The sequence below is a fragment of the Streptomyces sp. NPDC021080 genome (assembly GCF_044333225.1).
In the GTDB taxonomy this organism is placed as follows: domain Bacteria; phylum Actinomycetota; class Actinomycetes; order Streptomycetales; family Streptomycetaceae; genus Streptomyces.
In genome coordinates, this window is sequence record NZ_JBIRQM010000003.1 from 164,059 (window position 1) to 220,276 (window position 56,218).

The 56,218-nt window shown below is 69.6% G+C and carries 61 protein-coding genes and 2 pseudogenes; 35 read left to right on the plus strand and 28 right to left on the minus strand.

The window, feature by feature from the left end; all coding sequences use genetic code 11:
• The first annotated feature begins 104 nt into the window (after positions 1 to 104).
• From ACH4S8_RS08225 to ACH4S8_RS08235, 3 genes and pseudogenes are all read left to right on the plus strand, one after another.
• Positions 105 to 521 carry a transposase family protein gene (locus tag ACH4S8_RS08225; RefSeq protein WP_398391894.1) on the plus strand — a complete coding sequence of 139 codons (417 nt, stop codon included), beginning with the start codon at positions 105 to 107 and terminating at the stop codon, positions 519 to 521.
• A gap of 425 nt (positions 522 to 946) precedes the next feature.
• Entirely contained in the window at positions 947 to 1,396 is a 450-nt protein-coding gene (locus ACH4S8_RS08230; protein ID WP_398391895.1) for a hypothetical protein, read from the plus strand.
• Positions 1,397 to 1,475: 79 nt separating this feature from the next.
• A pseudogene (locus ACH4S8_RS08235) lies at positions 1,476 to 2,163 on the plus strand (hypothetical protein).
• Positions 2,164 to 2,310: 147 nt separating this feature from the next.
• Here ACH4S8_RS08235 and ACH4S8_RS08240 read toward each other — a convergent pair.
• From ACH4S8_RS08240 to ACH4S8_RS08265, 6 genes are all read right to left on the minus strand, one after another.
• Positions 2,311 to 3,132 carry a DUF317 domain-containing protein gene (locus ACH4S8_RS08240; RefSeq protein ID WP_398391896.1) on the minus strand — a complete coding sequence of 274 codons (822 nt, stop codon included), beginning with the start codon at positions 3,130 to 3,132 and terminating at the stop codon, positions 2,311 to 2,313.
• Positions 3,133 to 3,147: 15 nt separating this feature from the next.
• A complete protein-coding gene (locus tag ACH4S8_RS08245; RefSeq protein ID WP_398391897.1) occupies positions 3,148 to 3,438 on the minus strand; it encodes a hypothetical protein in 291 nt (96 codons plus the stop codon).
• Between the two features lie 108 nt (positions 3,439 to 3,546).
• The gene (locus tag ACH4S8_RS08250; protein ID WP_398391898.1) at positions 3,547 to 3,900 is read right to left on the minus strand and encodes a DUF317 domain-containing protein; all 354 of its coding nucleotides are present in this window, start codon (positions 3,898 to 3,900) and stop codon (positions 3,547 to 3,549) included.
• Between the two features lie 220 nt (positions 3,901 to 4,120).
• On the minus strand, positions 4,121 to 5,362 hold the full coding sequence (locus tag ACH4S8_RS08255; RefSeq protein WP_398391899.1) for a hypothetical protein: 1,242 nt from the start codon (positions 5,360 to 5,362) through the stop codon (positions 4,121 to 4,123).
• A gap of 892 nt (positions 5,363 to 6,254) precedes the next feature.
• Entirely contained in the window at positions 6,255 to 6,836 is a 582-nt protein-coding gene (locus ACH4S8_RS08260; RefSeq protein ID WP_398391900.1) for a hypothetical protein, read from the minus strand.
• 341 nt (positions 6,837 to 7,177) lie between these two features.
• Positions 7,178 to 8,578 carry an SMI1/KNR4 family protein gene (locus ACH4S8_RS08265; protein WP_398391901.1) on the minus strand — a complete coding sequence of 467 codons (1,401 nt, stop codon included), beginning with the start codon at positions 8,576 to 8,578 and terminating at the stop codon, positions 7,178 to 7,180.
• Positions 8,579 to 8,712: 134 nt separating this feature from the next.
• Here ACH4S8_RS08265 and ACH4S8_RS08270 point away from each other — a divergent pair, with 134 nt between their 5' ends.
• The 3 genes and pseudogenes from ACH4S8_RS08270 to ACH4S8_RS08280 all read left to right on the plus strand — a co-directional run bounded on the left by ACH4S8_RS08270 (position 8,713) and on the right by ACH4S8_RS08280 (position 9,671).
• Complete coding sequence (locus tag ACH4S8_RS08270) at positions 8,713 to 9,054, plus strand: hypothetical protein (RefSeq protein ID WP_398391902.1); 342 nt, start codon at positions 8,713 to 8,715, stop codon at positions 9,052 to 9,054.
• Positions 9,055 to 9,208: 154 nt separating this feature from the next.
• Positions 9,209 to 9,339 (plus strand): annotated as a pseudogene (locus ACH4S8_RS08275) (helix-turn-helix domain-containing protein); the annotation flags it as partial.
• Positions 9,340 to 9,344: 5 nt separating this feature from the next.
• The gene (locus tag ACH4S8_RS08280) at positions 9,345 to 9,671 is read left to right on the plus strand and encodes a DUF6233 domain-containing protein (protein ID WP_398391903.1); all 327 of its coding nucleotides are present in this window, start codon (positions 9,345 to 9,347) and stop codon (positions 9,669 to 9,671) included.
• On the opposite strand, the gene ACH4S8_RS08285 is transcribed toward ACH4S8_RS08280, so the two are convergent.
• The 17 genes from ACH4S8_RS08285 to ACH4S8_RS08365 form a co-directional block, all read right to left on the minus strand.
• Positions 9,616 to 10,659, minus strand: a complete 1,044-nt coding sequence (locus ACH4S8_RS08285) for a SpaA isopeptide-forming pilin-related protein (protein ID WP_398391904.1) — start codon at positions 10,657 to 10,659, stop codon at positions 9,616 to 9,618. The two genes, ACH4S8_RS08280 and ACH4S8_RS08285, sit on opposite strands and share 56 nt — an antisense overlap.
• Before the next feature lie 293 nt (positions 10,660 to 10,952).
• Entirely contained in the window at positions 10,953 to 11,441 is a 489-nt protein-coding gene (locus ACH4S8_RS08290; RefSeq protein ID WP_398391905.1) for a hypothetical protein, read from the minus strand.
• Between the two features lie 30 nt (positions 11,442 to 11,471).
• Positions 11,472 to 12,341 (minus strand): DUF317 domain-containing protein, encoded by an 870-nt coding sequence (locus tag ACH4S8_RS08295; protein WP_398391906.1) that lies wholly within the window; start codon positions 12,339 to 12,341, stop codon positions 11,472 to 11,474.
• A 28-nt stretch (positions 12,342 to 12,369) separates the two neighbouring features.
• Positions 12,370 to 12,990, minus strand: coding sequence for an HAD family hydrolase (locus tag ACH4S8_RS08300; protein ID WP_398391907.1), 621 nt, complete (start codon positions 12,988 to 12,990; stop codon positions 12,370 to 12,372).
• A complete protein-coding gene (locus tag ACH4S8_RS08305) occupies positions 12,987 to 14,132 on the minus strand; it encodes an MFS transporter (RefSeq protein WP_398391908.1) in 1,146 nt (381 codons plus the stop codon). The genes ACH4S8_RS08300 and ACH4S8_RS08305 overlap by 4 nt, the downstream gene beginning before the upstream one ends.
• Positions 14,129 to 15,355, minus strand: coding sequence for an ATP-grasp domain-containing protein (locus ACH4S8_RS08310; protein ID WP_398392351.1), 1,227 nt, complete (start codon positions 15,353 to 15,355; stop codon positions 14,129 to 14,131). The genes ACH4S8_RS08305 and ACH4S8_RS08310 overlap by 4 nt, the downstream gene beginning before the upstream one ends.
• Before the next feature lie 322 nt (positions 15,356 to 15,677).
• Positions 15,678 to 16,913, minus strand: coding sequence for an MFS transporter (locus tag ACH4S8_RS08315; RefSeq protein WP_398391909.1), 1,236 nt, complete (start codon positions 16,911 to 16,913; stop codon positions 15,678 to 15,680).
• Entirely contained in the window at positions 16,910 to 17,428 is a 519-nt protein-coding gene (locus tag ACH4S8_RS08320; RefSeq protein ID WP_398391910.1) for a regulator, read from the minus strand. The genes ACH4S8_RS08315 and ACH4S8_RS08320 overlap by 4 nt, the downstream gene beginning before the upstream one ends.
• Positions 17,425 to 18,267: a winged helix-turn-helix transcriptional regulator gene (locus tag ACH4S8_RS08325; protein ID WP_398391911.1), complete on the minus strand. Its 843-nt coding sequence runs from the start codon at positions 18,265 to 18,267 to the stop codon at positions 17,425 to 17,427. The genes ACH4S8_RS08320 and ACH4S8_RS08325 overlap by 4 nt, the downstream gene beginning before the upstream one ends.
• A gap of 41 nt (positions 18,268 to 18,308) precedes the next feature.
• Entirely contained in the window at positions 18,309 to 18,722 is a 414-nt protein-coding gene (locus tag ACH4S8_RS08330; RefSeq protein WP_398391912.1) for a hypothetical protein, read from the minus strand.
• A 9-nt stretch (positions 18,723 to 18,731) separates the two neighbouring features.
• On the minus strand, positions 18,732 to 19,175 hold the full coding sequence (locus tag ACH4S8_RS08335; protein WP_398391913.1) for a hypothetical protein: 444 nt from the start codon (positions 19,173 to 19,175) through the stop codon (positions 18,732 to 18,734).
• Positions 19,172 to 19,654: a hypothetical protein gene (locus ACH4S8_RS08340; protein ID WP_398391914.1), complete on the minus strand. Its 483-nt coding sequence runs from the start codon at positions 19,652 to 19,654 to the stop codon at positions 19,172 to 19,174. Before ACH4S8_RS08340 ends, ACH4S8_RS08335 begins: the two co-directional genes overlap by 4 nt.
• Positions 19,655 to 19,758: 104 nt before the next feature.
• A complete protein-coding gene (locus ACH4S8_RS08345; protein ID WP_398391915.1) occupies positions 19,759 to 20,073 on the minus strand; it encodes an SH3 domain-containing protein in 315 nt (104 codons plus the stop codon).
• A 181-nt stretch (positions 20,074 to 20,254) separates the two neighbouring features.
• Positions 20,255 to 21,004, minus strand: a complete 750-nt coding sequence (locus ACH4S8_RS08350) for a hypothetical protein (protein ID WP_398391916.1) — start codon at positions 21,002 to 21,004, stop codon at positions 20,255 to 20,257.
• 308 nt (positions 21,005 to 21,312) lie between these two features.
• A complete protein-coding gene (locus ACH4S8_RS08355) occupies positions 21,313 to 21,798 on the minus strand; it encodes a hypothetical protein (RefSeq protein WP_398391917.1) in 486 nt (161 codons plus the stop codon).
• Positions 21,795 to 22,346, minus strand: coding sequence for a DUF4913 domain-containing protein (locus ACH4S8_RS08360; RefSeq protein WP_398391918.1), 552 nt, complete (start codon positions 22,344 to 22,346; stop codon positions 21,795 to 21,797). The genes ACH4S8_RS08355 and ACH4S8_RS08360 overlap by 4 nt, the downstream gene beginning before the upstream one ends.
• A 242-nt stretch (positions 22,347 to 22,588) precedes the next feature.
• Entirely contained in the window at positions 22,589 to 23,344 is a 756-nt protein-coding gene (locus tag ACH4S8_RS08365; protein WP_398391919.1) for a DNA-methyltransferase, read from the minus strand.
• Positions 23,345 to 23,856: 512 nt separating this feature from the next.
• Between ACH4S8_RS08365 and ACH4S8_RS08370 the strand changes: the two genes are divergently transcribed.
• The 7 genes from ACH4S8_RS08370 (at position 23,857) to ACH4S8_RS08400 (ending at position 31,209) form a co-directional block, all read left to right on the plus strand.
• Positions 23,857 to 24,990, plus strand: a complete 1,134-nt coding sequence (locus ACH4S8_RS08370; protein WP_398391920.1) for a C40 family peptidase — start codon at positions 23,857 to 23,859, stop codon at positions 24,988 to 24,990.
• A 139-nt stretch (positions 24,991 to 25,129) separates the two neighbouring features.
• Entirely contained in the window at positions 25,130 to 25,444 is a 315-nt protein-coding gene (locus ACH4S8_RS08375; protein ID WP_398391921.1) for a DUF6112 family protein, read from the plus strand.
• On the plus strand, positions 25,444 to 26,136 hold the full coding sequence (locus ACH4S8_RS08380) for a hypothetical protein (protein ID WP_398391922.1): 693 nt from the start codon (positions 25,444 to 25,446) through the stop codon (positions 26,134 to 26,136). Before ACH4S8_RS08375 ends, ACH4S8_RS08380 begins: the two co-directional genes overlap by 1 nt.
• A 36-nt stretch (positions 26,137 to 26,172) precedes the next feature.
• A complete protein-coding gene (locus ACH4S8_RS08385) occupies positions 26,173 to 27,546 on the plus strand; it encodes an ATP-binding protein (RefSeq protein WP_398391923.1) in 1,374 nt (457 codons plus the stop codon).
• A gap of 79 nt (positions 27,547 to 27,625) precedes the next feature.
• Positions 27,626 to 29,098: an SCO6880 family protein gene (locus ACH4S8_RS08390; protein ID WP_398391924.1), complete on the plus strand. Its 1,473-nt coding sequence runs from the start codon at positions 27,626 to 27,628 to the stop codon at positions 29,096 to 29,098.
• 106 nt (positions 29,099 to 29,204) lie between these two features.
• Positions 29,205 to 29,666 (plus strand): DUF6238 family protein, encoded by a 462-nt coding sequence (locus ACH4S8_RS08395; protein ID WP_398391925.1) that lies wholly within the window; start codon positions 29,205 to 29,207, stop codon positions 29,664 to 29,666.
• Between the two features lie 28 nt (positions 29,667 to 29,694).
• On the plus strand, positions 29,695 to 31,209 hold the full coding sequence (locus tag ACH4S8_RS08400) for an ATP-binding protein (RefSeq protein ID WP_398391926.1): 1,515 nt from the start codon (positions 29,695 to 29,697) through the stop codon (positions 31,207 to 31,209).
• Positions 31,210 to 31,273: 64 nt separating this feature from the next.
• Here ACH4S8_RS08400 and ACH4S8_RS08405 read toward each other — a convergent pair whose 3' ends face one another.
• Positions 31,274 to 31,705 (minus strand): DUF5958 family protein, encoded by a 432-nt coding sequence (locus tag ACH4S8_RS08405; RefSeq protein WP_398391927.1) that lies wholly within the window; start codon positions 31,703 to 31,705, stop codon positions 31,274 to 31,276.
• A gap of 125 nt (positions 31,706 to 31,830) precedes the next feature.
• Here ACH4S8_RS08405 and ACH4S8_RS08410 point away from each other — a divergent pair, with 125 nt between their 5' ends.
• The 22 genes from ACH4S8_RS08410 (at position 31,831) to ACH4S8_RS08515 (ending at position 49,337) form a co-directional block, all read left to right on the plus strand.
• The gene (locus ACH4S8_RS08410) at positions 31,831 to 32,343 is read left to right on the plus strand and encodes a hypothetical protein (protein WP_398391928.1); all 513 of its coding nucleotides are present in this window, start codon (positions 31,831 to 31,833) and stop codon (positions 32,341 to 32,343) included.
• A 44-nt stretch (positions 32,344 to 32,387) separates the two neighbouring features.
• Positions 32,388 to 33,605 carry a hypothetical protein gene (locus tag ACH4S8_RS08415; RefSeq protein WP_398391929.1) on the plus strand — a complete coding sequence of 406 codons (1,218 nt, stop codon included), beginning with the start codon at positions 32,388 to 32,390 and terminating at the stop codon, positions 33,603 to 33,605.
• Positions 33,602 to 33,952: a hypothetical protein gene (locus tag ACH4S8_RS08420; protein WP_398391930.1), complete on the plus strand. Its 351-nt coding sequence runs from the start codon at positions 33,602 to 33,604 to the stop codon at positions 33,950 to 33,952. Before ACH4S8_RS08415 ends, ACH4S8_RS08420 begins: the two co-directional genes overlap by 4 nt.
• Positions 33,953 to 34,373: 421 nt before the next feature.
• Positions 34,374 to 34,595 carry a hypothetical protein gene (locus tag ACH4S8_RS08425; RefSeq protein WP_016572176.1) on the plus strand — a complete coding sequence of 74 codons (222 nt, stop codon included), beginning with the start codon at positions 34,374 to 34,376 and terminating at the stop codon, positions 34,593 to 34,595.
• 194 nt (positions 34,596 to 34,789) lie between these two features.
• The gene (locus ACH4S8_RS08430; protein WP_398392352.1) at positions 34,790 to 35,932 is read left to right on the plus strand and encodes an AAA family ATPase; all 1,143 of its coding nucleotides are present in this window, start codon (positions 34,790 to 34,792) and stop codon (positions 35,930 to 35,932) included.
• Positions 35,929 to 37,728, plus strand: a complete 1,800-nt coding sequence (locus ACH4S8_RS08435; protein ID WP_398391931.1) for a hypothetical protein — start codon at positions 35,929 to 35,931, stop codon at positions 37,726 to 37,728. The genes ACH4S8_RS08430 and ACH4S8_RS08435 overlap by 4 nt, the downstream gene beginning before the upstream one ends.
• 226 nt (positions 37,729 to 37,954) lie before the next feature.
• Positions 37,955 to 38,428 (plus strand): hypothetical protein, encoded by a 474-nt coding sequence (locus ACH4S8_RS08440; RefSeq protein WP_398391932.1) that lies wholly within the window; start codon positions 37,955 to 37,957, stop codon positions 38,426 to 38,428.
• A gap of 100 nt (positions 38,429 to 38,528) precedes the next feature.
• On the plus strand, positions 38,529 to 38,954 hold the full coding sequence (locus tag ACH4S8_RS08445) for a hypothetical protein (protein ID WP_398391933.1): 426 nt from the start codon (positions 38,529 to 38,531) through the stop codon (positions 38,952 to 38,954).
• A 25-nt stretch (positions 38,955 to 38,979) separates the two neighbouring features.
• Positions 38,980 to 39,138, plus strand: a complete 159-nt coding sequence (locus tag ACH4S8_RS08450) for a hypothetical protein (RefSeq protein WP_398391934.1) — start codon at positions 38,980 to 38,982, stop codon at positions 39,136 to 39,138.
• Between the two features lie 140 nt (positions 39,139 to 39,278).
• Entirely contained in the window at positions 39,279 to 39,974 is a 696-nt protein-coding gene (locus tag ACH4S8_RS08455; protein ID WP_398391935.1) for a hypothetical protein, read from the plus strand.
• A gap of 23 nt (positions 39,975 to 39,997) precedes the next feature.
• Entirely contained in the window at positions 39,998 to 40,756 is a 759-nt protein-coding gene (locus ACH4S8_RS08460) for a hypothetical protein (RefSeq protein ID WP_398391936.1), read from the plus strand.
• A gap of 386 nt (positions 40,757 to 41,142) precedes the next feature.
• Positions 41,143 to 41,526 (plus strand): hypothetical protein, encoded by a 384-nt coding sequence (locus ACH4S8_RS08465; protein WP_398391937.1) that lies wholly within the window; start codon positions 41,143 to 41,145, stop codon positions 41,524 to 41,526.
• Positions 41,523 to 42,326, plus strand: a complete 804-nt coding sequence (locus ACH4S8_RS08470) for a DUF317 domain-containing protein (RefSeq protein ID WP_398391938.1) — start codon at positions 41,523 to 41,525, stop codon at positions 42,324 to 42,326. The genes ACH4S8_RS08465 and ACH4S8_RS08470 overlap by 4 nt, the downstream gene beginning before the upstream one ends.
• A 26-nt stretch (positions 42,327 to 42,352) precedes the next feature.
• A complete protein-coding gene (locus tag ACH4S8_RS08475; RefSeq protein ID WP_398391939.1) occupies positions 42,353 to 42,487 on the plus strand; it encodes a hypothetical protein in 135 nt (44 codons plus the stop codon).
• Positions 42,478 to 43,299 (plus strand): DUF317 domain-containing protein, encoded by an 822-nt coding sequence (locus ACH4S8_RS08480; protein WP_398391940.1) that lies wholly within the window; start codon positions 42,478 to 42,480, stop codon positions 43,297 to 43,299. Before ACH4S8_RS08475 ends, ACH4S8_RS08480 begins: the two co-directional genes overlap by 10 nt.
• A 74-nt stretch (positions 43,300 to 43,373) precedes the next feature.
• Positions 43,374 to 43,892: a hypothetical protein gene (locus ACH4S8_RS08485; RefSeq protein ID WP_398391941.1), complete on the plus strand. Its 519-nt coding sequence runs from the start codon at positions 43,374 to 43,376 to the stop codon at positions 43,890 to 43,892.
• A gap of 209 nt (positions 43,893 to 44,101) precedes the next feature.
• Positions 44,102 to 45,889: a type IV secretory system conjugative DNA transfer family protein gene (locus ACH4S8_RS08490; RefSeq protein WP_398391942.1), complete on the plus strand. Its 1,788-nt coding sequence runs from the start codon at positions 44,102 to 44,104 to the stop codon at positions 45,887 to 45,889.
• Entirely contained in the window at positions 45,886 to 47,130 is a 1,245-nt protein-coding gene (locus tag ACH4S8_RS08495; RefSeq protein ID WP_398391943.1) for a DNA cytosine methyltransferase, read from the plus strand. Before ACH4S8_RS08490 ends, ACH4S8_RS08495 begins: the two co-directional genes overlap by 4 nt.
• Positions 47,130 to 48,248, plus strand: coding sequence for a DnaB-like helicase N-terminal domain-containing protein (locus ACH4S8_RS08500; protein WP_398391944.1), 1,119 nt, complete (start codon positions 47,130 to 47,132; stop codon positions 48,246 to 48,248). Before ACH4S8_RS08495 ends, ACH4S8_RS08500 begins: the two co-directional genes overlap by 1 nt.
• 66 nt (positions 48,249 to 48,314) lie before the next feature.
• On the plus strand, positions 48,315 to 48,497 hold the full coding sequence (locus ACH4S8_RS08505) for a hypothetical protein (RefSeq protein ID WP_398391945.1): 183 nt from the start codon (positions 48,315 to 48,317) through the stop codon (positions 48,495 to 48,497).
• Positions 48,498 to 48,604: 107 nt separating this feature from the next.
• The gene (locus tag ACH4S8_RS08510; RefSeq protein WP_398391946.1) at positions 48,605 to 49,162 is read left to right on the plus strand and encodes a hypothetical protein; all 558 of its coding nucleotides are present in this window, start codon (positions 48,605 to 48,607) and stop codon (positions 49,160 to 49,162) included.
• Positions 49,149 to 49,337: a DUF317 domain-containing protein gene (locus ACH4S8_RS08515; protein WP_398391947.1), complete on the plus strand. Its 189-nt coding sequence runs from the start codon at positions 49,149 to 49,151 to the stop codon at positions 49,335 to 49,337. The genes ACH4S8_RS08510 and ACH4S8_RS08515 overlap by 14 nt, the downstream gene beginning before the upstream one ends.
• A 66-nt stretch (positions 49,338 to 49,403) precedes the next feature.
• On the opposite strand, the gene ACH4S8_RS08520 is transcribed toward ACH4S8_RS08515, so the two are convergent.
• From ACH4S8_RS08520 to ACH4S8_RS08535, 4 genes are all read right to left on the minus strand, one after another.
• Positions 49,404 to 50,486, minus strand: coding sequence for a hypothetical protein (locus ACH4S8_RS08520; RefSeq protein WP_398391948.1), 1,083 nt, complete (start codon positions 50,484 to 50,486; stop codon positions 49,404 to 49,406).
• Between the two features lie 72 nt (positions 50,487 to 50,558).
• Positions 50,559 to 51,929, minus strand: a complete 1,371-nt coding sequence (locus tag ACH4S8_RS08525; RefSeq protein ID WP_398391949.1) for a protein kinase — start codon at positions 51,927 to 51,929, stop codon at positions 50,559 to 50,561.
• The gene (locus ACH4S8_RS08530; RefSeq protein ID WP_398391950.1) at positions 51,926 to 55,021 is read right to left on the minus strand and encodes a hypothetical protein; all 3,096 of its coding nucleotides are present in this window, start codon (positions 55,019 to 55,021) and stop codon (positions 51,926 to 51,928) included. Before ACH4S8_RS08530 ends, ACH4S8_RS08525 begins: the two co-directional genes overlap by 4 nt.
• A gap of 22 nt (positions 55,022 to 55,043) precedes the next feature.
• The gene (locus ACH4S8_RS08535; RefSeq protein WP_398391951.1) at positions 55,044 to 55,697 is read right to left on the minus strand and encodes a hypothetical protein; all 654 of its coding nucleotides are present in this window, start codon (positions 55,695 to 55,697) and stop codon (positions 55,044 to 55,046) included.
• Positions 55,698 to 56,218 lie beyond the last annotated feature (521 nt).

Genomic DNA, 56,218 nt, shown 5'->3' on the forward strand with positions numbered 1-56,218 from the left:
GGGCCCGGCCCCCACCGGGCGGCGGTGGGTAATGACGGTGCTCGGCCTGCGGGCCCCACGTTCCCCCCCCCCCCCCCCCCCGCCTGGACCGCGCGCTGGCCAAGGTGGCCAAGGACAGCGGCTGCGTGGTCTTGTTGGACGGGATGCTGATCCGCACCCGGCGGCGCAGTGGGCGGGCGAACCGGAAGAACTACTCGGGGAAGCACAAGGCGCATGGCCTGCTGTTTCTCGCCCTGACCGATGCGAAGGGGCGGCTTTTGTGGATCTCCTCGGCCCGCCGCGGCGCCTGCAGCGAGATCACGGCGGCCCGCTACGAGAAGCTGTGCACGCGACTGCGCGAGCTGGAGCTTGCAGCGGTGGCCGACCTGGGGTTCGTCGGTCTGGACGAGGGGGCCGAAGAGCAGCCGGCGGTCATCACGGGGTTCAAGGCGAGCGGCGGCAAGCACCCCTTCCGGATCCTGACCAAGGTGCGCATGCATCCGCGGCACGCGACCGCGTTGGTGCGGCCCTTCTGGTGCTGATGCACCACCAGGTGGCTCGGTGACCGATGCTCTCCCCCCAATGATCACCGTGATGAGCTGCGCGAGCACCCCAACGACTCATCACACCAGGACCGTTGACCTGCATGAATCACGATGGAACTTCCTCTGTGGTTCGCGGGCACCAGCGCACACATGACGGGAGGGAATGACGCAGGTGTGGCAAGTCGAGTCAATAGGCGTCGCGAAGTTGGGTGGTCGAGGAGGAAGAGGCGAGTTCGGTCATACCGAGGCCCCCTGCCGCCCGGAGACACGTGCCGTGGCCAACTCGTCATCTCCGGCATGGGGATGCGAGGAAATGCTCTCTGACCTCCCCGAACGTCACTGTTGACTTTGTGAATTGAAGCCTCCGGGGGCGTAGGACACGATCATGAAGCGAGCAGGACGAGGCAAGGGAGGACGTCGGGGTGTTTCACCGGATACGGCGCCGGGCCAAGGAGCCCAGCGAGGAGCAGCGCCGGTTCGTCGAGATGGCGGCGAAGATGCAGGGGCAAGTGCCGCCGGCGGTTGAGCGGGCGTGGGCCGAACGGGACCGTGAACGCAGCGAGCCAGCCGCCGTGGTGGACGACTTCCTTCCGCCGGAGCTGCGCATACCCAGCCACGACCAGGTCGACGGAACGATGATGCCGTGGAAGCAGCCCCTCGTCCTCGACGGCGAGATGGTCGCCTGCTCCGAGTGCGGCGCGTACCGGGGCTGGCTCATCCTCTCCACCCGCAACCAGATCTGGCTGCGCTGCCGGGTCGGCCACCAGCAGCAGGAGACCCGCCTCGACACCGCCTGGTTCAACCGGAACTCCGGGCCGGCGGACGCGACGCACGCCACGTTCGAGGACTGCCTGCGCCACCTCGGACACTGACCCCCACTCCTACGACCCCACCGGGCCCGCGGGCCCGCACTGACCACCCGTCGCCCAGCACCAAGGGGTCAGTTCCGTCATGCGCGTTCGCGTCGCCACCACCGCCCTCGCCACCACCGCCGCCCTCCTCGCCGTGCCCGCCTGTACCGCCAACACCACCAGCACCAAGCCCAACACCGCTCCCTCCGCCCGTACCGGGAAGCCGGCCGACGACGCCCTGAAGGCCGCTCCGCTCTCGTCGGCCCCGCTGGAAACGCGCCTGTTCGACGAAAGCGACCTCGGCAGTGGCTACCTGCGAAAGTCGGAGCGCCCCGCCCAGCACGACGACGTCACCGTCGTCGGCTGCCCGGCCCTGAGCGTGCTGGGCGGCGACCGGGGGCACGCTCACCTTCCCCCGCAAGGCGAAGACGGCCTTCACGTACGGCGGCAGCTCCTCGGAGATCTCCGATGAGCTGTACAGCGACAGCGCGAACAAGCTGTCCGACGGCATCGACCGCATCTTCGACGCGATGACTGGCTGCCCGACCTATCAGGTCGTCGCGGGCGGCACCCCGATCGACATGGCCTCGCAGAAGCTGCCCACGCCCCGCGAGCTCGGTGACAAGCAGTGGAGCCAGCTCCTGACGTTCTCCGCCGGAGGGCGGAGCACCGTGGTCAAGCAGACCGCGATCCGCGACGGCAGTCTGCTGCTGATCGTCTCCGGCCCCCCGGCCCTCGTCGACCGCCACCTCGACAAGGCCCTCGCCAAGGCAACTGCAGCCAACTGACCGGCCCCCGACCCACGCTGCCCCTGACCCGGATGGTCGGGGGCAGCGTGCGTCCGGCACACGTACGGTGCGGGCCCGAGAAGCGGAAAGCCCGGCCCTCCATGAAGGCGGAGCCGGGCTGAGCGCGTCGGGTGACAGCGCGAGGTGCTAGATGGCCGGCGCACGCAGGAGCCGCTCCCGGGTGGCCTCCGGCAGCACCCGGCGCAGGACCGGTGCGGTCGAACTGAGGGAGGCGGCGAAGGCGGCCACGAGGTCGTGCGGGACGCTGGCGGCGAAGGAGGCCGCCCACAGACACGGTGCGCCGAGCGCGGGCTCGGCCCATGCCTGCCATCCGGCCAGCCCCGCCTCGCCAGCCTCGGCGGCCAGGGCGCGCGGGTCGGCGTCCTGGATGAGGGGCGGCACCTCGCCGAGGCTGATGTGCGAGGTGAACGTCGGGTCCGTCGCTGCCGCCTGGGGCTGGTCGATGTCGCGGAACCATCCATGTGCGGCGACGGCGTCAAGGACCAGCTCGGGTCCGGCGAGCAACACGGCGGGCTGGTCGCGAGCGTCGAACGCGACGAGGAAGTCGGACACGGCCTCGCCGGGGACATCGGGGGTGAAGTAGGCCGACCACTGAGCGAGCGGGCTGCTCGTCTCGGCGCGGGCGGAGATCTGCCAGGCGATCGGCAGCTCTCCCAGGTGGAACGGCTCGTCCGCCAGGCTCCACTGGGCCCAGCGCAGGGCGTCGGGACTGATGTGCAGGACGGTACTGCGCAGGACCTGCCGGTCCTCCGGCGCCTCGTCCGGCACGTGCCGCCCGCGGACGATCGTCAGGCTCGTCCAGCCCAGACCGGCGAGCGTGTCGGCGACGGCGTCGTAGAAGCGCCCATCATCACCGGCCAGATACCGAGGACCGACCCAGAACTCGGGCTGGCCGCCGCACGGAGCGGACGGATCGAGCGGGAAGTCGGGGTACAGGGGCGCCTCCAAGGGCTCGGTGCGGGTCTAGTTGCCGCCAGCACGGCGGCGGGGGCGGCGCGGAGGCGCCTGGACGGGGCCCTGCCACGTCAGGGCGACAGCGACCTCGGGCAGCAGATGGCCGAGCTGCGCGTCCTCGTCCCGCCCTTCGGCAAGGTAGACAACGGCCCGGCCGGTCTCGTCCACGGACTGCACGACCTGCGCCAAGCGGTGTGCCATCGGAAAGAACGGATTCACGGCCTGGCGGACTGGAGCACTCCGGTCACAGCCAGACAGCAGGTCGATGAGATCGCCGACGGTCATCTCCGTGGACGTCACGAACAGCCTCCTGGGGTGAGGGGAAACGGGGAACAGTGGAACAGGCCGGTGGCCCGGCAGACAGCCGACCGCCCACGGGGCGAGGACTACCTGTCGGTACCCGCGCTGTCATAGGCGACGCGAGGTCTCCAGCACGCGCGCCACTGCGGCGGCGACGATGTCCGCCGGCGTCTCGACGTCGAACGACAGGTGGTAGCCGCGCACCTTGGCCGTGCCGGTGACGGCGATCTTCCATCCCTCGCCGTCCGTTCCGGGGCGGCCGAGCGGGAACCAGCCGAGGTAGAACCGGCCGTCCTTGGAGCTGACGTGCACGTCCGCGCGGTCATCCACGATCAGGTGGAAGTCCTCCGCGGAGAACTGGTCCATGACCAGCGTGGGCTGGCCGGGACCGAGCTGCCACTCGCGCAGCCGCAGGGCTTCGACGGTAGTGGAGAAACCGGGGCCAACGGGCGCTGCGGTCACGGGCAATCATCTCTCTGACCTGGGGTTTCTTACAAGGTCGTCTACGTTGACATGCCCTCACGCACAGTGGCCAGTCTTTCCGCGATCTTTCCTGTCTGCCCCCGGCGAACTGCTGCCCCTTGTCAGCTTGTAGGTTCTCAGATCCCGTGTCATTTTCTCAGTCGCGATGTCATGTGACTGGCCGAACTGACACGGGATTGAGAATCGCTGGCCACTGCCGTCACTCGTTTGAGGACTCCGTTGCCAGCGGGATACCGCACCGCGGGCAGCCGTTTGCGTGGTCGTCCTGACAGACGTAGCCGATGGCGCCATCCACGCACCATTCGGCGGCCTCCTCAGACAGCAGGTCGGGCCCGGCAAGGAGCAGCCGACGAAATTCCGTGGTGTCCGCAATATCGGCCGGCCGGTTGGTGAACCACTCGTCGAACCAAGGCTTGTCCCGGTGCATGCGCCAGTGCGCATTCTCCCGGTCGTCGACAGCCGTAAGGAACCGATCGACGATGCGCCCCCAACTCGGTGCTCCGAACCAGCCGTTGTCGGACGCGCAGAAGGATTCGATCAGGGTTCGCAGGCCGAACTCCTTCTCGCGAAGGCAGTACCTTCGCCCCCATGAGATCGCGCCCTGTGCCATCTCCGCGAGATCTTCTCGCGGATCATCCTCGTGCGCCGGGTCGTCAGGGTTGTGGCAGGCCAGCCCGAGCTCGAGCACGGACTGGCCGGTCGGTAGAACCCGAGACGGGTTGACGATCGCGAGACCGATAGCGATCCAGTTGACATGGTCGAACGACAGCATCGAGCGCACGAGTCGGGTGGTTGCCGTGTTGATCCGCATCATTGTGCCGTCGTGCAGCGGACTCTTCCCGGCATGCCAGTTCTCGACGGGTGTGTTGCGCCACACGGCGAGCGTGATGCGGGTGGCAGCGAGCCACAGCAGGGCGTCGTCGTCGAGGTGCCCGAACCGCTTGGCGCACTCCTGGGCGCCGTAGGTGATCAACTCTTCCGGTTTCGGCCACCTGTGGCTGTCGGGCCCTTCAGGCGCGTACTCGTAGTCGTCGGCGTACTCGTCGAGGATCGCGCTCAACTCGGCTGCGCTGTAAGCCTCGCTGTACTCGGAGCCGTCCGGCCCCTCGACGGTGTACATGTCGTGGTCCCATGACACATACACGTCGTCCCAGAGCACGACGTCGTCGCACTCGATGGCGTTGTCCGTCACAACCGGCCTGATGGTGATCGGCGCAGTACGCCCGTCGGTTCGCTCGCCGTCCTTCTTGGCGGCCCATGCGGTGATGATCCCGAGCGGCTTCGGAAGGAGAGGGCCGACCTCGGTGATGCTGAACGGCTCGTCGTCGTCATCGGTGTCGAACCGGCTGTTGACGAACGCGACCGCCTCGGAGGGCGTGCTGACGATGGACTGGGTACCACTCTGGTTGTCAACCACTCGCCACAACGCGCTGTTCTTCACGATGCTCTCCGATCGCGGTGAGTGCACCCGGGGCAGGTGCGATGCGCCGGGTCGCTCGGCACTGACTCCAATTATGGGCTGATCAACCCGTCCGTAGTCCCGCAGGTGCTTGTCGGCGACGACGCTCGGGACGTTCGTGTGCAACCTGCTTTTCGCGACCGCGGCGACACAGTCGAGATCATGCAAAGTGCAACGGCGTGTCCGTGCAACCTGCGCTACACGTCAACAGGAACTGTAGGGTCTCAGACCGCGTGGCACAGTCTCAGTCGGTGGGGGTCTGCACTGATCAGCCGAAGTGTCGACTCGCCATATCGTTGGCGGTGCTGGCGACGGCTGGACCGCGCCGGTCGGCAGACCGGCGGTCACCAACGCGATCGGTTGCTCAACTCGAACGATCAGCCCATCCGACTACCAGAAGCACCCGCCTGCTGCCGCTTCTCCGATCCCCTCCCATCTCCTCATCGGTCGTTCCACCTCGGCGAGGGTGAAGATCGTCGCGCTCCAGCGAGAGCTACTGGGGAGGTGAACCTCGACATTGAAGGACATCGTCAGCCGTATCGAGCGAGCAGTGAAGGTGTGTGAGTGGGTGGAACGGATGGTTGCCGATGCAGGTTCGTGACGCCCCGGGCCGCGTTGCAGCCTGCTGGACAGCCTGAGGAAATGACACCGATCTGAGACAGCCGCCTGCCGACACATCGTGAGACTCAAGGGAAATATCCAGGTCACAGGGTCGGCGCCTGACACTGAAGTTGAGAACCTACATCAGCAAAGCCAGTCGCTGCGTCATCGAGACAGTCGACGTTCGTTTCGTGACAGCAGTTGGTCCTGAAACCTGGTGACTACGAAGCAGCGTGCCCGCTATCGAGCGGCTCGGCGGGCTCCTGAGATACGTTCAGCGAGCATCGGGGAAGCGGTGGCCATGTTCGACAGACTCGTCGAGCGCGTCCCTGGCTCTGCCAAGAAACGCCTTGCGCTGCGCTATGAATTCCATGCCAGTCTCATGCACGGTGTCGCCCCCGCCTGCAAGGTCATTCGCCGCAGTTTCTTCCGCGTACTCACGAACCCCTTGGACCAGAGAAGAGAACTGATCGACAAGGTTTTGTGCCGCCTCCGCGACGGTCTCGGGCCCTTCCAGGATCACCACGAGCGCCGCGCTCTCGGCGTCCTTGAACTTCAGCCTGATCTCAGCGATGCGCGTTGTGTCGAGCGGCATCGGTGAGCGTCCGGCCCGCAGTTCACGGAAGAAGGCTTGATTGTCCCGGTCAGCGGCCCCCAGCGCTTCGAGGAAGGAAAGGTAGGCAGCTTGTCGCCGCTCACGGCGCCAGCGCTGATGCTCAACTCGCAGTTCATTGACCTGCACCCTGCTCTGTGCTTCTTCTCTGCGTCGTTCCGCACGGGCTGCGACAAAGGCGGTGAGGGCGGCCCCCATGACGGTACCCAGCACGCCGACGACTGCTACGACGATGGTGGTCATACCGACGTGCCTTCCCCCAGAACACCCGCGCGCACCCCCGCATAAATCCCGCCGACGAAACTGGGCAACAGCTTTCGCAGGGAAGTCCGCAGTGAAGTTCCTCCCACGTCCTGCTCCGCGAGGCCCGTGTGACGGGACCATCCCCGCGCGTGCGGGGAGCAGAGCATGGTCCAGGCGGACGGCGCGAGCCCGGAGCTGCTCCCCGCGCACGCGGGGATGGTCCCGGCTAGACATCTAGACATCGCACTACGATTTCCGGGCCGGCCGGTCCAGCGGTTCGATACCGGTCTCGACCCTGTACGCGGGCAGCGGCGCCCACATCTCCTCCACTCCGCCATCGCTTACCGGGTGCCCCCGGCCGTCCGATCGGTGTCCAGGTCGCCTTCGAGGACGGTCCGGGTGATCAGGGGGCAGTCACACAGAGCGAGGAGCTCGTTGGCGAGGTCGAGGACCGGCAACGGGTGCTGTTCGCCCTGCACATCGATGGCGGCGGCCGACAGGCTCCGGGGGACGGAGCCCGCGTCGAGCAGAACGCGCCACTCCTCGGGGCCGAGGCTCAGGTACTCCAGACCCGTCAGCCCGGCGATCTCCAGGGGATCGGCCAGCATGCCCGGGGAAACGGTGAGCGTCCGCAGGCGGGGGAGGCCGGCGACCGGGGCGAGGCCGACCGGCTCGCCCTTCCGACCACCGACCCGGAGCACCTCCAGCTCGGGCCGGGCGGCGGCCACCATGTCGCCCGGGCTGTGGGTGCTCACCTGGGCCACCACCGGCGGACGGTTCCAGTCATCGTCCGAGCGCCAGTCGTCGCGGTGGTTGACCACCATGTCGGTAAGGGAGTCGGCGCGCAGTGCGGCCCCGATGCTCCGCTCATGGTCGATCATGATGACCTGCCCGGCGTGTCCGCCCGGACCCGGTGTCAGGTCGAGGGCCAGCCGGTCGCCGCCGCCGTTGTCGCCGAAGGCGATCCAGCCGGGCGAGCCGACGAGGCCCTGCACGGCGGCGTCCGGTGCGGTGACGACCGCGTCCTGGGCGGCGAACTGCCAAGGGCAGGGACGGGACCGGGCGTCCGCGATGTAGAGCCCGTCCAGGGGGAAGAGCTCACAGCCGACCGCTTTGCTGACGCGTTCCTGCGCCGCGTAGTCACCGCTCCAGTCCTGCCACCGCGCACGGGTGACGCGGTAGAGGGCCTTGAGCTCGTCGGGCAGCGTGACACCGAGGCGCGCCTCCGCTGTGGCTATCTCCTCCTCGGTGGCACCGATGGTGTCGGGGAGCCGATCGTGAAGGGTCCGCTCCAGCAGCGCCGGGTCCGCCGACGGCGCCGGTGCCGCCCCCGGGAATTCCTCGGGCAGGCGCCGCCAGGGCTCGGGAACGGCGCCCTCGACCAGGAGCAGGGCTCCCACGAAAGGGCTCCTGACGCCGTGCTCCACGGCGGGCCCCGCATTGATGACATGAAGCACGGTCTTCCCGTCCGGCGCCGTCTCGACCATGTACGAAACGCCGCTTGCGCCGTCGGCCCTGAGGGCGGCCTGGACTCGTTCCACGGCGGTGAACTGGTCCTGCATGTCTGCCACTTGCAGGGCTCGTCCTGGCACTGGGCGCGGCTGTTGCGCGGGCAGGGTCCAACTGCCAAGACTGATCTGGCCCATGAAGCAACCACCCGGCGCGGCAAGCTGCTCCGCGCGGGAATCCCTCACCAGCCGCAGCAGCGGCTCCCAGGTCGCGAAGTCATGTATCGAGGACAACGGCGCTCTCCGCTCAGTCGGTTGGTTGGCCGGCAGCATTCCTGATCACTGCGTGCGACGCGATCTTAGGACCGGCCACCGACACTGCCGCTCCGGATACTGCCTCCCGAGACACGGAGACTGAGAAAGGAGCGATGGGTGATCTGACCGACTGCTTCCGCGCACCGAACGCCGCAGCGGTGGTGCAGTCGCTGAAGAAGACGGACGGCGGATCCCCGCTCCACGCGGAACCCCCGGTGTTCGACGGAGTCGACGCCAAGCGCGTGGATCCGGTCGTCGTCCTGGGGCAGTTGGTCACCGCCATCCGCCGGACTGAGTGGCGGGTGGACCTGGTGGAGCAGACGGCCGTGTGGCCGACTTCCCGGGAACCGGGTCCGGACGGACCCGAGTTCGATGACGACCCGTGGGCGACGGGACCGTGGGTGTCGGAACTCCATCCCCTGGTAAGGGACACACTGGCCGGAGTACGGGACTGACTGTGCAGTCCCAACTCATCCTTGACACCGTTGGAGCTGGACTTGCTTGACGGTCGCGGAAGATTCTTGATGGTCCGAGCACGTCCCTGACGGGTGGCGCTCGTTGCACGGGCATGGACGAGATAGCCGATCGTGCTCGGGACGTCGGTGAGGACTGGACGGTCGAGCACCGTTCCGGGCCGTGGTCGAGGTGCTGGACGGTTCGCCGGTGGCGGAGTGGCACGCCGGTACGGCACGTCACGACAGTCCCTGCACACCTGGTTGCGGCGCTTCCGTGAGGGCGGACGGTCGTGCACGACGCCACGTGCCGTCACGCCGCGGGCGGCGGGACGGAACTGGGCACGCAAGAGGCCTTGGACGCGCTGATGCGGGACGGGCCGCGTGCCTGCGCCGACTGCGGCAGCCGTGCTCGTCCCGGCGCTCGAACTCGGCCAGGGGTACAAATAGCAGCAGCGATCACGCCGTTGGCGCCGAAGCCTGGCCATCGGGTCGGCGTAGAGAGACGCGAGCAGGCCCCCGGGAGTACGTCCCGGGGACCTGCTGACGGTGGTTGCTCTTCGGTTAGCTGGCCGTGCCGCTGTCGTCGGGCTCGGACCCGTCCGCCGTGCGACGGCTGACGACAACCAGAGTGATGGCGCCGCCAGCAACGAGGAGGCCGGCGCCCGCGGCAATCCATGGTGTGACGCCGGCGCCGGTATGGGCGAGGGAGCCCGCCGGTACCTTCGGCGTGGAATCGCCGACCGGGGTCGCGGCGGCGGTGGACGAGAAGTCGGCATCCGGTGTGCCGGTGCCCGGCGAGGCGGGTTTGGCCCTGCCAGCCCCGCTGCTCGGCTTGTCCGCAGAGGTGGACGGGGTTCCGGTGGGCTTGTGCGTCGGCTTGTCCGAGGGGTCGGGCTTCGGGTCAGTCGCGGTCTTGGCGTTGGTGACGGTCACGGTCACCGGAGCGCCGGGGCCCGCGCTGAACGACTTGGACGGCTTGTAAAGGTCGTAGCCGACTGGGGCCTTGATCTCCTTGACCCAGAACTGCGCCTTCCGGCTCGACACAGGCAGTTCTCCGGAGGCCGTGCCCTTGGCGCTGGTGGTCAGGGTGAGCAGCGTCGAGTCGCCGGTACCGATGTTCACAGTCGCGCCAGGCAGGAGCTTGCCAGTCCTATCGTCCTTGGCCTGCAGGAGGACCTTAGCGGCCTTGAACGGGTCGGTGATTGTCAGCCGTGTGGTCCCGCCCGGGGTGACGATGACGTCCTGGTCGGCGACAACCTCGTGGAACGAGCTGCCGGAGGCCGTCTCCTTGAGTCGGTAGACGCCTGGCGCGAGGTCGGGGAAGGCCAGCTTGCCCTGCTCGTCGGTCTTACCTCGTCCGGCCTCCTGGCCTGCGGAGTCGAGCAGCAGGAACCCGGCGCCGGGAAGCACGTCCCCGGCCGGGTCCTTCGCGGTGATCGCGACGCTGCCCGTGTCTGGGACCGGTGTTTCTGCGGGAGCGGCGGAGGCCGAAGGTGTCGGCTCGGACGGCTGCGCCGTCGCGGCCGGCGCCCAGGTGAGGGTGCTGGTTACCGCGGCGGCGACGGCAGCGGATCGAACGGTGCGGCGGACGAAACGAAGATGCACGAGAAGAGGGGCTCCTTATCAGGGGCGGGGAAGGTCATCGGGGCCGGCCAGAGCCCGGGGCAGGAGGCGGCGGGGCCGCAGGTGTGTTGCCGGGTGACTGCTTGGCTGTCGTGGTTGTGACATAGATGGCGCGGCGGGTGTGGACGGGAATGTCCTGGACGGCTCGGTGGAGATCAGTGAGGCGGTGCCTCATAGCTTGGGCCGGGTCGAGGTTCTCCAAGGGGTGGGTCATCAGGGGCAGGACTCCTGTGGGAAAAGCGCGGAACGCCGGGGCTGGCGGGTGTGGGCGCGGCTCAGCGTGCGCGTGCGCTGCTACGGGTAACCGGAACGGCGGGAGACGTGTGCGGGGTTCGGCCCGCCATGCGGCTCGACGCGGACGCGGTCCAGGCGTCAGGGAACCAGACGGTGGTGTACTGCTCGATGGCATCACGCAGCCCGGTGGTGACGGCGCCGTCCCACGGTGGCTGGCCGGGACGGTGGTACTTCCCGAACGTGCCGTACCGGCTGGTGTTGGGGTTGGTGTTGTGGGCTTCGTCGCGGCGGTGGAAGGTGCCGTGGTCCACGAAGCTGATGGCCACAACGTCGATCTCGCCGCGGTCCGGGTGGACGACGGCCAGGCGCAGCCCGCCGTAGGTGTCCGCGTAGATGGTGCGGCTGAAGTCGATCCGCAGCCGCAGGAGCGTGCCCGGAACCGGGGCGGCGTAGTAGGTGTTGCCCACGACGGTGCTGTCGTGGAAGGGGAGGCACAGCTCGGCGAAGAACTCCGGGGCCTGCAGGGACAAGAGGGGTCTCCGGTAGGGGTCGAGCTGGTCCTATCGGCGTGGACCGGGTAGAGCCGGTCGGCTGGTGGTGCTCCAGCGCGGAACGCTGACTGCGGGAAGCGCGGCCGGGCGGTGGGATGCGGCGGCCCGCTGCACATCGAGTGGGGTGGGGGCTGGCGGCCTGGGCGGAAGGATCGGGGTGAGCTGGGCCATGCCCTTGATGTAGCTGAAGGTGCCCTCGCGCCACCGGGGCAGCGGAGCCGGGTCGGCGACGCACTCGGTGAGAGCGGTGAGCAGGGCCACGGGGGTGTCGGTGCTGGCCGTGGCGTACCAGAGGGGCCGGTTGACGGACTTGCCCGCCCACAGCTGCCAGCGAGCGTCCCTCGTCGTCAGTTCGGCTTCCGGGTCGAGAGCGCCGGTGGTGAACTCCAGGCCGGCGAGGCCGTCCGGGGCCTGGACCGCGAAGACGCCCCAGCGCGGGCGGTCGATCTCCCACCCCCGTTTCAGCAGGGGCACGACGGTGATGAAGGGATCGTGCTCGTCGGTCCCGGAGACCGGCCGGGCAAGGTAGGCGTCCGGCCCCTGCTCGTACGCCGTGGCGAGGACGGTGGTGAACGCGGTCACAAACTCGGTGGGGACGCGGTCGTTGAAACAGACGCCCCAGGTCGGCGGCCCGAACGGATCGCGGTAGGCGTTGATGCGCCAGAGCCCGTCGTCGTCGCCCTCAGGAAGGTATCCCAGGCGGACCTTGCGATCGGGGGCGTTGACGTAGGCATTGCCGAGGTCGTCGTTATGGAGGTCCCAGCCGAGGTCGATGAGCGGAGCGAGGGCCGGGTCGCCGATTCCGGTGGTGGAGGCGAGGTGGCGTGGAGAGACGAAGACGTCTCCGTCAATCGTGCGCAGGTCGTCGTGATAGGTCACAGGTTCCTGAGTGGTGAGGGCGGACGGGTCAGTCAGCGGGCAGCAGGGCTTCTTGGAGGGCTTCGCTGGAGCCGGTGTAGTGCAGCGTCCGCAAGCCCAGGCGGGCGGCGGCCTGGCAGTTGTCGGCACGGTCGTCCACGAACAGGACGCGTTGTGGATCGCGGACCCCGGTGGCCTGCAGCGCATGGTGGTAGGCGGCCGGGTCGGGCTTGCACATCTCAAGTCGGGCTGAGTACAGCGTCTGGGTCATCAGGCGGCACCAGTCGTGGGTGTCGAGCACGGTACCGAGGTGGGCGGGTGCGTTGGACAGCAGCACCATTCGCAGTCGGGTGGCGCGGGCTCGGCGTAGGACGGCCAGGACGCTCTCGTCGGTCGCGGTCCACATGGCTGTGTCCGCGGCAAGGAGCTCGCGCAGCAGGCGGGAGCCGGGATGGGCGCCGAGGACACGGGCCCAGTACGCCAGGTCGCTGAGCTGGCCGGCGTCGTAGAGGTCGCGGGCGTTCCAGAAGGCTCGCTGGAAGCCTGCGAGATCGTCTTCGGGCCAAGAGGCGGTGCGGGCCAGTCGGCGCCAGTGGGCGCGGGTGGGCTGCAGTCCGATGACGCCGTTGTAGTCGAGGATGACGGCGTCGAGGCTGGTGGAACGAGTCAAGGGGCGGTGTTCTCCAGGGCGCGAGGGATGAGGATGGCGAGGGCGGCTGCGAGGAGGGCGGGCAGCAGCAGTGCTGTGGGCAGAGTGGTGACGCTGGCCAGGGCGCCGATGAGGGCGGGGCCGGCGAGCAGGCCGAGGTAGCCGGTGACGGAAACCGTGGCGACGGCCCTCGGTCCATGGTTTCCAGCGGCGGTGATCAGGGAGGGGACGGTGCCGGACAGACCGAGCCCGAAGAGCGCCCAGCCGGCCAGCGCCGCGGGCACGCTGTCGGCCAGGACGCCTGTAGCCAGTCCGGCTGCGGCGAGCACCGCGCCGGTGCGGACTACGGCAGGGGCGCCGAAGCGGGTCGTGAGCCGGTCGCCGGTCAGTCGGCCGATCGCCATGCCCGTGCTGTAGAGGGCGAAGGAACTCGCGGCGACGGCCGTACCGGCGTGCAGGGCGTGTACGTGCACGGCGGCCCAGTCGGCTGCCGCCCCCTCCCCCAGCAGGCTGGCGGCTGCCAGCGCGCCCAGCAGCCATACCCTCCCCCTTGCCCGGTGCCGACCGGCCTCTTGGAGGCCAGGGACCTTGGGGTCGGCACCGTTCAGCGCGACGGTGTGGGGCCCGGCCACCAGCGCGGTCAAGGTGAGCGCGACGCCGGTGGCCATGAACAGAGCACTGTGGTTCAGATCGGCGGTGGCGGCAGCCAGGGCGGCGGCGCCCAGCGCGCCGATCGAGTATGCGGCGTGCAGGGTCGACATGATGGGCTTGCCGTAGGCGTTCTGGCAGCGGACCGCTCCGGTATTGGCCGCGATGTCCAGGACACCGTGTGCGGCGCCGAAGGCCAGCGCCGCTGCGAGCAGCGAGGCCAGTGTCTGGCATTGCCCCAACAGGGCCAGGGCTGCTGACAGCGCGACAGCTCCGCCGGTCAGGAGTGCGGGGAGTCGTTCGGGCCGGGCGAGTCGGCCGCCGACCTGCAGTCCGGCGACCATGCCGAGGGCGGCGGCGAGCAGGACGAGCGACAGGCTGGCGGTCGTGAGGTGGGCAGCGTGCTGGACGGCCGGCATCCGGGCGCCCCAGACAGCCATCACCACGCCCAGGCCGAGGAAGTAGCCGGTCAGCAGGGCGCGGCTGCGTCGCAGGGAAACGTCGGTGCGGCTCATGCGGGGTGCCCTCCGGCAACAGGCTCGCTGGCCCGGCGGGGCTCGACGTGGATCTGGATGCGGCGGGCAGTTTGCTCGGCGCGGGCCTGGGCGAGGTCTGCGGTGGGCGCGGTGGTGATCAGGTAGCCGATCCGCGCGGTCCACATGTTGCCGCCGTCGGCCGGGAGAAGCAGTCGGTCGCCGACCTGGTGCTGGAAGTGCACGCGGTCCAGCCAGAGCGGGTTGACGCCCTCGAAGCCGAGACGGTGCAGAGTGCCGGAGGTATCCGGGTAAAGCAGCTGGATCGCGGCGGCCGAGGACTTGGTCGGGGTGAGGTCGGGGGCCCGGCCGCAGGCGATGTCAGCGGCGGCGCGCGGCAGGTCGATGCCGGTGGCGAGTCGGACGAGGTGGCCGATCATGTCGCCGGCGATCCGGCCGTTGACCTCGACCAGCCGCGGTCGGCCGTCGACCAGTCGCATTTCGACATGGCAGATGCCGTCGGTGATGCCCAGAGCATGGATCGCGGCCCGTGCCACGGGAGTCACCACGTCGAGCAGTGGGTCAGCGGCGTCCACGCAGTGGGCCAGTTCCTCGAAGAAGGGCGGATCGCTGACTGTCTTGCGGGTGAGCGCGACCACCGTGGTCTCGCCGCGGTAGATGACGCACTCGACCGACACCTCGGGTCCGTCGAGATACTCCTCCACGAGCACGCTGGTGGACTCCCGCCCGAGCCCGGCCGCCTGGTCGGCGAACGCGAAGGCGGCGGTGAGCTGTTCGGGGGTGTCGGCGCGGATCACTCCGATACTGGCCGCGTGCGCGGCGGGCTTCAGCACGACCGGGTAACCGATCTGCCGGGCTGCCGCCTCGGCCTCGGCCAGGGTGCGCACGCTCACCGAGGCAGCCGACGGTACTCCGTGCCGTGCGAACAGCGCGCGGGACATGGCCTTGTTGCGGCACGCCTGCATGGCTTCCGGGGTGGTGGTGGGCAGGCCGAGCTGGCGTGCGAGGCGGGCGACCGGGACGAGGTACCACTCGGTCCAGGTGAACACCCCGGCCAGGTCGTAGCGGTCGGCCAGAGTCCGACCGGCGGCGGACAGCTCCGCCTGGTCGGTCGGATCGGACACGACCACGCAGTCCCGCAGGTACGGCACCTCCCACGAGGGCTCTTCGCCGGTGATCAGGACAACGTCATAGGCGGCGGCCACGGACTGGAGGCAGTAACCGCGGTACGCCTCGGCCTCCATGTCGGCTGCGGCAACGACCAGGACGACAGGGCGGTCGGACAAGAGCAAGCTCCTTGGAACGGAGGGTGGAAATGCGGAGGGCATGAGGCGGTGGACCGCAGTGGCAGAAGCCGGCTGCTCGGCGAGCAGCCGACGCGCGGCCAGTGGTGTGGTGGGACCGTGGGCCGGGGCTGCTCACGCAGCTTCGGAGGCTGCACGTGTCTGACGAGGGCCTGCTCGGCGGCCCGACAGGCGGCCTTCATCTGGCCGAAGACACTCGCGCGGCTCGTCCCGAGGACAGCGGCGGGCGTGAGGTTCTCCCCAGGCCGGGGGCGCAGCAGAGTCAGATGCGCAGAGCGGGATCCGTACGCAGTCGGGCGAAGGCGAGGAGCAGGCCGAGGGCCTGCAGGGCGGCGCAGGCCATGATGACGTGGCCCATCGCGTCGGGTGGGGTGAGCGCGGTCAGTACGCCGGCGACGGGGAACGGCAGCAGCAGGATGAGGATGGTCGCCGACAGGGTGCTGCCGAACTTCTCCGCTGGGATCAGGCGGGAGCGCAGGGTGCGCAGGACCACCGTCATGCCGCCGTCTGCCGCCATGAGGACCGCGACCAGGACCAGGTAGGACAGGTAGTCGGGGGCTTGGGCGGCGGCGAGACAGGCGAGTGATGCGAGGGCACCGCAGGTGGCGCCGACCGGCCACAGGCCCAGGCGGTCCAGCGCGAACCGGCAGAGCGCGACGCTGAGGAGTGTTGCGCCGGCGGCTATGGACCAGACCAGGCCGACGGCAGTGGTGGACTGCCCGAAATGCTCGACGACGATCACCGGACCGGCCGCTTGGAGCAGCCCGGTGGCCAGGTTGGACAGGGTCAGCCCGGTCACGAGCCAGCCGAGCGTGGGCAGCGAGCGGATGGTGCGCCACCCGGTGAGGAGTCCGGCGCCGAGCCGCCCCTTCGGAGCGTGGGCCGGGACGGCCGGCGAGGGGGGTGTGCGCGGGGCGAGCAGCGCGGCGAGTAGCGAGAGCACGGTGATCACGGCGAGCATCGGCGGCGGCCCGGCGAGCAGCAGCAGTGCGGCCAGCGCCGGGCCGGCCAACGCCGCGGTCTGATCGATGCCCAGCAGGACGGCCTGGACGCGGTGGGCCCGTGCACCTGCCCGGCGGCCGGCGGCGGCGCCCGCGGTCTCGGCCGCGATGTAACTGAACTCGCTGAGCACTCCGGTGGTCGCCGCGAGCACCATGACGGTCGCGCTCGCCACGGTGCCGACAGGGTGGAGATGGAGGAGCACCGCGCCGGCTGTGAGGACCAGCGCGCGTCCGAGGGAGGCGAGGTGGAAGACCGCGGATGCCCCGCGCCGGTCGACGATCGATCCGGCCCACCCGAACGCTGCCAGGCGCGGGATCCATTCCAGGGCGAACGCGGTGCCTGTCAGAGCGGCGGAGCGCGTGGTGGCCAGGACCAGCAGCGGGATGCCGTAGGTGGACATCGCGAGCGCGAGGGCGTCCGCCGTGCGTGGCAGGTAGATGCCGCGCGTCAGCCCGGCGGTGTGGCGTGCCTGCCATGGTGTGACCGCTGTGCTCACGCGGCCTGCTCGGGCTCGGACAGGCGGGTGGCCTGCGGATTGCCGGTCAGCCACTCGATCAGGAGGGTACGGGGACGGGCAAGGCTCGCCTCGGCCTCGGCGCTGGGCAGGCGCGCGGCGGACAGCCGTGCGAGGCTGTCGGCGTTCTCGGCCGCGAGCGAGGGCGTCAGCAGGTCGAGGACGTAGCGGACGCGATTGCTGAACTCGCAGACCCGTGGCGGGTAGGCGTGGCGTCGGGACCAACGCGCAGCCGCGTCGTACAGGTCGGCCAGCTCCGAGCCGGAGTCTGTGAGAACCAGGCCCGTGCCGGGCGCGGCTCGGACGAGACCGTGGGTGCGGGCTGTTTCGGTCGCGCGGCGCAGTTCGTGCGAGGCAAGGTCGGGGAGGGTGGCCGCCAGCCGTCGTGGCGGTATCGCCCCGTTGTCGTCGATCTCGGTGACCAGGCGGATCAAGGAGCGAGAGGCCAGCAGCTCGACCGCGTTGCGTACCTCGGCCGTGGTGAACAGGGTGGTCATCGGCGCGGACCTCCTACCGGGACGGCCGCCTTCGGGCGAGCGGTCGTGGCGTGGGAGAAGAGATCGCGGTTGTGCCAGACCGGAACGGCCCCAGCCGTCCGGGCCTGAGGGAGTACCGCAGGGGGCAGGCGGGACCGGCTGCTGGTCCATGGCCTCGGCGAGGGCTTCTCCTGCGGGTGCCCCCAGACCGGGTGGTGGGCCGCCCGGCCGAGGGGCTGCCCGGCGGACCACGCGGACAGGGCACCGAGAACGGGGCCCAGGCCGTCGCCCGCCGCCGACAGCCGGTAGGGCCGGCCGATGCCCTCGGTGTCGACCAGGCCGTCGGCCGCGAGCTGCCGCAGCGGCGGGTAGATGTTGGTCCAGTCGCTGCTGGGCATCACGATCCGGGCAAGGGCACGCCCGCTGACCTCCTGGCGGGACTTCAGCACCCACAGGATGGCGGCGGAGTACCGCCGGGTGAGCAGGGTGAGGCTGTCTTCGATCTGCTCGATCGCGGGCAGTGGATTGTCCGCGGTCTCCAGATGTTGCTCGGCCCAGGTGACGATCATCGGCAGGACCGGCAGCAGGGCGGCACCACGCTCGGTGTGGCCGTAGGTCACATGGCGTGCGGTGTGTTCGGTGCGCTCGACGAGCCCGGCGTCGCACAGCGACTTGAGCTTGGGGTGGAGCTGGCCGTTCTGCAGCCAGGAAACCTTGGCTGCCAGCTCGGTGTACCGCAGCGGCGGGCCGGAGAGTGCCAGCAGGATTCTCACGTTCCAGCGCGGGGTGATCATGGCGAGGGCCTCGGTGACCCGGGCGATGTCGGCGTCGGTGTCGGGAGGCAGAGCGGTGATGGCCAAGGGAGGAACTCCGGGGTGAATGAAGGGGAATCGCCTGCGGGTCAGCGGTTGCGCGCCGCGGTCCGGGCCGGAAGGGGCGGAGCCGATAGCAGCGACGAAGGAATCGGCGGGGGCGGCGTTGGGGCCGGAACGCGGGCGAGGCTCTGCAGAACAGCGGCAACCGACTTGGCCTGGCCATCACGCACGGCGACGGCTTCAGCGAGCCGACGGGAACCGTCGAGGAGGTGAGAGACCTCGTGCCGGCCGATCTGCCGTTCGGGGTGGACGAGCCGGGCGAGGTGGTCGCGGTGGACGTTGATGCTGCGCTCGGCGATGGCGAGGTCGTCGTGCATGCCGAGCAGGGCGGAGAGCATGCCGGGCGGCTGGTCCTGGGCGTGGGTTTCGAGGTCGGCGAGCGGCACGCCGTACAGGTCCTCGATCCGTCCGGCTATGTCGGTGGACGTGAGGTGGGACAAGCGGGGCTTTCAGGGTCGGCGGGCCCGTGCCGCCCCGGCACGCGGTGGCACGGGAGCGTCGAGCGGAGGCAGGGTGGTGGTGGCTTTGAGCTGCGTCATGCGGACGGGCCGGGCCTGTTGGTCGGACGGGGGCACGGTGCGCAGCAGCTCGCCGAGGGCTGCGCGGTAAGCGTCGCGGGCATCGAGCGCGGCCTCGAGCCATTGAGCGTCGAAGCGGAGCCTGTCCGCCGACAGTTCGTCCATGGCGCGGTCCGGATCCATGTCCGCGTGCACGCGGTCGCGGACGCGGGCGACCTGCTCCTCGGTCAGAGCCAGGAATGAGCGCAGTTCCAGGGCACGGGCGAGGGCGGGAGAGGCATCGTGGTCGACAGTCTCCTCGTGCAGCTCGGGGACCGGGCTGCCGAAGATCTTCTGCAGGTCGGCGTCCATAGTGCTGGGCTTGTCCCGGATCATCGGGTGGGCCTTCCCGCCCGCCTCGCCGGCGTCAGCGCGGGTGCACCTGCGGATCGGTGGGGAGGGCTGGTCTGCACCGCCGGACCGGTTCGGGGGCGAAGGCGGGCGAGCCGTTCGGCGGCGAGGTCCTTCTTGCCCGGAGCGTCGGGGTCGAGGAGCCATCGCACGACCAGGGCCCGGCCGTCGCGGGCGGTGACGGCTGCGTTCACGCGGTGGGCGAGACGCATCGTCGGGTCGTCGACCTCGCCGGGCTGGGTTTCCAGCGCGGCGAGGAGGTCGTCCTCCGCGCGGTCGAGCACGGACTGAGCCTCGACGAGGAGGCCGTGCCACCTGACGACATCGGTGGCATCAGGATTCGCGGTCAGAGCTGCGGCGACCGCGGCCTTCAACTGGTCGATGTCCATGGCGAAGCGCGCTTCGATGCGTTCGGTGAGGACGCTCACGACATCCTCAGCGTTATCGGATATGCCGTCGGGCAAAGGGAAAGCTCCTGTTCTCAAAAGGGTGCCGATGCCATGGGGGAATGTGAGGGAGCGGCCGCGCCCGGCGGCTCAGCCACTTACGGGAGCCTGCTGAATCCCTGTCAGCCCGGACGCATTCGGACGTCGCGGTAGACGTACGTGCCAGGCACCCAGCCCTTGAAGCCGGTCGTCTTGTCCGTGATGCAGAGACAGTTGCCGCTCTCTCTGGCCACGCTGATCTTGTGGTTCTTGTAGAGCACGCCGAGCGCGGTGGGCTTCGAGTTGGCCTTGGACCGGATGGCCATGGCCTTGGCATGCACCTCGTACGGCAGCGGCGGCTTGGACGGGTAGCTGCTCGCCGGGGCCGCGGATACGGCTACGGGCGCCGCGCTGGCGGTGGTGGCGGAGAGCACCGGCAGGGCGAGCACGCCGGCCATCGCCGCGGACATAGAAATTCGGGTGGAGCGCATGCGGAAGAAATCTCCGTGAAGGCATAGAGATTGCGGGAAGGGATGCCGCAGCAGGTGTTCCGGCGGCTGTACAAGAGTCCGGAGAATCGCCGGTTTGGCTAACCGGCGATCGTCGGCTATGTTCCGCCGCCGGCGTTGGCCCTGGCGCTCAGCGCGAACGACCGGGCGGGCGCGGAGCAGGGGCCTTCGCAACATCGGTCGGACGGCTTGCTGCGGCTGCCGGGCGGACCGGCGGGAGACGGCCGGCTTCGCCGGTGAGCCGGTCGTCGCACCACTGCAAGGCGTCTTCGACCGTGGCGAAGCCGCCCTCGCGCAGGGTGCGGGTCCACGTGCTGGCATCGACCTCTTCGACGACGACACGGAACGGCGAGGAGGCTCGCTCGTCCAAGGCGCGCAGCGCCACGACGGTGACCATGTCGTCAGGGTCGTCGCAGGTATAGGAGTAGCCCATGGCGTAGCGGTCGCCCTCGCCCGCAAGGCGTTGCTCCAGCAGCCGCGTTGCCTCGTCCGCCGGCGGTGGGCCCAACTCGGGGTTGAGGCCGATCGCGTCGGGAGGACAGCCGCGGTGGATGAGCCAGGACTGTGCCATCGCAGGCAGCGGCATCGAGGTCTGTTCGTAGCTGAACATCCGTTTCTCCTGGTCCCGTTGAAGGTGCACGGCGATCAGGTGCGGCATACCGGGGTGTCCCCAGGTGGCGGTACGGTCGAACAGGACGTAGTAGCTGTTCTCGCCGTTGGGAGTGTGGTGTTCGGCGAGAGGGACGAGCATGTCCTCAGGGGCGCCGACCTTGCGGTAGAAGTCGAGGTAGACCTCTTCATCGGCATCGAAGTCATCCAGCCCGAAGTCGACTTGGGGGATGGCCTTCCGAGACGGTGCCGGTTCGGTGGGAGACAACAAGGGCCTTTCGTGGGGTTCAGCGCCGCTGTGCCGAGGGGATGGCGACGTGCCTAGGTCCGCCGGGAGCTTGGGTGCCTGGGTCGTGGACGTGCGACGGGCAGCGAACAACGTGGCGCGTCCGGCACCGATGAGAGTGACCGGCTGGCCGACGTGCACGGGGTGTCCGGCGTCCCGGACGACCAGGTCGGCGACCTCCAGCCGCTGCCGCTTGGCATGAGGGATGCGGGTGCCGGAGGCGGCGGTCACGGACATCTGGCCGGTCAGCTGGTGTTCGTAAAGTTCGGCGCCTTCGGCGATGCTCCGCGCGTTCAGCGGATGTGGTGGTGCGCGGGGTTGTGTGCAGGATGGGGTAGACCCGGCAGTGCGGTGGGCGGCGGACCGGGCCGGGTCACGGGAGTGCGGGTGGTCAGCTGCGGGGAGCGCGATCGTGCCGCGTGAGTGCGGGTGCTCAACGGCCGGCGGGTCATTCCCAGGCGGCGGCCGACCTCGTCGTAGACGTCGTTGCCCGCACGCGGTCGAACCGCGACGACGTGGATCTCCCTCGGGTGCGTGGACTCCGCGGGCGCCGAACGGACGCCGTACACGACGCGCCAGTCCTTGCGCGAATCCACGAACAGCTTTCGATAACCCTCCAGATCGCCATCGAGGCGCAGCCCGAAGCGCTGCGCGTTCACGACTTCCTGCAGGTAGGCGAGAGTGAGGTCACGGATGTCGCTGGGCGCCTGGAGGAGATCGGTCAGCGCGCGAGGGTCGAAGCTCAGTCCGAAGGCGGGTTGTCCCTGTCCCGCGTTCATGACGTCGACTCGTCAGGCTCGGCGTCACCGACGGCTTCCGCCGTGGCCACCGTCTCCGTGCGCACGGACGGCGGCGGGCCGGGCAGAAGACGGTGCGCGGGTCGGTCGGGAGAGGTCATGCAGGCCGACAGCGGCCCGCCCGGCGCGCGGATCGCCGCAACGGCATGAGCAAGAAAGTCCCGGTGCCACACGAACAGGCCGGAGAGCCCAGATTCGGGGTCCTTGTGCTGCTGGTAGGCGAGCCACAGGGCATGGAGCCAGGCCACGACGTCGTCGTGCTCCTGCCACTGCAGGCACCAGGGCGCCGCGGTGGTGACCTCCGCCCCGTAGACCGGGAGGAAGAAGTCGTCGACCCAGTCCGACAGGGCGTCGAGTTCGTCCTCGCGTTCCTCTCCGTCCAGTTCCAGGATCGGGCGGGGCTCCGGCGGAGCCGCGGGAGCCGGCCGACCGAGCCCCTGCATGCCGAAGGCCGCGAACGGCGATCCGCCCGGCGCCGGAGCGGACGCGAGATGATCGAGTTGCTGGGCCTGCTGCGCCGACTGCTCCATGAGCCGTCGGACGCTTGCCTCGATCCCCTCCAATTGTGGGCCCGGAACGCGAACCGGCTCCAATTCCCCGCTGTCTGCTGGTTCTATGGATTCGGGCATGAAAAGTACGACCTCCTACGAGACGTGAGATGGCAGGTGAGCGGGGTCTACGGCGCACGGACCTGCTGGAGGGTTGCACGAACATCCCTGCGGGCTCCGGAAGAGGCTGGGAATGCGCGGGGAGCGAAATGCGGCGTAGCGGATTAGGCGGTGAGAACCACGTCTTCCTGGGTGAGCGTTTCGCGGATCGTCTCGGTGAGCCGGTCGGCCGCGATCGACGCGTAGTGCTCGGTCTTCTCCACGCCGATGAAGTCGCGGCCTTCCAGCAGTGCGGCGACGCCCGTGGAGCCGGAGCCGGCACAGAAATCGAGCACCGTTCCCCCGTCGGGGCTGATCTTGACCAGCTCGCGCATCACCTCGACGGGCTTCTGCGTGATGTGCTGGCGCTTAGCTCCCGAGGGCTGCGATGCGCTGTAGAGGCCGGGCAGGTAGACGGGGTTGCGGGAGCCGTCGATCGCTCCCTTGGACGCCCAGACGATGAATTCACAGTTCTGGGTGAACCGACCCTTCTGTGGCCTGGCCTGCGGCTTGTGCCAGGCCAGCACCCCGCGCCACAGCCATCCAGCCGCCTGGATCGCGTCCGTCGTGGTGGGGAGCTGGCGCCAGTCGGTGAACAGCAACGCCGTCCCGCCGGTCTTCGTGAGGCGGTGGGCCTCGGTCATGATCTGCGTCAGCCAGAACCCGTACGAGCGGCCGTCCATGTTCTCACCGGTGAAGTCCGGCAGCGCGTGCTGGGCGTCGGCGGAGGTGTACTTCTGTTTCGCGGAGCGGGTGGTGCGCTCCTTCGCCGTCCTTCCGCCCGAGTTGTATGGCGGATCGGTGATGACGGAGTCGATGCAGCCGTCCGGGAGACCGACGAGAACTCTGAGGGCGTCGCCCTGATGCAGGGAAAAAGGCAAAGAGGAACCCCTATTCGGGTGCGGAATCGCGGAGGTAACTACCCGCCTCGCGCATAAGTCCTCGCGGGCCGGAAGCGGGCGTGAAGAAGCCCGGCGCCACGGACCGAGGGCGCGAGGGGGAGTCCAAAAAACTGTAGAGGCGAATCCGCCGACGACCAAGAAGTGCCCTGCCGGGGTAACGGATTCCGGCACCTCACGCCGACTTTTTGGTCAACCGTCGATCCGCACCTACTGTTTTTGAACCGCCCGGCGTACACCGCCGCTGGCCACTCCCGTCACGCCTCACGGAGGTACCCCCTGCCCCGGCACACCTAAGCGCACGGCCCGGCCACGCGGAGCGAGCGGCAACTCGCCCGCGTCGGCCCGTCCCGATCTCCCACCCCGGCCGCCGCGCCCTTCCAACTCGCCTCGCGCACGCGGCTCACCGGACACCGCACCCCGAAGGACACGTTCATGACGTCTCGATACCCACCCCTGGCCGACATCACTGACCGGCGAACGGTCCGTCCGGGTTGAAGGCGCTCGCCGCCGGCATCGGCGTCGTCTTCCTCTCCCCCATCCTGATCGCCGGCACCGGCATGATGCTCGCTTCCTCCGCCGACGCCGTGCAGAGCAGCAGCTCCTTCAGCGACTGCCTGACCGACATCGACACGGACAAGGTCGTCGAGCAGGTCACCAAGATCCTCGACGGCGCGTCCGGCGAAGACGTCCATGTCGAGGGCCTGGACCTGCCCGCCGAGCAGATCCCCAACGCCCAGACGATCGTGGCCGCGGGCCTCTCGCTCGATGTCCCCAAGAAGGGACAGATCATCGCGCTTGCCACCGCGATGCAGGAGAGCCGGCTGCGCAACCTCAACTACGGCGACCGCGACTCCCTCGGCCTGTTCCAGCAGCGTCCCTCCCAGGGCTGGGGCAGTGCCCAGCAGATCCGCGATCCGGTCTACGCCTCCGAGCAGTTCTACAAGCACTTGCTCAAGGTGGACGGCTGGCAGCAGATGACCGTCACCCAGGCCGCCCAAGCCGTGCAGAAGTCCGGCCTGCCGGACGCGTACGCGCAGTGGGAGAAGCTGGCCACCGCGCTACAGGAAGCCATCGCCAAGACCTTCCCGGGCGGCGGCAACAACGCGGACGGCAAGGGTGCGGACCAGGGCAAACAGCCGTCGACCGACACGAGCGGATGTACTCCGGGTCAGGACGGTTCCGGCTTCGGCCGCATCCCCGAGGGGAGCGTTCCCAAGGGCTACAAGATCCCCGAGGACACCGCTCCGAAGGCGCGCGAGGCCATCGAGTGGGCGATGCAGCAACTCGGCACGCTCTACCAGTGGGGCGGGTCCTGCACCAACGCGCACGGCCCCGACCCCATGGGCCGCTGCGACTGCTCCAGCCTGATGCAGCAGGCGTACGCCCACGCCGGAGTGACGCTCACCCGCACCACGTACACGCAGCTCAACGAGGGCAAGGCGGTGTCGCCCGCCCAACTCGAGCCCGGTGACCTGATCTTCAGCCGCGGCACCGCCGCCCGGCCCGAGCACGTCGGCATGTACATGGGCGAGGGCCTCGTGATCGAGGCGCCCCGCACCACCAAGCCGGTCCGGATCACCCCGATCAAGGACTGGACGATCCTCGCCGCCCGCCGAGTCCTGTGACGCCGTCCCCGCCCGGACACCTCTCCGGGGGGGGCGCCGCCGCGGCCACTTCCGCGCCCCGCGCGCACCCCCTCCCCCGCTTCCCCTCTTCCCGTCGGCCCTCGCCTGGCCTGCGTATGCAAGGAGCCCCGCCACACCTATGTCCACCCTTCTCGCAGACCGCGTCATCCGGCTCGCCTACGACCCAGGAATCTCACCCAAGGGTGGTGGCCTGCCCGGCCTGAGCGTGCTGAAGAACGTCGTCAACAGCATCAACATGTTCGGGATCATCGCCGTCGTCGGCGCCCTCGCCGTCTCGCTGGGTGTATGGGCGTGGGGCCACCACACCGGTGGTCACCAGGCCGAAGCCAACGGTAAGAAGGGCGCGGTCGTGGCCGCGGGCGCTGCCCTCGGTCTGGGTGCCGCGAACGGAATCGTGGCCTTCTTCTCCGACCTGGGGTCGCAGGTCCACTGATGCGGAAACGGTCCCCCTCCTTTTCGCTGCCCTCGTACGGTGTGGGCTGGTCAGCCAACCGGCGCATCGCGATCGTCACCTGCGTCGTCGCCGTCCTGCTCGCCATCGCCGGGATCGTCGCCCTGCTGACCGGCAGCGGAAACAGCCACCAAGCCCCGGACACCACCGCGCCCGCCCCAGGTGACAGCCCGTCCTCCACCGAGGCCGCCCCGAAGCCGTCCTCCGGACCCGGGTCAGTGCCCAATCCCCCGCAGATCGCCGAGCCGGTCGCCTACGCCAGGGCAGCGGCGCAGATGCTGTGGTCCTACGACACCCGTGACACCAGCCGCGACCAGCAACTCGCCGGCATGCGCGCCTGGATGACCACGGAGACCAAGTACGCCGACTGGACCTCGGTCTCGGGCCAGGTTCCCGATCCGGTGCTGTGGTCGCGGATGGCCGACCAGGACCAGCGCGCCACCGCTGGCGTCACGGAGGGCCATTACCCCTCCGCGTTCAAGCAGGCGCTGGCCGAGGACCCGTCCGCGATCACCGAGGCGTACATCTACGTCGTCACCGTCAACGGCAAGCAGCAGATCGCCTGGAAGAAGGGCGGGGGCGGAGCCGAGGAGCGCGCCGTGACCCTTGCAGTCCAGTGTCGCCCGAGCCGCGACTGCGCCTTGGCCGCCATCGCCCCGAGCGTCACGCAGTGACCCGCGCCTGGGACACGAAAGGAGGAGTAACTCCTCGTGGGTTTCTGTGATTACCCCCTGGCAGACAAGCTGTGCGCCGTCGGCGACGCGGTGGATTTCGCCTCGGACCCCGGCAAGGCCATCGGCGACTGGATGGCGAAGTCCGCCGGTGAACTGACAGCCGCCGCAGCCGATTTGGCCGCCGAGGCGGTCGACACCACCACGAAGGTGGACCTCAACGCATCGTGGTTCGTCGACAACTACGAGACGCTGCTGCCACTGGGCCTGGTCCTGCTGGTCGCCACGTTCTGCGCGCAGTTGGTGCGGGCCGCCGTCCGGCGCGACGGACAAGCGCTGACCCAGGCGTTCACCGGCACCATGAGCGGCGTCCTGTTCGCCTTCTGCGCCATCTCTTTGACCACCGTCGCCGTCGAAGTGGTCGACGCCGTCAGCGACGGCCTGTTCAAGACCGCCCACCTGAACATCGAGTCGGCCGTTCGACGCATCGTGAAGGTCAACCAGATCCCGGGCCTGTCCGGGCTGGGCTGGCTCGTCGCGGTCGTCGTCGGTCTCGGCGCCGCCATCGGGGCCTTCCTCTACTGGTGCGTGATGATGGTCCGCAAGGTCGGCATCCTCGTCATGGTCACACTGGCCGTCTTCGCGTCCGCCGGTGGCGGCTGGGAGGTCGCGCGACGCTGGCGTCGGGGCTGGATCGAGGCCACCGCCACTCTCGTCGCCTCGAAGTTGCTGATGACCGTGATCTTCGTACTCGGCATCGCCGCCATGGGCGAGACCGAGGCCAAGGACGGCATCGCGGCCCTCGCCGACGTCATGTCCGGCATCGTGATCATGATTCTGGTGCTGTTGTGCCCGTACGCCGTCTTCAAGTTCGTCCACTGGGCGGCCGACGGGACCGACGGCGAGTCCATCCACCGTGCCGGCGGTGCCGGAGCGCAGATCGCCAAGGCGCATGCCGAGAAGGCCGCTCGTAAGGCTGCGGCAGCTGTGGCCACCGCCGGAACCGGTGGCGCTGCCGCCGGAGCGGGTGCCGCACCGCAGGGCCCCGACGCCGCTGGTGGTTTCCCCGGCGACGTCGCCGCTAACTCGACCGGCGGAGGCGGAGGGGGCAAGGAAGGTTCGCAGGGCGGCGGCACAGGCGTCTCCCCCGGAGGCGATGCCGTCAAGTCCGGTCTGGAGAAGGCCGTCCAGCCCGCGCCGACGAGCGTGTCCGACAACACCGGCGGCCAGGTGGGCGGCAGCCCGGGACCTGGCAGAACCGGCGCGAACGCCACGTCCGGCCAGGGCGGCGGGTGGCAGTCCGCCCCGCCTACCACGACCCCGCCGCCGCAGGGCGCACCACCGTCCCCCAGCTCGCAGAACGCCACGTCCAGCGGGGCGAGCGGACCGCCACCGCCTCCGACCGGCCTCTGATCCCTTGCCCGTCCACCGGGGCGGGACGTGCACGCCACCTCCCGCCCCGGGTTCCACCCGCGCCTCCAGGACCCGCCCCTTGACTGATCTCTCTGTCGCCCCGGTCACGGTGAAGTTCCCGCACCGGTCCCGCCGCGGCATCCTCCTCGGCCTCTCTCTGCCCCAGCTCGTCCTCGTTTCGTGCACGCTGGCGCTGCTGCTGATGACGGTGGTCTCCACCGGACTGCTCGGTGTCGTCGTCCTGGCCCCGCTGTGGGCGGCATCCGGGGCGCTCGTCGCGATCCGTCGGCACGGCCGCTCCCTGATCGACTGGGCTCCGATCGTCGCCCGCTACGCGCACCGCCGTCGTACCGGCCAGACCCTCTGGCTCGCCCGGCCCGTCACCCGGCCCCGGCAGGACGGCGTCCTCCACCTTCCCGGCACCGCCGCCTCTCTCAGGGTGGTGACCCCTGGTGACTCCGCCAACCAGGCCGCGGCCGTCCACGACCCGCACCATCAGACGCTGACCGCCATCGCCCGCGTCAGCAGCCGCGCCTTCGCCCTCCTCGACCCCGCCGCCCAGAACCACAACGTGAGCAGCTGGGGACGCGCGTTGGCGGGCGTCGCCCGCGCCGGGCACATCGCCACCGTCCAGGTGCTGGAGCGCACCGTCCCCGACAGCGGCGACGCCCTCACCCGCCACTGGGTCCAGAACGGGCAGCCCCAGACCCCGGTCGCCGGACAGATCTACTCCGAACTGGTCTCCTCGGCCGGCCCCGCCGCCGCACCGCACGAGACCTACCTCGCCATCTCCCTCGATCTCAAGGCCGCCCGGCGCCTGATCCGCCAGGCCAGCGGAGGCTTGCCCGGGGCGTTCACCGTCATGGAGCAGACGACGGCCGGCATCGCGCAGGCCGCCCGCAACGCCGGGCTCCAGGTAACCGGGTGGCTGACCGCGCGGGAGATCGCCGCCGTCATCCGTACCGCCTACGATCCCAAGGCTCTCGCCGCGCTCCAGCAGTGGTCCGAGACCGACCGCGCAGAGGCCGACCCCGCAGCCGCCGGGCCCGTCGTCCAGTTCGAGGAGTACGACCGCCTCTCCACCGACAGCGCACGGCACGCGACGTACTGGGTGGAGAACTGGCCGCGCACCGAGATGGGGGCCGGGTTCCTGCACGGGATCATGTTCACGGCCGGCGTTCGGCGCAGCCTCTCCCTCATCTACGTGCCGCAGGGGCTCGAGTCCGCGCTGCGAGACGTCCAGCGGAAGAAGGCGGCGATCATCGCCGACGCCAACGAACGCGCCCGCCGTGGACAGGTCGACTCCGAAGAGGACTCCGTCGAGTACGCCGACGTCAAGCAGCGTGAACGCCAGCTCATCGCCGGGCACGCGGACGTGGCCCTGACCGGCCTGGTCACCGTCACCGCCGAGACCGACGCCCTCCTGGACGCCGCCTGCGCACAGATCGAAACCCACGCCGTCACCTCGGGCGTCGATCTCCGGCGGCTCAACTACCAGCAGCCGGAAGCCTTCACCCTCACTGCCCTCCCGCTCGCCCGGACCGCCCCATGAGCTGGGCCCGTCCCCACCGGCCGACACCCTGACCCGCTGCTCTTCACTCATCCGCGACGGACCACCCGCCGCCGCCCCTGCCTCCCGGCAGGAAGGACCACCTCTTTTGACCTCCCGCACACCTCCGGACGACGCACACCCCTACCTCCGCGCCGCGAGCGCCGGAATCCGCCACCACACCCGGGCCCTTGCCTCGTCGGACGCGACCGCGCCCCGGCAGGCGGACCGTCCGCACCTTGACGTACTCCACGCCCACCTGACCGCCCTGCTCCAGCTCCTGGACCGTCTCGCCGAAACCACCCGTCCGCCGCACCCCGCCGCCGGCCGTCACCTGGCCGGCGCGCACACCCGCCTCTGGCAGGCCGCCACCGAGGTCCACTCCGCCTTCCACCTGCTGCCCGCCGACACCGCAGCAAAAAGTGAGACGAGCGCCTGCCGTCCCGAGCGGCTGCCCGAGGGACCGCCCGTGCTGACGATCTGCCAGCGCCACCTCGCCGCCGGGCACGTCCCCCGCCGCAAGACCACCCCCACCGACCTCCGCCCCCACAGCACGACCTGCGTGCGATGAGCACCACCCGCAGAATCGAGGGCCCCCGATGACACACCGGCCCGCCCGGCGCGCCCGCCGCGCCTCCGCCAGCCCACTCTTCACGCCCCACGGCACCGACCGCGCCAGCCGCAAAGCCTCGCGTCGCCGGCTCGCCGGGGCCACCGCCAAGGCCCGCGCGAAAGCCAGCGCCCACCAGGCCGAGAGCATGTCTGCCGAGCGCGAGATGCCCGCCGCGCTCTACCCTCCGAGCGGACGTCCCGGTCCTGCCTCCGCGCGAGGGAACCGGCTGAAGCTGCCCGCCCACCGCATGACGACGGCCGTGGCCGCTGGCGCGTATCCGTTCCTGGCCGAAGGCGGGCTCGGCGCCGAGGGCGTCTACATCGGGCGCGACGTCCACGCCGAGGCTTCCTTCGTCTTCGATCCGTTCGCGCTGTACGGCCGCGTGGAGGGATTCACCAATCCGAACCTCCTGCTCGCCGGGGTCATCGGCCAGGGCAAGAGCGCCTTGGCCAAGTCCTTCGCCCTACGTTCGGTGGCCTTCGGATACCGCGTCTACGTACCGTGTGACCCGAAAGGCGAGTGGACGCCGGTGGCGGAAGCCCTCGGCGGCCGGTCCGTCGCTCTCGGCCCCGGACTGCCCGGCAGACTGAACCCCCTGGACGCGGCCCCTCGCCCGGAGAGCGTGGCAGAGGCCGACTGGGTCGGTGAGATCCGCAAACGACGCTTGCTCCTGCTCGGCTCCCTGGCCCGGACGGTCCTGGGCCGGGATCTGATGCCCGTGGAGCACACCGCCCTGGACGTCGCCTTGGATGCTGTCGTCACTCGCGCCGCCGCCACCGGCCGCACGCCGCTCCTCGGTGACGTCGCCGCCATCCTCAACAACCCCAGTGCGCTGGACGAAGCCGCTGGGATGATGTCGGGCCAACTCGGTGACGCCGCCCGCGACCTGGCTCACGCAATGCGGCGCCTCGTCCACGGTGACCTGGCCGGCATGTTCGACGCCCCCTCCACCGTCGCCTTCGACCCGAACGCACCGATGCTCACCATCGACCTGTCCCGGCTCGGCGGGTCCGGCGACGACACCGCCCTCGTCCTGGCGATGACCTGTTCGAGTGCCTGGATGGAGTCCGCCCTCTCCGATCCGTCCGGCGGTCGGCGTTGGATCGTGTACGACGAGGCGTGGAGGTTGATGCGGCACGTCGGGCTGTTGCAGCGCATGCAGGCCCAGTGGAAGCTCAGCCGCGGCCTCGGCATCGCCAACCTCATGGTGATCCACCGGCTGTCCGACCTGCTCACCGCTGGCGACGCCGGATCACAGGGCCGTGCCCTCGCCGAGGGCCTTCTCGCCGACTGCAGCACCCGCATCATCTACCGCCAGGAGACCGACCAACTCCACGCCGCAGCAGCCTTGCTGGGCCTGACCTCGGTGGAGACCGACGCGATCTCCCACCTCAACCGGGGCCGCGGCTTGTGGAAAGTCGCGGGCAGGAGCTTCATCGTGCAGCACCTCCTACACCCCCATGAGCTGGTGCTCTTCGACACCGACGCTCGCATGCACTGAGAAGCCCCGAGTTCACGGACCTCATCCCCGATAACCAGCCCAGCCAGCACCGGAGCGGCCGATGCTACGGCTGCTCGGTCACCGTCGGCAGGTTGTGCCATGCATGTCCACAGTCGCCCTTGCAGTACATCTCGCGGCGGCGAGTGTCAGCAACGGCGAACACGGAGACAAGGACACGGAACGCCTTGACATGTTCAGCGGAGGGCAGGCCCGCGAACCCGTAGCGGGGCGGGTCCATGCAGATCATCACCGAGGGGTTGGCCGTGGGCTTCACACCGGACCGCGCCACCCCCGCACGGCCGTCCGCAGCAGTGATGTGCGCCTGCATCGCATAGCCGGCGACCTCCTGCAGAACCTCCTGCCGGCGTGTCGGGGCGAGGCCGGAGAACCAGCCCGCACCAGCATCCAACGTACGGAGCCCTTGGGAGATTTCGTTGACAACCCGCTCGGTCTCGCGCCAGAAGGTGCTGCCGTCGTCGCTGCTCGGTTCGGTCATCGCTTGATGATTTCACGATGCCAATTCCGGACGAAGGCCCGTATTCCGCGCCCGAGACAGCGCGGGCAAAACCGGGAACCGTCCGCTGATGAGAGGAGCTGCTTCTGTCCGACCTCGACCAGCAGATGCTGCTGATCACCCTGGCCGGCCAACTGAACGACGCCGCCGACAGGCTTCCGCTACCCGACATGATCCAGCCCACTCCGGCCCTCGCGAAGATCCTGGAAGACGAAATCCGCACCGTCGAGGGGCTGCTGAACAACCTCTCCAGCGAGTCCGCCTTCCGCTTCCGGGCCGGCAGCCGCGAACCTCTCCCGCCCGCCGCCCACATCAGACAGACCACCACCGCACTCGTGAAGGCTGCTGAACCAGTCGGCGCCGCGCTGCGCGACCTCGACGCGGCCGTGTCCTGCCTGGCCCACGCCGACGACTGCCGACATCGGTCCGCAGGCCCCGAACAGGAACAGGCACTCGCCTTCGCCCGCGAGGGCCTGCTGTGGACCATCGTCCATGCGCACCGGCGTCTGGTCCACGCCGTGGCTCTGCTGCGCACCGCCGCCGAGCACCGCACCCCCTCCCCACCGCGGCAGGGAACAACGCTGCACGGTCCGCGGCAGGCGAAGAGGCCCACTCGCTGATCCCTGCTTCCCCCCTCCCGCGCCACCCGCCTCGGCGAATACGCATGCGCACGCTGTCCTTCAGGAACTCGATGTTCACCCACTCCGCTGAGATCACCCTCACCACCAGCCGCGCCCTCGGCCTCGTCGCCATCGCATCCGGCGAGAACTACCAACAGGCCGAACGCGCTTTGGCCGACGCCGGATTCAGTCGTCTGCCCAACGGAGCGTTCGCCTTCCCACTTACCGACCCACAGGCCACCCGGTCCATCGCCAGCACCTTGGTGCATCACGCCCACGCGCGCTGCGCCACCATCACCCCCAGCAGCCATCCCTACCTCGGCGACCTGGGGGCCGAAATCGCCTCCCGGCTCCCCGGTTCATGGACAGCCGAACTACAGATCTTCAGCCACCCTCTATGGCAGGAGGACCTCTGGCCCATACTGTGGGAGGCCGACGAGATCTACCGCGCCCTCGAAGACCACCGCGTCCCCTTCGCCTCTGTGCTGAAAAACAGCGTCGGCACCAAGTTGCTGCTGATCGAACGCCCTGGTCACCGCAGTGGGTACCTGCTGGGGGCTCTCACGGACCGGGAACAAGAGGACCCCCGCACGGACCCCACCACACCGCACAGCATCGTGCTGCCGGCCGATCCCGACCTCGCCGCACACGCGATCGCCCACACCTTCCTGCCCTCCTACCGTCGCGCCCTGCACAACCAGAACCTGAACAACGTCCTGCGTAGCCTGGAACGCATCCAGGAGGAACACGAAACGCTCCAGGTGATCAAGGAATCCGGCCGCTACAGCGACGGGGTACCTCTCAGCACCTCCCGCCTGATCGCAGAACTGGAACGGGACTTCGCCGACCACGCATGGCTGTCCTTCCGTGCCGTACTCGACCACGCCCCGGGCCTGCTCGCCCGCTGCCGACCCGCCGCCACCGCCTGGCCCGATGACGCCGCGGCGCTGGCCCGGCTGCACGAAGCCGTCACCGACAGCCAGGACGCCTGGACCGAGTGGAACGACCTGCGCCGCGACTTGTACTCGGTCCCCCAGACGCTGTCCTCCCGCGAGTGGAGCCAGGTCCGCGGGCAGCTCGGTCTCGCCGTCCTGCCGGCCATCGAGACATGGCTCGCCGACAGCGCAGCGTTCGAGCGTCAGGCCCGGGCCGCCGTGCCAGGTGGACCGACCGCACTGTCCGCGCCCAGTCCACGACTGCTCATCGCCACCGTGCCCGTCGCCGGCCACGCCCACACGGCCCGGACGGAGCGAAGCCGATGAGCGCCGAAGCGATCCGCATCACCCGCGGCCAGGGTGGCGAAGTCGAAGTCCACGGCCCGGTCGACGCCTTCGCCGCCAGCGTCCTGGCCCGCGCCGGATTCGATACCTACCCCACGCTGCGTGGCCGGTGGATTCGCCTCCCGTTCGACCTCGGTCCCGTCTGGGAGAACGAGCACGCCACCTGGGCCGCGGAAATGCTCATCGCCGCCCACTACGACGTCGACCTCGACCCTGACCTGTGCGCCACGCCGCCCGCCCGGTCGGCGCCGCCGGTGGTGGGCCGCACGAAGGTCGCGATGATCACGCAGCCCGCCCCTACCGACAGTCCACGACGGCAACGGCGCTGACCCGGCCGCCGGTTCTACGCCCACGATCACCGTCCGGCTTCCCGTGCGCCCGTGTCTCTGCCCCACTGGGCCGTCTCCCGGTTCCAGCCGACACCAGGACCGCGTGCCTCGGGCCGCCACGGGGCTGAGGCACGCGGTTCTCAACACCCCCATTCTTGAATCGCTTTGAGGAGATCCATCCATGGCAGTTGTTGGTACACCCGGCTATCAGAACGTGCGGAAAGGCGAGTCAGGTAGCTGCGGGGCGGTGAGGCCCGCCCTGGAGCATGTCGGCAGTCATTGCCCATCGTTCGTGGTCCAGCCACGCACCGTTGATGTGCTGGAAGCTCCGGGCCCGCCTCGCCTTCGCCCAACACCCCACCGCTTTCCCGCCACCACCGATAGGAGATCCGCCTTGTCCGAAGCACCAGCAGAGCCGTTCATGACGATCCGGCACACCATCACCGGCGAGATCACCACCACCGGCTACAACGCCGCCGCCCGGCGGATCCTGCTCCAGGCCGGCTTCGAAGAGACGCCAGGCTGCGCCTGCCGAGCGACGGAACCCGGTACGGAGCGGACGCACGGGCCTGCTCGGCAGCCAGCGAGCTGCTCGTCGCCGGCCATCCCCTGCACCTGGACCGAGCCCTCGGTCGGCCGGTGAGCGCCGACGGTACGCCCCGGTTGGCCCGGTCGCCGATGTCGGCACAGTCCGTGATCCGCTCCGAGAGCGGCCAGCCTCTCCAGCGCATCGCCAACCCCGCCCGCACCCGCACCTATTGAAGGGGCCTCGTTTTGACCACACCCGGAACGCCTACCAGTCCAGCGCGCACCAAGGGCGGCGAACTACGGGCCAAGGTGGCCCGGCTGCTGGCCGACCGGTCGGCGGACACGCTCACCATCGGGGACATGGCCAGGCAGCTGGGCCACTCCCACGGCGCCGTCCGCAACGCCGCCCTCACCCTGGTGCGACGCGGCGAGGCCGACCAAGGCGGAACCGGACAACCGGAGTTCCGCGCGAACGCGAAAACCGCCGCGGCCGCGCAGACCGCTGTGATCAGCCCACCGGGCACCCACTCTCCCCGCGCCCAGGCGGCCACGGCCCGCACGACCATTCCCGCAGCAGCCACGCCCAGGCAGACCGGCCCGATCCGCCGCGCGGGGGGCCAGGTCTACCACCCCCGGGAGCTGGCCGATCTGCCCGACGTCGAGGCGTTGAATCGCTTGCGCGACGCCGACGTGCCGGTGCTGCTCTACGGCCCTCCGGGCACCGGCAAGACGAGTCTGGTCGAGGCGGCGTTCTCGGACCTGCTCACCGTCGCCGGTGACGGCGACACCACGGTCGGCGACTTGATCGGCGAGTACACACAGGACGACGCGGGAGCCTACGTCTTCCAGTACGGTCCGCTGGTCACCGCGATGACCGAGGGCCGCGCCCTGCTGATCGACGATGCCACCTTGATCTCACCGAAGGTCCTGGCGGCGCTGTATCCCGCGATGGACGGGCGCAGGCAGATCCAGGTCAAGGCCCACAAGGGCGAGACCATCAAGGCCGAGCCGGGCTTCTACGTGGTGGCGGGCCACAATCCCGGCGTCCACGGGGCGGTTTTGACGGAGGCGCTCGCGAGCCGGTTCAGCGTGCAGATCCAGATCGGCACGGACTATGACCTCGCCCTGGCGCTGAGGATCGATGCCCGGGTGGTCCGGGTCGCCCGACACCTCGCCCGCCAGGTCGAACTCGGCGAGCTGGGCTGGGCCCCCCAACTGCGGGAACTGCTCAGCTACCAGAGGACCGAGGCCGTCCTCGGCACCAAGGCCGCGCTCGCGAACCTCGTCGGCATCGCTCCTGTGGAGGATCGCGACACCGTCGCCGCCGCCGTCATCAAGGCTGCCGGCGTCAAGAAGATCGCGCCCCTCACCCTCGGCAAGCAGCTCCCCGCCTCGGCCGCCCGGCAGCCCCCGGGCAGCACCGGCTCCGCACACCGGGGCCACGCGCGATGAGCGCCCACCACCACGTCCAGTCCCCCGCCACCACGCCGGACGACGACGCCGACCTCGCGCGCTGGGACGACGACGGCGCCCCGCCCGCGCAGCCCCGTTCCTCCCCGGACGCGTGGCTGCGCGTGGGAGCCGAACTCGGCGACCGGCTGGTCGACCTCTCTGGCCGCCAGGACCTCCTCGTCACCTGCCGCCCCGGCACGCGCAGCGGCGCACCGGCCGCGTTCTTCCCCACTCTGGGCGAGGTTGAGTTCGACGCCCGCCTGTTCGCCCCGCTCCAGCCCCACGAGATCAATCCGCGGATCGTGGGCGACGAGGACCGGTATCCCGCCGCCTGGGGAGTGTTCGTCCACGAGGCCGCGCACGCGGCCCACTCCGTCTGGACACAGCCTGCCGGAGCGGACCCCCGCGTCGTCGAGGCCGCGCTGCTGCTGGAGGAGAGCCGTGTCGAAGGCGCACACCTGATCACGCGGCCCACGGACCGCACGTACCTGCGCACCAGTGCCCGAACCCTGGTCATGCCCGACATCGCCCATCCCACCCTCCAGGGCATCGAGCACGCCGCCGGCGTGGCGGCCCTGGTCCTCGGCCGCCGTGACGTCGGCATCCTGGATGCCGGCGAGACCCGGACCGTCGCCGATCTGTGCGAAAAGGTACTGGGCACAGACCTGCTGGCCACCCTCACCCGCATCTGGACCGCAGCCCATCAGTGCGCCGACCACGACGCCACGACCATGCTCGCGCACGCTCAAAAATGGTGCGACGCTCTGGACGCCGCTGCCCCCACCCTGCCCGTGCCGGAGAACCTCACCGATCTGCTGTCCGGCGCCGTGGGGGTCGTCATGGACAGCACGGCCGCCACCGACACCGCCGACCTCGCGGCACAGGTCGCAGCGGCCACCGCCGTGGCCGCGCACTCCAAGGCGCAGGCACAGGACCGCACCCAGCGGGCCGGCCAACGACGCAAAGCCGCCGCCACCGCCAAGTCGGTCTTCAACGCCCGTGGCACCACCGTCGCTCCCGACGGCACACCGGCGCCCTACGGCAACCCGGTCACCGGCACCCGCAGGCCCACCGCCGCCGAGCAGAGTGCCGCCGCGCGCCTGAGCCGCGCCCTGCGTGCCGCCGCCTACCGCGAGCGGACCGAGAAGCGGACCACCAGCCCCACCCCGCCCGGCCGCCTCAACATGCGCGCGGCCCTCGCCCGCGACGCTCAGCGCGCGGCCGGGTCGGTCCCCACCGCGGAACCGTTCACCCACACCCGCCGCCGGAACTCCCCCACCCCACCGCTGCGTGTGGGTATCGCCGTCGACGTCTCCGGCTCCATGCGTGCCGCCTGCGCGCCCGTCGCGTCCGCTGCCTGGATCGTGGCACGCGCAGCAGCCCTGACCGACCCCGACTCCCTTACCGCCACCATCGCCTATGACATGCACCTGACCGCATTGACCCGACCCACCCACCGAGCACCAGAGCGCGTGACGACGTTCGATGCCAATGGCGGCCACCACAACCTCGGCGACGCCATCGACGCACTCGACCACGGCCTCGAACTCAGCCGCCCCGGCGCCGGCCGCCTCCTCGTGATCGTCACCGACGCCCGGTACGGCAGCGACGAAACCGCTCAAGCCGTCACCCGCGTCAAGCAGCTCACGACCGCTGGCTGCGCCGTACTCCAGCTCACCCTCACCGCGGAGTCCCACCACTTGCCGGGGACCACCTTGCTGCACCTGCCCCAGCCCTCCAGCGCTCCCGTCGCCATCGCCACAGCGGCCACAGACGCCATCCGCAGGACACGCTGAGACGACGCAGAAGGCGGAAGCGTCCCCGAGACCACCGCCAAGCACTCCAGACCACCTCCGTCCGCCGCATGAATCGTGCATCTGATGCACGACCCTCCGCAACGACGCAGGCCACCACCCCAACCGCCAACGAAAGGCACTCGATTTGAAGCCCCAGACCAGCAGCCCGACCTCGAACGTAACGCCCATCAAACGGAATTCCCCGGGGGTCCGTACGCAGTGGACCGTGGAGCACGCGTGCTCCCACCAGGTGGTTCATGACCTGTCCGACCGTCCTGCCGACAAGCGGGCGGGTTTTGCCCGTTGGCTCGTGGCCAAGGACTGCACCGACTGCTGGAAGGCGGCGCGTGACGCCGACACCGAGTCCAAGAAGGAGTGGCTCGCGGCCAAGCGCGCCGCCGAGCAAGAGGCTGCCGTCGCCTGGGCAACACAGTTCGACATGCCGCGGCTGGAAGGCCCGGAGAAGGCCCTGGACTGGGGCGAGCGCTCGCGCCACCAGCTGATGACGGCCGCGCACACCGCGCTGGTCGCGGAGGGGAGTTGGGACGAGGCGGACTGGGCGGAGCTGGAAGAGAAGGCCCGCTCCGTCACCCGCGCCGGATGGTGGATCGACCAGCGCTACGCCGAGGGCACCGATCTGCTCGAACTCCTCGACGCAGCCACCGAGGCGGACCGCAGAACGGAGAACCCGTTCCGCTGACAGCGGGGGAACATAGCCAGGAAACGCCGGTTAGCCAAACCGGCGTTCCCCTGGACCATTGTTCCTCCCACCCCACCACCGATCGCGTGGAAGGAACCGCATGTCCCAGCCCCCGCCCACTTCGGCCTTCGCGCCGACCCCTGACCCGCTCACCCCCGACCGGGACATCACCCACGCCCACTTCCAGCCCGGTGACACCGTCGTCGTGCTGAAGGGGATATCCGGCGGGGAACTATGGGGAGACGCGATGCGCGTCGTCGCCCCGTCCTGGCACACCCCGACCGACGAGAACGGCTGGCGGCTGCGTGATGCGACCGGCGGCACCCAGTCCTACGTCACCGGCCACCCCCGCTACCTCGTGCACCTCTCGCGCCGTTGCCCGGACTGCCTGATCTACCTGCGGGCCATGGAGGACGCCCTCCTGCTGCGCTACGCCAGCCGTAACGAGCTGATCGACTGCGGCTGGTACACCACCACCGCCCTCAACCAGCTCGTGCACATCGCCGACATCCAGGGCAGCCCGTGACCCCCGCCTGCACGAGCGGATCCACATGCCGCACACCCCGCCCGCGGACATCCTGCGGCGCCTTGCGGACGGGGCGCGCCACGTCGAGCAGGACCTCCGCCTGATCCCCGTCCACACCGGCCTCACGGCGCGGCCCGCCAGCCCGGCGCTGCCGGAGCCGACACGGCGCGCCGTCTGGAGTTGATCGCCCGGCCGCCTCCACGCCATCTGCCAGGACCTGGGCACCACCGCAGCCCACCTGGTCCAGCCACAGGCCGCCGCCATACCGTCCGCCATCCGGCACACCTCCCACCGATCACCGATCGCCATAGGAGAAACGTCTCCTTGCCCCGTACCGACCGCTTCCTGGACATCCGCCGCGACCCCCACTCCGGCGAACTCCTCGCCCGTGGCGGTGACTCCGAGGCGCACAGCATTCTCCAGCGCACGGGTTTCGTCGCCGTCGTCCGCGTCCACGAGACCTACCACCGCGCCCCCACCAGGCTCACCGAGGGCGACGAGTCCCGACTCGCCACCAACGCCGTGGCCCGCCTTCGCTCCGCCGGGTACCGCGTTGACTGCGACACGGACTTCGACACCGACGCCCGCCCTGCCAGTTACCTGCCGCTGGGTGCTCCGGTCGCCCACCTCGCCGAACGCCTTCGCGAGGCCACTACTACCCATGAGGCGGCCGACGCATTGACCGAGCTGACCGCGTCCCACGACGGCGTCCTCGCCGCGCTGGAGGAAGTCCTCGTCGCCTCCGCCGATTTCCACGACGGACTTGGCGGTCCGTCCGACCAGTACATCGCCCGGCGGCTCCGCCACCTCGCTGACGAGCATCTCCGCGTCATCCGCGGCGACCTCTCCTACCTCCGCAACAAGCTCACCGACCGGCACGCCCCTCACCCCGGCCGCAGTGCCTGCACCAAAGAGGTCCCCGCCGCCGAACGCGAGCGCTCCGCCGTGTGCGCCTGCCCGACCCCGCCGCGCACGCTCCCGGCCCCACCGCCCCCGCTGGGCTCCGGACTGCGCCGCTGACTCCTACCTCGCCCAAGGACACCATGCACGACCATGACATCTCCGAGCGCCTCGCCTCGTACGCCGACGTCCTCGCCAGTGAACTCCCCGGCACTTGGACCAGCTCCCACCTCCCGCCGGACGCCAAGGACGACCTCACCGAACTCGCCGACCGGATCTGGGACCTGGACCTGGTCGCCGCCTCCCTCGCCGAGCACCCTCTGAAGCAGGCAGCCGTCCTGAGCCGCCCGGACGGTGCCCAGCTCGTCGTCCTGGACCGGCACGACGAGCGCGACGGCTTCCTCATCGCCGCCGTCGCGCCCCGCGCTCTGCCCGACGAGGCGTACCACGCGGTTCCCGAGCCCAACGGCATCGCCCTGGCGGACGACCCGTTCCTGAGCGCCGAGCAGATAGCCGGCGATCTGCTGACCCGCTACGACAGCGCCCTTGCCCAGGTCCGGTACAACGCCCTGGAAGGCATCCAGCTCTCCCAGCCGGACCGGGTCGTCCTGGCCTGGCAGTCAGACGGCAGCGTTGCCACCTCCACCGTCGACGACCGGATCGGCACGATCCTCGTCGCCCACGGCTTCGTCCAAGACCCGCAGATCGGCGTCTACCGCCTCAACGGCGACGACACCCAGGCGCAGGCCCGTGCCCTGCGCGAGATCGGCCCGCAGCTGGACGTGCTCGGCATCGGCACCGCCCTCCGGCACCCCGCAGGCCGGACCGCGCCCACCTCCGCCCCGGCCTCCCTGCCGCCGGTCCCGGCCGGCCCCCGTACGTCGGCCACCCGGACTCGATGACCTTCAAAGAGCCCGATTTGTGGGTGCCGGAGTACGTCATCGCTTGCCTCTCCGTGAAGAACCCGACACCGTCCCCTTGCCCTTCGGGCCCCGCGCCAGCTCGACACGCTCCGTAAAACGCCTGGGCGGCCCCGGCACCGTACCGGGCCCCTGCCCCGATCGATTCCCGGAGGAACCAGTAACACCCCGTACACCCCCACCGATCAGCCACCGGCTCAAGCCCCGACTCGCAACGGCCCTGTTCCGCCGCTACCTGCGCGCTTGCATCCCGACCGGCCCCGACCGTGCCTCCCCGCTGGCCGACGCCCGCCCGGAGGACGTCCTCGCCGAGACGCAGCGCGTCGGCCCCCGTCACCGCCACTGACCGTCCACCGACCCGGAGGAGCATGTCCCACCCCGCCCCCTACCCGGTGAGACTGGCCGACGAGATCACCCGCCAGCTCAGCCAGCTCGCCGACCACCTCTCCCAGCTTCCCCCGCCTCAGGCCGCGCAGGTCATCGCCCGCGTTCTCGACCTGGACACCGGAGTCCTCGGCGGCATCACCCACCTCGTCGCCACCGGCAGCGTGTTCGCCAAGGACCAGGCCGAACAAGGCGCCCTCCCCGCGGAGGTGTGGCTCGCCCTGGGCCGCGCCTCGAACGAACTGCACGACATCACCCTCGACCTGGACGAACACCAGGACACCCTGCAGCACGTCGGCACCCAGCCCGCCACCACTGCGGCGAAGCCCCCGACACCCGCACCGCTCGTGGTCCGGCGGCACCGGTGAAGAAGAAACAGTGGCAGGGCTGGGGGCCAGGCGAGCAGGCCGAGCAGCATTACCTCGTCCAGCCTCGCGCCCTCGCCGGCGGCGGCGACATCCGTCACGTCTCGGAGTTCCTGCGCGCCTCGGGATGGCAGGACAGGTCCAAGAAGGGCGGCCCTCTGCTCATGGAGAGTCCGGACCGCACCGTCCGTATCGCCTACAACCCCTACGTCCTTCCCGGCGGGTGGACCATCCACGGCCAAGCGGACGGCCTGAACGACGAGTGGTCGGCGCACCTGGGCCGACAGACCCCGGTGGAGATCGTCGCCGGTCTGACCGACGCTCTCAACCGCCCACGCTCCGCCCACGCCCCCAACGTCTGGGCACCGTTGGAGGAGCAGAAGTGGCACACGCGTTTCGAGGGTCAGGACTACATGGCAACGAGTCCCGACGGCACCGCGTGGATGCAGTACCAGCAGGGCCCTGGCGGCGGCGTGATGTGGTGGACCGGAGCGAAGGACCGTCAGGGCAACGGCTGGACGGCCCACTTCACACCGAACACGCCGATCCACCTGGTGCAAGCCTTCTCGGCCGAGCTTGCCAGCCCCGACCCCGTGATGCGTCCGCGCGGACGCGTGCCGCTGAGTGCGCAGATCCGTACCTGGTCGGTCTCCGTCAAGCCCTCCCAGCTCACTGCGTGGCAGCAAGCCCGGATCACAGCTGCCCGCGCCGCCACCTGGGCCAGCAACAGCGCCCGAAGCACCCGGCCGCGCACCACCGCCCGTCCCCACGCCCCCGCCGGAGGCGCACGGACCCGCCGCTGACCCAACGCCCCGTTCCAAGGAGCCCGATGCCCGAACTCGCCCCGGACACCATCCACACACTGACCGAAACCCCGTCTGGCCTCACCGACTGCCTGCGCGAGAACCCCGACCTGTACGGCAGCACCGCCGCGAGCGAGCCGGGGTGCGGCCAGTGCCCCTGAGCGAGCGGCAGTTCGCCGCGTTCGCCGACAAGCACGCCGGGCAGATCCCGTTCGACACCAGCCCCCGTCACCTCGCCGGCCCAGGGGATGCCCGCCACGTCACCCACGGCCTGGCCGCCGCCGGATGGAGCGCCGTCTCCGACCCGTTGAGCGCCGAGATCGTCCTGCACAGCCCCGATCTTCGCCACCGCCTCCAGTTCGATCCGCAGTCCGCCACCTCCGCGTGGTGGCGGCTGCGGGCCGAGCCCACCGACACCGAGCCCGGCTGGTACGCCGAGTTCGGCGAACTCGTGCCCGCCGAGGTCCTCGCCGGTTTCACCGACGCCCTCATCGCCCCGCCGCCACAACAGCAGGACCCGTGGCAGCCGGTGGCCTCGGCAGGCTGGCACCACGGCCCAGACGGTATTGCGCATTCGCCGGACTCCATGTGCCGCATCGAACTACGCCCGCTGAGCGAATTCAGCGACCGGCCGTCCTGGCACGTCGAGACCCGTGAGCCCGGCCACGGACTGTTCCCCGGCCCGCGCATCTGGCACGCCTACTTCGACGAGCGCACCCCCGCCCACCTCGTCGGATCGTTCCTCACCGCACTGACCGACCGTAGCCCGCTCCAACGCGGCATGTACGACCGCACCGGCCACTACAGCGCCGCACAAAAGCCCAGTCCGCTGCGCCCGCAGCAGGTGGTCGACGCGCACACAGCGCGTATCGAGTCGCTCCGCGCCCGGGCACGCTCCGCCCGCCGACAGCAGACGAAACCCGCACCGACCCCGGCGAAGGCCCACACCGCCCAGCCAGCCGCCCGCCGTTGAACCGACAGGACTCCTCCCCCATTTCCGCCGATCACCGCGCACACCGCGACTCCCTCCGTCACCTCGACCGCTACGTGAGCGACAGCAAGAAGATCCTCGACGCCTGGGACGCCTACGCCGACGAGCACACCGACCTCGACGGATGGCCCTACGACGACCACGCCTACGGCCTGCGCGCGAGCCAGCGCGACGCCGACACCGCCGAGGCGTTCGAATCGCTCCGGTACGGCGCTCGCCACCTGCTGGTCACGGCGGAGACGCAACTGGGTCACCTGTCAGGTGACACCATGCAGAGCCGCTGGGTCTACCAGTTGGGCGTCCTGCACGCCGCCCTCGACCGGCTCGAGCAACTGCAAGAGCAGTGGCTGGAAACCCGAGACGCCCTCCCCGCCAGCGCCAAGCCCGGCACTACGGCCTTCGACGACGCACTCGCCGAGTACCACGCCGAATCGTGGAGCTACCTCGACGACTGGGCCACCCACGGCAAGACGCTCCGCGAGATCAACACCGCCGCCAGCAAAGCCCCTTCACCTCTGGCACCTGCACCGATACCCGCTCTTGCGGCCGACCGGCGGGTCCCGGCACGGAAGTGACCATGCCCCTGGATCCCGAAACTGTCGAGGTCGACTTCATCACCCTGCATCACCCGGCTGGATGCGGTGACCCCGCCTGGGGCACCGTCCCTCTCCACCGCGCCTGCAGCTGGAGCTACAGCACCGAGAGCGATCCCAACGCGAGAACCGTCGGCCAAGAACAGCCGCAAACGCTGATCCCTCCATCCCCGCCCGGAAGCACATAGCCCTTGCCCCCTTCCTCCTCCAGCAACACCGACGGGTACGACCTCGTCCTGCGCCTCCTCCTTGGCGTGCTCGCCGTCGTCGTCCCCTTGTCCCACCTCGCCTGGCTGTCCGGCAACGTCACCTCCTACCTCACCGGATCCGACTGGGCCCCCTACCAGCCGACTACCGCCCTGCTCCACCCCGAGCAGGTCTGGCCCAACGCAGGAGAAACATCCCTGCTGATCGGTGCACGCATCGTTCCCGCTCTCTTCCTCCTTGCCCTCGGAACGGCCGCGGGCATTCTGTGGGCCCGGTACAAGAACCGCAGCGGCGGCCGGAAGAAGATCACCGGCATGGCCAAGGCCCGGGACATCCAACCGCTGATGGCCAAGGCGATCACCGCCAAAGCCCGCTCCCTGCGCCCGAGTCTGAAGGACGCCAAGCGCATCGAGGCCCGCGACACCGGCGTCCTGCTCGGCAACCTGCAGGGCACCCGGCACGAGGTGCGCATGGGCTACGAGGACGTGGCCGTCGCCATCATGGCGCCCCGCTCGGGCAAGACCACCTCGCTCGCCATCCCCTCCATCCTTGCCGCACCGGGCCCGGTCCTGCTGACCTCGAACAAAGCCGCCGGTGATGCCTTCACCGCGACCTACGACGCCCGCGCCCGCGTCGGACAGGTGTGGTCGATGGACCCGCAGCAGATCGCGCATGCCGCACGCGAGATGTGGTGGAACCCCTTGGCGGACGCCAAAACCCTGGACGGCGCCGGGCGGTTGGCCGGGCACTTCCTCGCTGCGAGCGTGGACGCCTCTCAGCAGGGCGACTTCTGGTCCAAGGCCGGATCCAACATCCTCGCCCAGCTCTTCCTCGCCGCAGCCCTCGACGACCGGCCGATCACCGACGTCATGCAGTGGCTGGCCTTCCCCGCCGACCGCACCCCGCTCGACATCCTCCGCGACCACCAATTCGCCGCCGTCGCCACCCAGCTCAAAGGCACCGTGGAGGGACCGCCGGAAACCCGGGACGGCATCTACGAGACCGCCCGCCAGTACGCCGCCGCGCTGCTGAACAGCGAGATCGCCGCCTGGGTCACCCCACAGAAGGACACCGCCGAGTTCAAGCCGTCCGCGTTCGTGACCTCCACCGACACGCTGTTCCTGCTCAGCAAGGACGGCGGTGGCGGAGCCTCGGCACTGATCGCCGCGTGCGCGGACTCGGTGATGCGTGCCGCGACCGCGCAGGCCGAACGCGCCAGCGGACGCCTCGACCCTCCCATGCTCGCGATCCTCGACGAGGCCGCCAACGTCTGCAAGATCTCGGATCTGCCGGACCTGTACTCGCACCTCGGGTCACGCGGCATCATCCCGATCACCATCCTGCAGTCCTACCGCCAGGGCCAGAAAGTGTGGTCGGACGCCGGAATGGACGCCATGTGGTCCGCCTCGACCGTCAAAGTCATCGGCTCCGGGATCGACGACCCGGACTTCGCGGACAAGCTCAGCCGTCTGATCGGCGACCACGACGTCGAGACGACCTCCATCTCACACTCGGAGTCCGGCAAGTCGACCTCGATCAGCATGCGACAGGAACGGATCCTGCCCGCCGACGCCATCCGAGCCCTCCCCAAGGGCACCGCACTCTGCTTCGCCACCGGCATGCGGGCCGCCATGCTCGACCTTCGCCCGTGGTACCTGGAGCCCGGAGCGAAGGAGCTGTCCGCAGCGTCCGCCCGCGCATCCAGAGCGATCACCGCCCGCGCCGTGGCAAAGCACGCGCCGACGCAGGACGACTTCGGACTGGCCACGTGATACTCGACCTCTTCGCGGGGCCGGGCGGCTGGAGCAGAGCACTGGACGTCCTCGGCGCCCGCGACATCGGTCTGGAATGGGACGAGTGGGCCTGCAAAACCCGTTTGGCTGCTGGACAGTTGACGGTCCGGACCGACGTGGCGATGTATCCGACATGGCCCTTCATCGGCCGCACCCATGGACTGATCGCCTCCCCGCCCTGCCAGGCATGGAGCATGGCCGGCAAACGCCTCGGCCTGGTCGACCAGCCGCTGGTGCATGCGGCGGTCGAGGATCTGGCCGCCGGACGTGACACCCGCGAACGCCTCCTCGCCGCGTGCCGTGACGAGGGTTCCCTGCTCGCGGCCGAGCCGATGCGCTACTTGCATGCCCTGAACACGGTCGGCGAGCCCGACTGGGTCGCCATGGAGGAGGTTCCGGACGTCCTGCCCCTGTGGAAGCAGTACGCAGCCGTCCTGCGCGGATGGGGGTTCTCGGTCTGGTACGGAATCCTCAACGCCGCCGACTTCGGCGTTCCGCAGACCAGGAGGCGGGCAATCCTCCTCGCCTCCCGGGTCCGTACGGCGCAACCTCCCACGCCCACACATGCCCAAGTCGCCGAGCCGGAATCGCTGTTCGGGCCGGGCCGCGCCCGCTGGGTCAGCATGGCCGAAGCCCTGGGGTGGGGTGCGACCGACCGCCCTGTCCCCACCGTCTGCGCGGGCGGTGGACCCGGTGGCGGACCCGAACCGTTTCCTTCGGGCTCCCGCAAGACGCTCTCCTACGCCCGGGAGCGTGGCACGTGGATACCCCGGCCGGACGGGGCGGCTCTCAAGTCCCGCCGCGAAGGCGCTGGATGGGCTGCCCGGCACGGCACGCGCGAGAACCGGGCCGCCGAAGCCCACCGCTGGTCCTGGTCCCTGCGCAGCAACAACCAGGCCAACGCCACCGTCCGTCCGCTGTCCGAGCCGGCCGGCACCCTGTTCTTCGGGCACCGCGCGAACGAGTGCACCTGGGTCGCCGAACCCGCCTCACCGCTGGCCGAAGAAGCCGATGCGCCCGCCGTTCCCGAGCCGATCCGGATCACCGCCCACGAGGCCGGCCTCCTGCAGACCTTCCCCACCGACTACCCCTGGGCCGGCAACAAGGGCCAACAGTTCTCCCAGATCGGCAACGCCGTTCCCCCGTTGCTCGCCGGCCACCTCCTCGCCCCGCACCTCGGCGTCACCCTCGACCCCGACGACTTCACCCTCGCCGCCTGATGTCCTACACCCACGAACCCGGCGAAGACGACCTCGACGCCATCGCGCCGCCCCAGCCCGTGTTCCACGTCGAGCAGGCCCTACTCGGGGCCCTCCTCCTCGACCCTCACCGTCTGGGCGACGTGAGCGGCATCGCCGCCGACTCGTTCTCCACCGTCGCGCACGCCGCCCTGTACACCGCGATCACCACCCTGCCGCGGCCCGACCCCGCCGAACACGCGAAGAACACCAAGTGGCTCGACCGCGTGCTCGCCGCGGGCCGAGAGCAGGCGTGCGGGCTGACCGCCTCATACCTGCACACCCTCGTCCAGGTCTGCCCCTCGCCCAGCCACACCCCCTCCTACGCCCGGATGGTCGAGGCGGAGCACGCCCGCCGCCGCCTGCTGACGGCCGCCGAACGCCTCATCCACACCGTCCACGACGTCTCCCTCCCGCACCCCGTCCAGACGGTGCTCGCCGAGGCCGACGCGCTCGCCGCGGTCGTGGACGACATCGCAAACCGCTTCCCGCCACGCGCTGGTGTGCTGCCCCGCACCACGGCACCGCCTCCGCCCGCCGCGCCCGACCCCGCAGAGGCCGTCGAGGAGGAGCAGATACTGCTCGCCACCGCCACGGCCTACCCCTCCGACATCGAAGCCGTCCGGTGGCTGCTCCCCGACGACCTCACCCTGCCGCTGCACGCCGGCTTGTGGCAGTGCCTGAACGGCCTTGCCCGCCGCCAAGAGCCCGTCGACCCCGTCACCGTCCTATGGGAAGCCCAGCAGCGCGGCCTGCTGGACGACGGCAGTGAACCAGGCGAGGTCCTCCGCATGCTGGCCGAACCGGCCGGATCCGCCGAGCACTGGGGCGAGCGCGCCCTGCAGCGCTCCCTCCTGGCCACGGCCGAACACACCGGCCGACGCATCGAGGCATACGCCGTCGACCCGGGGAACGCCCCCTTCCAACTCGTCGTCGGCGCCCGCCGCGCCCTCGCCGACATCGCCGCCGTCCGCACCCGCTGGCAGCACGCCACCGGAGCCACCCCGCCACAGCAGCGGCGACCGGCGCCCACCACCCGCGCCAGCCCGCCGACCACCACAGCCGCACACGCCGCCCGATCCACACGGGCAACCCGATAGCCCCCCGCGTACACCGGTGGCCGGACCCCAAAGCCCGGGCACCGGCAGAAGAGACGAGACCCTCACGTGACTCCCGCCATCGACGCCCGCGTCCGCCTCGACACCCACCCCACTCACCCGAGCGCCGTGCAGGCCGTCCTAACCGGCAGCCAGGCCCACGTCGCTCTCATGGCTCTGGAGGCTGCCAACTGGAGCGCCGCCGCCGACAACATCCTGGTCCTGGTCCGCATCAATCACGAGGAGCCATAGGCCGAGAAGGCCGCACAGGCCTTGGCTGCAGACGGCTTCACCACCGAGATCACCCCCCCCGGCTCCGCGAAGCGATCGACGAGGAGTGGACGTGGGCCAACTACCCGATGCCCTGGTGCACCCGCGCGGAGATCCGGGAGATCTCCGACGAAGCTCAGAAGATCCATGACGACATCCGCCATGGCCGACTCACCGTCCACGCCCACGCCGACGACAGCGGCACCACCGTTGCCGTCGCCACGTACCGCGACAGCGGCAAGAGGGTCTACCTCCACGGCGAGAACCACCTGCGGCAGATCGCCGACACTTTCGACTCACCCGCCCAGGCCCTCATAGCCTTCGAATGCCTCCACTACGACACCATGCGTCCCGACCCCGCGCCCATGACCGACACCGAGCGCGCCGCCACCCAAGCCCGCACCTCGCTCGACACACCCGCCTCAGAAGCCGAACCACCCGTCGCGGAACCGGAGATCGTGCCCGCCTACGCCGCCGATGCCAGCGACCACAATGCCCTCCTCGACCAGTTCCTCGCCTCACACGGCGACTGGGAGAAGTGGCGCACCTGGACACCACCCACGCGATCCACGAATCCAGACCCTGCGCATCGAGCGCGTCCACGGAGCCCACCCCGGCGAGACCGCCTGGACCGTGGCCGCCTATGAGACGCCCGTCTCCGACCGCATGTGGCATCTCACCGCGACCGGCACCACCCCCGCCCCCGTGCTCCAGACCCTGCTGCACCAGCTCGCTGAAGGCGACGGGTGGGACACGGCCATCGGAAGTCCCATCGAGGAGAAGACCGTCACCGCCGCCACCAAGCAGGAGCTTGTTGGTTGAGACTTCGAGATCTCCACCAACGACACGGGAGCTTTGTGCGTTGCAAGTATCGAGCCCCTCACTCGATCAGTGGTCGCGGTGAAAAAGCTCAGTTTGCCTTGGGACTCCCGATCGTTGGTGCTGCAGAGGCAGACTTGCTGGGATTTCCGGGAGCAGGCCCAGCGACCTCAGAATGCGTCCGGTGTCAGCTCCGTCGATGATCATGTAAGAACGAGAGCGCCGGGCGTCGTGGGCGTAGGCGTCCATCATGCCAACCACGCTCGGCTTGATCTGATGACAGTGCTGCAGAACGAGTAGCTCCGCAGGCTCGGTGAACAGCCGGTCGATTTGGTCGCCGTTCTTGCCCAGGGCCTTGACGTCCATGGCGCGAGGGTAGCCGGGTCCCTTGAACAGCCAGGCGGCCGAAACCTGGCGCCCACGGACGAACACTCGTGATGTGTACAGATCGGAGCGCTCGCCACCCCAGTCTTTCGGAACGTACGACTCGCCAATCAGCTGGGCGAAGGCGCGTTTCACCACATCCTCCGGCACGCGCAGGACCGCCTCACCCTCGGCCTCGGTGATGGGGGATGCGAAGTCGATCCCGCTGAACTGGCTGATATCGCTGGGGTACACCCGCGCTCCCGGCGCCGACCCCCCGGCGGCGGGGTCGTCACCGACGAACGACCTGATTCCGATGAAGATCGGCCTGAGCTCAATTTGCGCTGCGCTGAGATTGGTGACCGTTCCAATCAGGTAGGCCCGCCTGTTCCCGGCGAGGCTGCCGGTCGCGGACGAGCTGGCGGTTCTTGCCGAGTTGAATGTGCCGGTGACTCGCACCGGCTCGCCCGCGTCGAGCACGGCCGTAAAGCTGACCGGCTTGAAGCCTGGGGCGTCGTGGTCCCGGTCCCGCTGGAATGCAAAATCCAGCTCAGCGCCTACGACCTGCCCTGTGCGCAGGTCCTGCTCCAGGACGCGCCTCGCCAGCTCGCCAACTCCCAGCGAGGAGAGCGCTTCGGCGAGTTCCGTGGCGAGCACGTAGGGCAACGCTGCCTCGGGCTCGCTCCTGCGGGCAGCCCGCGCCCGCGCGGACTCCGTCCGCTGCTCGCCAAGGAGTGACTGAACCTGGTCCTGGTGCAGGTAGTACGGCTCTAGCGCGATGCGCGTCATCGACAACATGATCCTTTTAGCTGGGGCGAACCAGGCTCAATGCCTGGCAACGCTGGGACGGCGTGGAAACGCTCACGGGATGTCCTTGAGCAGGCTAAGGAACTCGTCCACGTCCTGCGGTCGGTCGGTCGGCTTGTGGCGGGTCGTCTCCTCTACTACTGCTCGCCATGGTCCGTGTGCGGGCAGCAGCGGGAGATTCTGCTCTGGACGCTCCCCGGTCAGGATGGCTGCGATGAGCCGTCCGATGCTGTAGATGTCGGCAGCAGCCGCCACGTTATGGGGGTTTCCGGACGACAGCTCCGGCGCGGCAAATCCCTCGGACCCGAAACCGGTGCCGGTCCGAGTTCGGCGCGGAACGCTAGTCTCCCCTCGGGGGTGACGGCCAAGCCCCCAATCTGCCACGACCCACTTGCCGTTGAGGAGCAGAACGTTTGCTGGCTTGATGTCGCGGTGGATCCGGTCGTCGGCGTGTGGACGGCGCAGTCCTTCACAGACCGCCGTGACGAGGTCCCGGAGGGCTCCGGCATCCCTCTGTAAACGTTCTGCGTGGCTGGCGGCGCTGCCGTTCGCAAGCGGCATGACGAACCACCGCCCGTCCGGGTCAGAGTCAAGCACTGGCATGACGTTCGGGTGCTCTCCGTAGAGGCGCCCGATGGAGATCTCGCGGCCCATGCGGTGCATAGAGTCCTCATCGCCGTAGCGGAGCTGTTTCATAGCGACGGGGATACGGGTGTGCCTGTGCACGCCGCCGTAGACCGCTCCCTGGCCGCCCTCAGCGAGCGGCTCCTGATCCCTGTCGTAGTCCGCCTTCGTTCCGCGCTTGAGCCACCGCACAGCGGCCCACGGCGCGGCCTCGCCCGTGCCGGTCATGGTCTCGTCGGGGAGAAGGGCGCGGGCGGCCTCGATGACGTGGTCACGATAGGCCCCGTCCCGTTGCGCTCTGAGGATGGCCACCAGTGGGCCGGCAGCCGGAAAGGAAGCAAGCTCGACAGCAAGACGGTGTGCCTCGTCGCCCTGAGCGGCCCTCCGGGCGGCGCGCTGGCTGGTGTGCTCTTGCCGGGCCGCATGCAGGTCAGGATGAGGCACCCAACCGCGGGGTGGCAGGACCACGCGGGCGTCGCGGAAGTCGCATTCGAGGACGATGCACCCGTTGCGCGCGAGCTCTGCGGCTATGGCCTCGGCACGGACGCCGAACGTGGTCACGGCGGATTGCCATCGGCGGGGGCCGTTGGTGGCGAAGACCCACTGGCTGTCAGTCAGGCCAGGCGGGCGGTGCGGTGCCGGGAAGCCTTCCGGTTCCAGAGTGACGCGCGTGATCTTCGGATTGCCGTTGCGGTCGGTGCTGTAGTTGCCGTCGGGCAGGGGGACGGCGTACGTGGTGAGGCCGGGATAGACGCTGAGGTGACGCATCGCAAAGCCGCGCGGGCGGGAGCGGGCGGTCATGCCGGCTCACGGTACTCGTTGCCGGTCAGCCAGGTACGGAGCAGTTCGACACGCGGGGCGTGCTCGTCATAGCCGACGACGACGGGCTGCTCGTTGTACGGGCTAGAGTCTGAGCTGCGGCGCAGCTTGACGTACTCGCCGCAGGCGTCGATGGCATAGGACTCCATATCGTCTTGCAGTGCCCCGATAACGGTGATGCCGCTCTCCCTGCCAATCTGCCCGAGCAGGGCGACTGCCTCGCGGCGGTGCTGCTTACCGAGGTTGCGGCCGAGCTCGTCCAGAACGAGGACTAGCGGACGGCCAGTGCCGCTTGCGGCTGCGGCAGCGCACACGAGTTTGATCGCCCGATCATCGATCTGTGCAGTGTTGGCCCGCCGGTCGTAGGGGATGTGCCGCCGTCCCTCGGCGCGCCGCCACGTCGGTGCAACATTCCAGCCCCAGTCCTCGGTGGGATCGCCCGGCGGCGGAGGTTCGTCGTACTGCAGCGAGGCCCCGTACCCACCGTAGGCCCTGTCAAGCCGGTCGAACTGGGTCGCGACGTCGGCTAGCTTCTTCTTGATAGCGGAGCTGAGCGCCCCTCGGTAGGCCCGGCTGGCCTGAACCGCCTCCCTGTGGCCGATCCGCGCGGCGCCAAGGCTCTCGTGGCGTTCCCTGCGCTGAATGGCGATTTGCTGGCGCTCGTACTGGTCGGTGCCTTCCAGGTGGCGCAAGTAGACGTGAAGTGCGTGGCGCAGCGGAGCGAAGGCGGCCTGGGCCCGCTGGCTGCTGCCGGCTCCGCGCTGGTTGAACTCTTCCAACAGCCCAGTAATCTCCGTCGGCATGCTGTTGGAAGCGGTGAGAGGGAAGCATTCGGATATCGCGGTACGGATCAGGTCCCTGGCTTCCTCCCACCAGTCGCCAGCCGTCCAGGACTGCTGGTTGTCCGGCAGAGCGAGCAGGTGCTCGCTGGCAGAGTCGAGGGTGCCATCCCATTGAGCGGTCAGTTCCGAAAGGCCGAGCTGCGATTGTTCCTTCTTAAGGTTCTCCCGCTTCTCTCGCCGTGCCTTATTTGTGTCGTCGAGGGTGGTCTTCTGATGTTGCAGAGACTCGATCTGCTTCTGACGGACACCCTCCAGTCGGAGCACCTCGTCCCGCTCGAAGACTGCAGCAGCGAGCGCCGGGGCGAGTTTCGCTCGCTCGTCCCGGATGGCCTGATCCCTCTTCCTCAGGCTGCCAATCTGAACATCCAGTTGGCTTGCCTCAACTGCGGCTCCTGCGCCCCTCTGCCGACGCTCAGCGGCGGTGACTTGCTGACCGGCAGCTTTCCATCGCTCTTCGGCCTGCTGATGGCTTTCGGATTCTTGGCGAACGCGCTCCCGTGCGGCGGCGATGCGGGCGGCACGGCCGGTCACGGGCCTAGGGAACCCGCCGATGATCACAACACCCGCGTCGTCGTGGACCCGGTCAGGGTCGGCGCGGGTAGTGACTCGCGCGTCAAGGGCCGCGAGGAAGCCGCTCAAGTCGTATTGCGGGTCGGCGTTGCTCGGGAGGCCAACGTGTCCCGCACTTGTAGTGAGATTGGCGGCGATCAAGGTCGAGCCGGGTACGCCCGCCAAAAGTACGCTGGCCCTGTCGAGATCGCCGGAGTCCACGACAGCCGCCTCACGATACGGCCAGAGGACTGGCTCCCACTTCGGCCTCTGCTGGGCGTTGAGGACAACTGCGTCGAGCAGGCAGATGCCGCCAATCCCCTCGGCTGCGAGGACGTCGATCTGCTGCCGGGCCAGGTCCCTGCCGCTTTCCGCGTCCCGCAGGCTTGTTTCGGCGTCGGAGAGCGCCTTCTCCGCCACTCCAACTGCCTTGACCGCCTCTTCCAGTTTAGTGTCCGCATCGGCGCGTTCCCGGTTGGCGGTTGGCTCGTCACGGCCGTCAGCATCACGGGCTGATTCCCTGGCTGCGCGCAGCCGACGGTCCGTCTCCTCGATCTGGTGTTCCAACGTTGCAATCTGGTTGCCCAGCTCACGGTCATCGCCGTCGAGCCTGTCGAACGTGCTCATCGCGGCCTGCTGCCGTCGTGTGAATGCCTTGTCATCGGCCAGCTCCGCCACCTGGCCAACCAGCTCTTGTGCCGTGCGACTGGTCTTCTCAATCTCGGTATCAATCCCAGCAACCTCGGCCTGGATTTCGACGTTGCGCTGGAGGGCATCGCACAGCAGCCGTGCCGTGCGCGACCGCCAGCGGTCGGCAGCTTCCGCGACTCGCCCACGCGCCTGGTCCCGGGCGTCGATACCGCCCTCGATGACCTGGGCACTTTCCTCCCAGGTGGCAAGGTCAGACTCGGCGTCGTTGGCCTTCTGGAGGAGGTCGTGCTCGTGGCGGCGTGCCTGGCGTTCCTTCTCTAGCTCGCGATCGATCCCGGTGAGTGCAGCGATCGCCTCGAAGATCCGCCGCTTGGAGATCTCGTTCAGCGGTTGGGCGAGCAGGTTCGGTGCGGCGCTGGCCCGCACTGACGTCGACAGGAACGACACACACCGCACGTGCTCCCCGTAGAGGGTGCGCGGGAGATCACGGGCCGCCACATCCTGCCGCCTAGCCCGCAGGGGCAGGGTCTGCCAAACCGAGTCAGCAGCCTGCTCCCGGTCGGCCTCGCTGTCCCCAACGGGTAGATGCAGCCCGCCTTGCCAGCGTAACTTCAGTCGGGGCCCTTTCTGGCTGCTGCGGTCGATCCGGATCCACACGGTCAGGGCGCTGGCCTGAAGCTGATCAAGGGTCCCGGCGGCAGGAGCGAACACACCGATGACGTACCCATGGTCGGCATTACCCCAACGGTCTTCACCGCCGGCGTCCTCCGAGTTGAACAACAGGTCGACCGCAGCGGGCGCGCCAGAGCCGAATCGCCACTGCTCATCGGCATGCAGCAAGCTGATCTGGGCCAGCAGCGACGACTTCCCCGCCCCGTTGGAGTCCTTCGGCCCCTGCCCGGCCACGGCGATGAGGGTGCCCGCGGCAATCGGAACGGGATGCGTGGACAGTCTTGAGACGCGCACGCTCTGAAGGCCGACCAGGACACGGTCACCGACGATGTCCTCTTCTGGTGGCGTGCTGCCGCTCATGAACCACTCCTCGGGGAGATTGTCACTTCTGGGGGCGGCCCAAGCTCCGGCGGACCATGATCGCCGTTGCGAGCGCGGTATCCGGGCCTACGGCCAGGATTAGGTTCTCCTGCAGACGCTGCCGCGCGGCGGGAGTGAGCCGACGTAACGCCGACCCAGGGACGTAGGAGGCGCCAGCCGTCTGGGGATCGGAGCCGCGCACCGCACGGACCAACCCGGCCGCGCGCAGCCACTGCAGGGCATCGGACAAGCGCCGCTGCCCGTGAACCTGCGATAGCTTCCGCAGGCGGGTCGGTGTGGTCGGATGGGGTGACTGCCAGTCATCCCCGACCAGACGCCCCTCTGCCCGAGGGATGGCGACCGAGTGGATCAGCACCAATATCAGCGCGGCCCGCTCCAGCGGCGGCAATATCCCCCAGCCCTTCGCCACGAGTTCCGCGGCGATGTCGTCCCGGTACCCCGATGTCCACAGGTAGGCGCCCGCGTGGACGAGCGTGCGGCCGGTCCTGTGCAGCATCTGGTCAAGCAGGTGGCGCAGCGCCGCGTCCCGAAGTGCGGGCAGCGCGGCCTCACTGGCGGGCTCGCTGCCGTACTCAAGCGCGGCCCAGGCCGAGACCAGCGCGTCGCGCTGCTTATCGCCGAACGGCTGGAGCAGATCATCGAACAAGCCGCTCATCGGTCCGACTCCCGATCAGACCGCGGCAGCGGCAGCTCCCGGCGCAACTCCCGCAGCGCCGGAAGGTCCTGCTCCGGCCATGTAGCCACCCGGGGGCCAAGGCAGACCCTCTGCGCCTCATCATCGACGTCCAGCCACCGGCTAGCATGCAGACGTCGGAGCGCCCCCGTTCCGAGGCGGTGCAGCACCTCTTCCCCACGTCCGGGAATGAGCTGGTCCACTACATCCAGCACCTCGCGGGTCGTCGACGGCTGTCCCGGCCATGGGCTTGTCTGGACGTCGGCCCAGCAGCAGCGCAGCGCCGCGGCTAGGACCCGGCTTGTCTCGTTTGGGAACTCCACTGGGAGCACCTGCATCCGCAGCTCGCGCAGCACGGCAGGCGTCACGTCGTCGGGCGGGCGGGGCAGCAGCCAGCAGCGCTCACCACCTCGCTCCACTAATCGCAGCATGCCTGCCGGGGTTCTGGTCGCTGACGGCATGCGCAGCGGGCCTTCGGCTCGCGCCCTCGCCCACCAGAGCGC

Coding starts and splice junctions, on each gene's coding strand:
- ACH4S8_RS08260 (WP_398391900.1), bottom strand. CDS start 6,836: ATGACCACCATCGTCGTAGCAGTCGTCGGCGTGCTGGGTACCGTCATG.
- ACH4S8_RS08270 (WP_398391902.1), top strand. CDS start 8,713: ATGGGTGATCTGACCGACTGCTTCCGCGCACCGAACGCCGCAGCGGTG.
- ACH4S8_RS08305 (WP_398391908.1), bottom strand. CDS start 14,132: ATGAGCCGCACCGACGTTTCCCTGCGACGCAGCCGCGCCCTGCTGACC.
- ACH4S8_RS08310 (WP_398392351.1), bottom strand. CDS start 15,355: ATGGAGGCCGAGGCGTACCGCGGTTACTGCCTCCAGTCCGTGGCCGCC.
- ACH4S8_RS08320 (WP_398391910.1), bottom strand. CDS start 17,428: ATGACCACCCTGTTCACCACGGCCGAGGTACGCAACGCGGTCGAGCTG.
- ACH4S8_RS08335 (WP_398391913.1), bottom strand. CDS start 19,175: ATGATCCGGGACAAGCCCAGCACTATGGACGCCGACCTGCAGAAGATC.
- ACH4S8_RS08345 (WP_398391915.1), bottom strand. CDS start 20,073: ATGGCCGGCGTGCTCGCCCTGCCGGTGCTCTCCGCCACCACCGCCAGC.
- ACH4S8_RS08355 (WP_398391917.1), bottom strand. CDS start 21,798: ATGAACGCGGGACAGGGACAACCCGCCTTCGGACTGAGCTTCGACCCT.
- ACH4S8_RS08360 (WP_398391918.1), bottom strand. CDS start 22,346: ATGGAGCAGTCGGCGCAGCAGGCCCAGCAACTCGATCATCTCGCGTCC.
- ACH4S8_RS08375 (WP_398391921.1), top strand. CDS start 25,130: ATGTCCACCCTTCTCGCAGACCGCGTCATCCGGCTCGCCTACGACCCA.
- ACH4S8_RS08380 (WP_398391922.1), top strand. CDS start 25,444: ATGCGGAAACGGTCCCCCTCCTTTTCGCTGCCCTCGTACGGTGTGGGC.
- ACH4S8_RS08400 (WP_398391926.1), top strand. CDS start 29,695: ATGACACACCGGCCCGCCCGGCGCGCCCGCCGCGCCTCCGCCAGCCCA.
- ACH4S8_RS08405 (WP_398391927.1), bottom strand. CDS start 31,705: ATGACCGAACCGAGCAGCGACGACGGCAGCACCTTCTGGCGCGAGACC.
- ACH4S8_RS08410 (WP_398391928.1), top strand. CDS start 31,831: ATGCTGCTGATCACCCTGGCCGGCCAACTGAACGACGCCGCCGACAGG.
- ACH4S8_RS08415 (WP_398391929.1), top strand. CDS start 32,388: ATGCGCACGCTGTCCTTCAGGAACTCGATGTTCACCCACTCCGCTGAG.
- ACH4S8_RS08420 (WP_398391930.1), top strand. CDS start 33,602: ATGAGCGCCGAAGCGATCCGCATCACCCGCGGCCAGGGTGGCGAAGTC.
- ACH4S8_RS08425 (WP_016572176.1), top strand. CDS start 34,374: ATGACGATCCGGCACACCATCACCGGCGAGATCACCACCACCGGCTAC.
- ACH4S8_RS08435 (WP_398391931.1), top strand. CDS start 35,929: ATGAGCGCCCACCACCACGTCCAGTCCCCCGCCACCACGCCGGACGAC.
- ACH4S8_RS08445 (WP_398391933.1), top strand. CDS start 38,529: ATGTCCCAGCCCCCGCCCACTTCGGCCTTCGCGCCGACCCCTGACCCG.
- ACH4S8_RS08450 (WP_398391934.1), top strand. CDS start 38,980: ATGCCGCACACCCCGCCCGCGGACATCCTGCGGCGCCTTGCGGACGGG.
- ACH4S8_RS08460 (WP_398391936.1), top strand. CDS start 39,998: ATGCACGACCATGACATCTCCGAGCGCCTCGCCTCGTACGCCGACGTC.
- ACH4S8_RS08465 (WP_398391937.1), top strand. CDS start 41,143: ATGTCCCACCCCGCCCCCTACCCGGTGAGACTGGCCGACGAGATCACC.
- ACH4S8_RS08475 (WP_398391939.1), top strand. CDS start 42,353: ATGCCCGAACTCGCCCCGGACACCATCCACACACTGACCGAAACCCCG.
- ACH4S8_RS08500 (WP_398391944.1), top strand. CDS start 47,130: ATGTCCTACACCCACGAACCCGGCGAAGACGACCTCGACGCCATCGCG.
- ACH4S8_RS08510 (WP_398391946.1), top strand. CDS start 48,605: ATGCCCTGGTGCACCCGCGCGGAGATCCGGGAGATCTCCGACGAAGCT.
- ACH4S8_RS08520 (WP_398391948.1), bottom strand. CDS start 50,486: ATGACGCGCATCGCGCTAGAGCCGTACTACCTGCACCAGGACCAGGTT.
- ACH4S8_RS08525 (WP_398391949.1), bottom strand. CDS start 51,929: ATGACCGCCCGCTCCCGCCCGCGCGGCTTTGCGATGCGTCACCTCAGC.
- ACH4S8_RS08530 (WP_398391950.1), bottom strand. CDS start 55,021: ATGAGCGGCAGCACGCCACCAGAAGAGGACATCGTCGGTGACCGTGTC.
- ACH4S8_RS08535 (WP_398391951.1), bottom strand. CDS start 55,697: ATGAGCGGCTTGTTCGATGATCTGCTCCAGCCGTTCGGCGATAAGCAG.